Origin of the sequence: Pseudomonas sp. R4-39-08 (genome assembly GCF_003852275.1) — a bacterium.
In the GTDB taxonomy this organism is placed as follows: Bacteria; Pseudomonadota; Gammaproteobacteria; order Pseudomonadales; family Pseudomonadaceae; genus Aquipseudomonas.
On record NZ_CP027733.1, the window covers coordinates 3,766,516 to 3,824,186 of the forward strand.

Below are 57,671 nucleotides of genomic sequence, written 5' to 3' on the forward strand. Positions count from 1 at the left end.
TGAGCCCTGCCGATGCGTTCGATAAGCAGGCCGGCCATTACCTGTTTGCCCCCAGCGAGCCGGTCAGCCTAAGCAGCGACCCGTCGGCGTTTGTCACCGCCCTCTATAACTTTCTGTTTGCCGTCGAGCAGCGCAACTTCGTCGGCAGGGCGCTGCTCTGGTTGCCGGGCAGCAACCTGCCGGCGCCCAAACGCTTCAACGACTATGGGTTGCGCATCAGCCTGGGGACGTCCTGCCAAGTGCAGAACAACCTCAACATAAAGCTCGGCGATCGCCTGACCTTCTTCATCAACTTCGGCACCTTCGTCAAATACGATGCCGACCTCAACGCGTTGCGCCTGAAGTCCAGTACCGGGATCAGCATGGGCTTCAACGACAAACTGCAGGCAGACAGCGGCCTGCAACTGACTCCCCCGCAGCAGCCGTTGGCCTATGTACCGCTGGACGGTAGCCAGGCCGCAAGTCTGGTTTATGCCTTGACCTACAACCCTGTGGCTGCGCTGCGGTATTTCCAGACCGGCTTTGCCTATGTGGTCAACACCGGGAACGGCAACACCCTGCTCAACTACCCGGTGTTCAACCCGATCGGCATGCCGGCCACGTTGAACATGGGCGGTGTCCTCGACCCGCTGGACCGGCTGAACCAGCACATCAGTGCGACGCAACTGGCCGCCGGGTTGATCCGAACCGGCCTGGCCTTCGCCGCTGCCGGCAGCACTTCGCTGCCCAGTCAATGGCGCAGCACTGCCGGCAACCCCATCAATCTGGTCCCGCTCAATGGCCTCGATGCCAATGGCTGGCCCCTGCCCCACGCGGCCAGCCTGGTGTTCTGTGATGACGGCGCGAGCTACAGCCTCACCCTGAGCGGTGACTATGGCTTGAGTGTGCCGACCCTTCCCGCCGCCGTCGGGCAATCGCTGTTGTGCGGCATCTTCGGTACCGAATGGCTGAGCTTTTCCAACTACAATCCTGCGGCCAGTCCCACTGAAAATGACCGCATACGCCTGCTCGCCGCTCAATCGGCGTATGCACCCATCTTCCCATTCCCGACCAGCAGCCTGGTGTCCCCCACCAGTGGCGCGGTCACCGCCCTGCTGACCGGCGACTACCGGACCTCCTGGAGCAGCCTGATTGCCGGCGCCTCCATCCCGGCCTACAGCGCACAGCCCGACGGCAGCCCGCTTTATGGCCAGGCCGCAGCCGCTGGCGACACCGTGATGCTGGCCCCCGCCGCGCCACGCACACCGCTCCCGCAAACCCCAGGCTTCGCCTTCCCCCTGGTGCCGTATGCCGGCATGACCAATACGACGGGCGTCAATCTGACCCAGTTCGAGAGCGAGATTCTTGCCGCCTCGCGCAAGAGCCTGATCAGCGCCGCCACCCTGCCGGGCAGGCGGGCCGCACGGCTCAAACGGCTGCAACGGGCCCCGGCTGGCGCGGCCGAAAAACCCGATCGGGCGACCACACCGCAAGGCTTGCTGGTGGACCTGGATCCGGACGGTATCGGCTACCGCAAAGTGCTGCTGGCACGCTCGAAATCTGCCGAGAGCATGCTGGATTTTGCCTTCGAGCAGCCCACCGAGGGGCTGCACGAGGCGCTGCAAACCAATCAGTTATTTCTCGTCGGCGTCAACCCGCAACCGTTTTTCACCCAGGGCGCAACGTTCAGCAACCACATGGAGATCGCCGACTGGCACTTCATCGCCAATATCGGTGCCGGCGTGCAAACCACCAGCTACCGCAACGTGCTGATCATGAAATATTGCAGTGGCAGCCTGAAAGAGCGCATCGACAATCCCAACCGCTGGACCCTGCCCGAGACGTTCTCGAAAACCGCAGATCTGGTGCCGGGGCTTGAGACCCTGGCGTACACCGGTTTGTCCCAGTGGCTGCAGGACTTCATCAGCGCCGCCGAGCTCAAGGCCGCCGCCACACCGGACAGCCTCTATGCGGACTTCGTCGCCCAGGTCAACGACCCCGAATGGAAAGGCTTTATGGTGCTCAATGCCGACCTGCCCTTGGACAGCCTCCCCGAGCAATTGGCCGGGATCGCCGCCGGCATCGATTACAGCCGCTTTCTCGCCCACCACTTCGGCGCCAGCGTCAGTCGCATCAGCCATCAGGACGACACCTTGGATATCCAGGGCATTTCCAATCTCTTTGGACTGATCGACTATCAGAACCCGGCTTATGAACAGGCCCGGGCCAACGGCGCGGACGCCGACATGCCCATCGCCCTGGCCACGACCGAAGGTTATGCCTTCAGCGTCCTCCAGCTCCAGGCACTGTTTCGTCAGTCCAGGCTGGTGACCTTCAACAGTCGTATCCAACTGAGCCTGGACCGCCTGTTCGGTTCAGCGATCCAGGCCACGCGACGCGCCGAAGATCCGAGTGCCGTAAATGCCATGGTCCTCGACGGCAGCGCCCTGCAACAAAACGACACCACCACCTATGTTTTCGAACAAAGCCAGAGCTACCTGTTCAACCTGGACAGCAACGTGCTGCCGGCCGCATCCGTCAATCGCATCCAGTTCAACACCCTGGGCAGCCCGGACAGCGGCGTCACCACCGCCAGTCGTTTCCTGATGTGGGGCAAGCTGGACTTCGCCCTGCTCGAGACCTCCTCCGGGCCATTCGACCTGTTGTCCTTTGGCAGCGAAGACGGCAGTGCGAGCAACGAGGGCCTGGCTTATACCAACCTGCAGATCGGCATGAGTTTTCCCAGCGCCACACCTAACGCCGTGAGCTTCAGCTTCGATCCCGGCAACCTGGGATTCGATCCGGTCACCAGCCAGGTTCGCGGCAAAAGCCTCTACAAGGGTTTGACCCTGCAGCTCAAGCAATTCATCCAGGCGCCGGAACAGAAGAAACCCGCGGATTACGGTTTTCTCCCGGTCCTGCCGGAGAACCTGTCGCTCAAGCCTATGTCCGGAGCCTGGTCGGGCATTGTCTACAAAGTCACCATGGGATCGCCCGGCGCCTTGGTCTCGGGCGCTGGTTTCGAGTCCGACCTGTTGGTTGCCTGGTCGCCCGACAGCCAGAGCACCGACGCCAACCCCATGCTCTTCGTTGGCTTGAGCCTGCCGGGTGCCGCGCCATCCGCCAGCGTGTTTTCCCTGCAGGGAATCATCAAGGTGTCCACCGGACCGATCAAACTGCTCTACCAGACCATCCCGGGGCAGCCCGATCCGCAGGCGAAATTCTTCAACCTGCAACTGACCGATATCGGCATCAAGATCCTCGGCATCGCCAAGTTGCCCCCGGGGGCGACCCTGCAGTTTTTCCTGTTTGGCGACCCTCAGTCCTCCGGCAGCCTGGGCTGGTATGCCGCCTACGTCAAAGATCCGGACAGCGACACCGAGCGCCTGCTGGCCCTGGCGCCGGATACGTCCACGCATCCGGCACTGACCGGGCCCTCGGAGATCGCCTCATGACGCGCGTCCTGTACTGGAACATCGAGAGCTTCGGCTATAACAAGATCCGCCCCTTGAGCACCAAGCGGAACCGCGCCGGGGCGCTCATTCCCGACCTGAACGCTGCCGACCGACTGGCGCTGATCCTGGCCCATATCACTGCCTTCAACCCGGACATCTTCGTGGTGGTAGAGACCGCCAGCGGCCCGAGCCACGGCCCAGGCTCACTGATTTCCCCAACCGGCGGCTGGCAAGGTTGCGTGGAGCTGTTGTTGCGCATCCGCAACCTGACCGGGCTTGCCTGGAACCTGGTGCCGCCCCTGGTGGTCGGCCAGGCCGGGCGAGCCGAGGGCGTCGCGGTGTTCTACAAACCGGTGATCCCGGCGGGCCCCGGCGTGGCGGCCGGCAGACGCTTGTTCACCGGCCCCAACGCCTGGTCACCAGCGGGCAATGGCATCAGCTTCAACCCCACCGTCTTGCCTGCGCCCGCCGCCGGCAATTACCCGCCGCTGCAGACCAACGCTTGTTTTACCGTCGCCGGTCGCGCTATTCCCCCTGCCGCCCTGAACCCCGGCAACCTGTCCGAAAGCCGGTGCGCGGCGCGGGTCGATTTCGTCGATAACCTCGGCGCGCCCCTCAACTATGGCGGCCTGCGCGAACCCTATATGGTGACGTTCTGTGAAACCGTCGACGGCCCGCCCGTGGTGGTGCAGCGCAACCTCACGCTGTTTGCCATCCATTCGCCGCCGCAGTACGTGGCGGCCAATGCCTACCTCAACGGTCTGGCCAACGTGCGTGACATCAGCGCCGCCCTGGGCGCGTTGGAAACCCGGGTCATCACCGGTGATTTCAATGTCAACCTGCTGAGCCAGACCGGCAATGATCCACTGCGCTACGCCCCGCTCACGGGCCTGGGGTACGCCCTGCAACTGCAGCCACCGGCTGCGGCCCCGCCTCCGGCCCTGGATGCCTACATGGGCTATTTCGCCACCCACCTCAAGAGCAAGAAATCGACGATCTTCTGGTCGACCAACGTGGGAGCCGTGCCTTATCCGGGTTACCGCTACATCGGCTCGTCGAGCAGCAGCAACCTGTATTCGATCGACAACATCCTGGTGCGTGGCGGCGCGGCCGGGAACTTCACCATCGCCAACACCGTGGTCGGCACGCCGCTGAATGTGGTCAACCCCGCGCCTGGCGGTGCGCCCGTGGGCATGGTGGCCATCGCCAGCGATTTCCAGGCGCCTCCGCTCGGCTGGCCGCCATCACCGGCGCCGGCATTCGCCGCTGGCGACCGGCAACGTTTCCGTGGCTGGCGAAACATGGGGCACATCCGCTCCACCAGCGATCACCTGGCCCTGTTCGTGACGGTCTGATTCAAGGAGAAGACAGATGGCCAACAACCCACTGAGCAACCTCGCCGCGGCACTGACTCGCGATGCCGGCGCCCCGATCCTCCTCACCCGTGACTACCTGATCGCAGGCCTGGCGGATGCCGGGGTCAGCGTTTCCGACAGCCTGGACAGCGACCTCAACGCGGCCTTCCAATCGTCTGTCGCCGGGTTGTCGATCAGCCTGACCGCGCAAAGCGTGCAACCGCTGAACCCGACCAGCCAGACGTTCAAGGTCACGGGCGTCAGTGCGCGGTTTCTGCAGCAGGACGTGCAGCAGGGGCTGGTGCTGACCTTCGGCCTGAGCGGCATCGACGGCGCGCAGGCCCTGAGCCTGGAGATCGTCACCACGCCGGCCAGTTGGAGCTGGGCCGATCTGTCGAGTTTTGCCACCGGGATTCCCTTCAAGTGGGCCGTGATCAGCAACGCGGTGTTCACCTTCAATGACAACCTGGGTCCCTGCCAGGGTTTTGCCGCCAACCTGACGCCGCCCGCCCAGCTCAGCAATGCGGTCGCGGTGGTGCAGGGCCTGGGCTTTCCAACCCTGGCCCTGCCCTTCAGCGGCAGCATGGATTTCGCCAAGGTCGACGGGATCGATATCTTCATGCCGACCACGACCCTGCAGGCGCCTTTCCTCGGCGCGGACAGCGGCTTGAAACTGATGTACCTGAGTGTCGATGCACCGGTTTTCGGGTTGATCATCGGCCCACCGGAACTGCAGGACGGCGACGACCCGGCGCAAGCCTTCTACGACCAGCAGGTCAGCCTGTATCTGGGCCTCGACCTGAGCCTGACCGACCAGCGCGGTCAATCCATCGACTACCAGATGCGCGCCCTGGCCCAGATCAACAATGGCAACGCGTTCAATTTCTACCTCGGTCACAGCGACGACGGCAGCGCCCTGTTGACCCCGGCCACGGTCATCGAGCTGCTGGACAACAAAGGCAGTTTTTTCACGGGAACGCCACCGGTCTTGCAGCAGTTCCTCTCCGGGATCGGCCTGCGCAGCCTCAGCCTCAGCGGCACCACCAGCCCCAGCCTGGCCCTGAGCAGCGCCAGCGTGACCTTGGGCGCAGACCCGACGGTGATCAATGTCGAGCACCCTTGGGTCCCCTTGCAGGACCCGACCAACCAGTTGATTTTCGGCGTCACCGATTTCGAGTTGGTATGGGGCATCAACTATCTTCCCCAGGGCAGTGCCTATAGTTTTCTGTTCCAGACCCAGTTCCTGTTGTTACCCGAGGTGTTCAAGGGCAAGACCACCGGCGAAAACGGCCTGTTCTTCGTCCAATTCAATTCCGACCTCCAGTTGCTTGCACGTTTCGACGGTACCGCCAATCTCAACGACCTGATTGCCGCGCTCACCCTGGGTTTGATCCGCATTCCCAAAAGCTTCGTCGATGCCTCGCTGTCCGACGTAGGCCTGAGCCTTGACGTGGGCGCCAAGAGCTACGCCTTCAACGCCGGCTTCGAACTGGACCTGAACCTGTTCACGCTCGACGGCCTGCCGATACTCTCGGTCACCGACGGTCAGCTTTATATCAAGGCCACCACCCCCACCAGTGCCAGCGGTGTCGCCAATACCGCGCCGGTCACCACTTACCAGGCAGGCATCGGCGGACTGGTCGGCATCGGGCCGTATTTCGCCAACGCCAGCATCGACTATGACGGCACCGAGTCCCCAGCCACCTGGACAGTCGCCGCACGGCTGGCGCAACCGGTGGATGTGCAACAGCTGGTCAGCCAATTCCTCAGCTTCGGTGGCGCCTTCACATTCCCCGATTTCCTGCCCGGCACCCTGCTGGTCGACACGCTTGAGGTGGACGCCACTCTTGCCACCGGTGCGACGCCGATCGACCGCTACACCGTCGCCGGTAGCCTGCGCTGGACCTTCAACCTGGGCCAGGCCTTCAGCGTCGACACCCTGGCCACCCTGAGCCTGAGCTACGACGCCAGCAAACCCGCCCAGCAGCAGTACAGTGGCAGCGCCACTACGCTGTGGGATTTCAGTTTCCTCAACGACAGCGTGCTGCTGGGCTATAGCTTTGCACCCGACAATCAGGGCAGCAATGCCCAATTGAGCCTGTCCTGGGAAGGCTTGACGGCGATTTATCAGGCCGACAAGAAAACCCTGACCTTCACCCTGAAAAACTGGAGCCTGGGGCGTCTGATCCAGAAACTCATGCAGTCCCTGGGCGACCCCTACTTCACGCTCGAATCACCCTGGGACGTGCTCAACCAGGTTTCCCTCGACGGCCTGTCGCTGGTCATCAGCCTGGAAACCAGCAACGGCAGCACGCCGACCATCGCCGCCAAATACACCCTGGCGAGCAAGATCGACCTGGGCTTCATGAGCATCGACGGCCTGGTGTTCGAGCGCAAGAAGGTCGACGGCGTTGACAAAATCACCCTGGGCATCGACGGCTCCTCGGTGTTCAAAGGCAACAATCCCGAGGAACAACAGGACTGGAGCAACCTGCTGGATCCCCAGAAAGGCCAGCCCGTGGACAAGCTGCCTTCGGTTCCGGGCCAAGGTACGGACTATTTCAGCCTACCGTTGCTGGTACTTGGCCAACGCGTGGCCATCAGTGGCTACGACAGCTTCGCTAATACCAAAGCGGTGATCGACGCCTTGAAAGCGGTGCCTTCAACGACCGGTTCCAGCAACCCGCTGAACCCTGGCGACAGCGGTACCAAGGGCACGCCGTACTACAACCGCAACAGCGACTGGCTGATCGCCGGGCAACTGTTGCTGCTCAAGACCGGCAAGGACTGGACCGTCGACCTGATGCTGGTATTCAACGACCCCAACCTCTACGGCCTGCGCCTGGCCCTTGCCGGAGAGAAGGCCAAGGCGCTGGGTAATCTGGTGCTCGACATCCTCTACAAGAAAATCACCGACGATGTGGGCGTCTACCAGATCGAATGGACCTTTCCCGACAGCATCCGCAACCTGAACTTCGGTGCGGTATCGATCGTGCTGCCGGAGATCGGAGTGAAGATCTATACCAATGGCGATTTTTTCATCGACATCGGCTTCCCCTACAATCTCGACTTCAGCCGCTCGTTCTCGATTAGCGCGATCGTCTATGGCGTGCCAGTGCTGGGTGCCGGTGGTTTCTACCTGGGCAAGCTCTCGTCGGTCACCGCGACCCAGGTACCGAAGACCACCCAGGGCACTTTCGACCCGGTGATTGTCTTCGGCCTGGGCCTGCAACTGGGCCTGGGCTACAACTTCGTCAAAGGGCCGCTCAAAGCCGGCTTCGCGCTGACGGTATTCGGCATCCTGGAGGGCACTATCGCCGCCTTTCACGCCTATCGCCCGTCCACCGCGCTGGTCACGGCCAACAGCAGTGTGCAGGACGACTATTACTTCAAGATCCAGGGCACAGTCGGGGTCATCGGCCTGCTCTACGGCAGCATCGACTTCGCGATTATTTCGGCGGCGATCAACGTGCGCATTACCCTGTCGCTCTCGCTGACGTACGAGAGCTACATGCCAATTCCTATCGCGGCCCGAGCCACGGTGGAAGTCAGCGTCAAGGTCAAGATCGACCTGGGATTGTTCAGTTTCAGCATCAGCTTTTCATTCCATGCCGACGTCTCGGCGCGCTTCGAGATCAATGCCCTCAACAGCGGCCCGGCTCCCTGGGCCGAGCCGACCGCGCTGCTGGCTCGCCAGGCTCGACATCTGCAGCTCGCCGGCCAGCGACGGGCCGTCACACCCAAGGCAATGTCGGTGCCGCGCAGTGCAACCAAGCCGGCATTGAACCTGTACGCGACGCCGCAATTCACCGTGATGTGCAACGAAGGCGTGAAAAGCTACAGCGGCCAGCAAGGGGCTTTCGTGTTCCTGTTGACCATGGACGCACCGTCCCCGACTCAACAGACACGGCAGGCGGTTGGCTCCAGCAGTTTCGAGCGCTTGTGCGCCGATTACCTGCCGTGGCTGATCGGCACCCTGGGCTCAGCCAGAAGCGAGCAGGACACCCTGGCCGACATCCTCGGCACATTGGTGGACAAGGCCCTGCTGGAGGTGGATATCGAACGCCTTGCCGACCTGGCCAACCCGCCGTTCGGCATCAGCGAGCTGTTGACGTTCCTGTCGTCCTTCGACGTCAGCATCACCTTGCCCGACGCTGCCAACCAGGCGCAGATCAAGCAGGTGCTGGAGGCCGGCTCGGTGCTGTTCCCGGTCTTCGATGGCCTGTCCCTGAACGTCCCCCTGGCGAACGCCGGTAGCGCGACCCTGGACTTTCTCCAGTACGTGGGCACCAACAGCACCTATCGCAGCAACGTCGCGCAGTTATTCAAGGAACTGGCGGCCGTTGTCACGGCCAAGGATGAGCGCAGCGCGCCGTCGCTGCGCGCCTCGGACGATGACAACGAATCAATGGCCGCCGTGATTTTTACCGATGCCTTCATGGTTATTGGCCGGCAACTGTTGCAGGTCGCCCTCAATGCCTTTGACGACTACACCTATGCCACGGCCAACGGCAACTCCATCGAGCAGATCCTGCAATGGACCAATGAAGCACGTGGCAACAGCCTGACCCTCGACGATATTGTCCGGCCCAATGCCGAAGTCGCCTTGACCGGTGGGCTGACTCTGAACATCCCTCTGCCCGCCTATACCCTGCAAAGCAGCGACACCCTGGCAACCGTCGCACGGGCCTGGTCCGACAGCGCCGTGCCAGCCCGTTGGACGACCACTGCGGAGGGTTTGATCCTGGCTAACGGCAACTCGACGGTGATTGCCGCCGGTCAACTCATCAGCCTGATGGTGGGCAACGACATTCACCAATACACCACGGGCCCCGGAGAAACGTTCAACAGCCTGGCCAGGGCCCTGGGAATCGACCTGTCCGTACTGGCCCGGGACAGCGCGCTCTACATCATGGCCGACCTGCTGTTGCCGGGCCAACCGTTGCTGTTGCCGAGCCTGGCGTACCAGACCGCTGCCGGCGACAGTCTGACCAGCAGCGGCGCACGCTTTGGCGTGAGTGCCATGGCCCTGTTCAGCGATCCGCTGTCCGGCAACTTCGGTGTCGGGCCGCTATTCGCCACGCAACAGATCACCCTGACAGCCCTCGATAGCCTTTTTACCCAAGACCTGTGGGCCGTGGTGGTGGGCACCGATCAACTGGCCCAATTGGCCGGCATGCTTTCGCGCTTTTTGGCCTATGGCCTGCGCCTGCCGTCAAACCCGGGGGGCATGGGCGGCCTGAGCCTGGGCGCGCAATTCCTCTACCCAAACAACCAGAGCGCCTATGGTCTCTATCAACTGACCGGCCAGCAGTTCCCCACGCCCACCGACCAGGTGCCCGGGACTGACTTCCCCATCAGCCTGAGCCGGGACGCCAGCAGCCATGGTGTTGACTTGTCGTTCGTCACGATCGCCGGCGGCAGCAGCGGCTCAATGAACCTGAACGAGGCCTACAGCAACCTTTGCGTGGTGCTGGCCTACGCACAACACGGCAAGTTCCAGCCGGCACCGAGCATCAGCCTGCTGCCGACCGTTGCCCGCAGCCCGAAAGACTATGCGGTTAAAAGCATCTCCCTGTGGTCGACCGCTGACCTGCAGCAGTTGCGTGACCTCTGCCAGCCGAACCTGCGTGCCTCAACCGAAGACGCGCCCAGCGTGCAACCGATACTCTGGTCCCTGCCGGATGGCCTGGTCCGACTGAGCAACCAGCGGGTGGGCTGTCTCGCCCCGCAACTGCCTGATCTCTCGCAGCAACTGCCCTACCTGCCGGCCTTAACCCCCTGGGAAGTTTCAACCGACCCCGCGACCCTCGAAACCACTCGCCGCGAAATAGCCTCCTACAGCTACGCGACGCGGGTGGACTTCACCATCAAGCGGCTGCCCCAGGCCCAGCCCGGCGTCATTGCCAGCGAGGGCAGCAGCCTGGCGTATACCTACCAACTGCTCGGCCCTTCGGCCACCGATGCGCAATTACTGGAGCGCCTGTTGAGCGCGGTGAGCGAGCTGGGTACGTCAATCATCAGCGGCCAGTTCCTGCTGATGCCCCAGGGCAATGCCAAGGCCAGCAACCTGCTGAGCCAGGCCCAGAGCGACTTCCTCGCGTTCCTGACGCAGACCAACCTGTCGACCGAAACCAACCCGCCACCCGACTTGATGACCCCGCGCACAGCCGACGACGCGGGGCCGCGTGGCATCCTCAATCCTCCCCAGGAAGTGGTAAAACTGCTCTGGGAACTGTCTACCGTCCGTTCGGGCGGCTACTACTTGAGCTATTACGACGTGATCGCCGCCAGCGGGTTGCCCGATGGGATTTTCGACGACAGTGGCACGGCGACGCTGACCCTGGTAACCACCTATCCACGGGGCGCCCTGCAAGGCCGCCTGTGCAACTTCATCAATGCCTTTGTCACCACCGATACGGTGATCCAGCAAGGCAGCCACATGGCCCTGCGCTCGGCCAGTACCGCCGGTGTCAGCCAGCCGACCCGCGCCAGTGACAGCCTGGAAAGCCTGGCGACGTTCTACGGTATCGGCTCCGGGCGCATTGCCGAACTCAATCCGGGCGCGACACTGACCACCAACGCACAAGTACCCATAGACGGCATCATTCACTTGGTGACACCGGCCGACTCCAGCGCAGGCAATGGCGTGCCCGCGGCAATTCTCGACAATCTGGCCCGCTACTACTCGGTGGGGGCACTGCAACCGGTCAGCGCCGCGCAGATCACGGCCCTCAACCCCGGCGTCAGCGCCGCCAGCACCGTGGCGCTGTTCATCCCGGCACTGGTCTATGTCGTTGACGGCAGCCTTGCACCGGGCAACAGCCTGCGGTCCCTGGCCGACTACTACGGGCTCGATCTCGATGCACTGGCGGTCGGCGCCGAGCGGGTAGTCGGGCTGCTGGCCAGCGGCAGTGCGTTGACGCTGGATACCCGGACCTTCGATTTGCAAGCGGTGTTCAACCAAGGCAATGCCGCTTTCAGCGTGCTGCGTGACAACCCGCCACCGGTGGATTCCCCGAGTGTGGACCCGGACGGTTATGCCAGTGCCTACCTGTACAACCTTTACTCGGTGCTGAGTGCAGGCATCGACGGCTCGCCCTGGTTCAGCGCCAGCGACCTGGCCCTGCCCTTCGGGCCACAGCGGCCGGACATCGGGGCGGATGAGCTTGAGGCGCAAATCCATCGTCGAGCCATGCGCAACCCGCAGAGCCGACGCGAGGCCCTCAACGCCCTGGCCGAGGACAGCCAGTACTTCTATCAGCAAACCCTTGGCCTGGCCCGCCGCGCCACCAGCAATGCCGCCCCGCAGCCGGTGGACCCAGGCCTGCCGTCCGCCTCCGACAACCCCTATCGAGGTGTGGGCAGCTTCGCCCAGGTGAACCTCTCCTGGCTGGACATCTTTGGCAATATCACCGTGACGCCCTTCCAGCAGCCACCGGCCGGCTACAGTGGCAGCCTCAACCATCCCCCGCTGCCGTTGCGCTACAACGATCGCCTGATCGCCCTGTCGGCCTGGCCCAACACACGCGCCTTCTACACCTATGAAGCCGCTGCCGGCGGCGTGCAACTGGTTATCCACCTGAGCCTCGACACCTCCAGCTACGACCCGGCCGGCGGCGGCGACATCAAGGTCCAGGCCGGTAAGGATCTGGAGATGTTCAGCCTGATCTACTACCAACTGAATCAGTCCTACCAGGACTTGAACCTGCCCTGGTGCAACGGCCGCGCGGTCAGCGTGGAACTGGTCAACAGCCTGTTCGCCCAGCCGCTGAGCCAGCTTGACATCAGCCAGTCGCAGCCGTTGCTGGACTACATCAACGGGGTGATTCTGTACCTCGGGCAATTGATCCAGGGCGCCACTGCAGCACCACCCGCTACCGTGCGCCTGTGCCTGGCGGTGGATATCGATAGCCTCGCGCCCGGCTCGATCCTGCCCCTGAGCCTGACCCTCAGCCTGCGGCGGGTCTCGACATTGGTGGCGCCGGATGTCGCCGGCCTGGCAGGCGGCGTGGCGGTGACCAGTACGCTGCTGCCGGTCCCCGATCCAGTGACCGCCAGCACCAGTGGATATAGCGTGTTCGCTGCAGCCTTCGAGGCGCTGTTCCTGCGCCCCGGCGCCTGGCTGACACGGGTCGGCAGCGGCACCGCAGACCCCGGCAGCACGCCGGACGGACGCAGCCAGACGCTGTGGGCCGTCCGTTTCGCCGAGCAGGAGGGCGCGGCAGGTATTCGCTACCGCATCGATCCGGTCCCAGGCTACTTCGCAGCCCGGCCGATCGCTAACAGCCTGACTTCCGACAGCGTGCAGATCTACCCCACCTACCGGCCGGACCAGCCGTTCCCTGGCGATGACCTGGCGACACTCAACCTCACGGGCGTCGATCAGAACCTCTGGTTCGAAACCGCCCTCAAGGCCATCGACGGTTTCCTGTCACCGACCTATGCGCCCTCGGTGTTCCTGCTCGACACCCTGCTCGGCAGCAAGGACCCGCTCAAGGACGGTTATCTCGGCAAAATCCTCAGCGCCAAGCAGGTGCTGGCTGACGATATCGCATCCACCCTGGAACCGGTGCTATCGGCAGGTCCGCAAGACGGGGCAACCCGGGCCGCTGCGGCTGAAAAACTGCGCCAGAGCTTGCTCAACCAGCTGTACTCGGCCTACAGCACCACCGCTATCGTCGGCTTCTGCGTGCAAGGCAGCGCGACCGACCAAACGTTGTCGCTGTACGGCCAGCCGACCGTATCGGGTACCAGTCAGTCAACGCCCGGCACAGGGAACGACAACTACGCCTTCGGCAGCGGCCGCATTCGCTTGCAGGCTTCGGCTGGCGAAAGCGCCCTTGCGTTTGTATTCAATTCCCGCAACGAGGCAGCAAGGAGCTATGTACCACTGGAACTGGCGTTGCAGGTCAGTCACCTGGAACACGACGTGCGCAGCGTCCCGGGGATCAGCGGCTACACCCAGTCGAACTGGATCTCATTGATCGGCGGGCCGTTGCTGATCCCCTTGGCCGGAGGGCAGACCATGAACCTGCCGGTGCTGCTGCGAGCCTTGCCTGAACCACCGACGGTCCAGCGCCAGACAGCGACAGCCTGGGCACAGCCGGCGCAAAGTGCTTCGGACCTGAGCAAGTGGACTTATGCCTTTGACTCCCTGGTCCGGGGTGCCGCCCAGGACAGCCTCAACGTCGCCATAGCCCTGAACACCCCGACAACCAACGGAGCGTTGCGCAGCACCGGTAAAAGCCTGGTCGCGGCATTGGCCCAGTTCGTCACTGTTTACCCGAGCATCGAAGTGGCCATGCAGCAAAACCTCACCGGGATCAATGTCAGCCAGCCGACCGAGCTGCAAATCGCTGCGGCCCAGCATGCGGTGGCGGCCTTCGTGTACATCGTCAAGGAGGTCACCGATGCCTACCATGCCTGGGCCAGTCCGATCCGCAGTAAAACCGCGTTTGTGCCTCCCCAGGCCCTGACCTGCGCCTTCAGCCAAGTGCTCGCCGGGGTGATGGTCGACGGTCAAGAGGTGGCCGAGACCCTGCTGCTGGACATGACCATCAACGATGTGGCGGCCAGCTACGATCCAGGTACCGGCCGAATCAGCGCTACCCTGGCGCAATGGGGCGAGGTCAGCCTGCCGGCGCCACGGGTGGAAATAGATCCGACGCAGTACGAGGCGGTGAGTGTCATCGATCCGGACATCCCCGGAGCGGTCGCCTACCGTTATCGCCTCAAGAATGTGGTGCCGGCAAAATGGCTCGATTATGCGCAAGCGCTGCTGGTCAACGAGCGCCGCACCAGCCTGCCGGCCCTCAACGTGTTCGATCATCAGGACGCGTGGGCTTCGCTGTCGGTGGAGCGCAACCGCATCCTGTTCCCCGCCGCGCAGATCGGCACCTTGCACACCAACCCGCTGTTCCGCTTCTCCACACCGGTCGTGCGTTTTGTCGACAGCATCAGCCCCCACATCATCCAGGACAGCTTTTCCCTGGACAGCCTGTCAGTGGCGAAGGCGAGTCTGGAGGATTACTTGAATGTGTTTTTTGCCACCCTGGGTTCAGGCAGCAACGGCACCACGGTCCAGGTGGGCATGGAGGGGCGCTACAGCTACGACATCGCCGGGCAGGGAGTCGTCGCGCGCACCGTGCTGCCGGCCGCGCTGATGTTGCCGGTGAGCACTTCGCTGAACACCCCGCCCGCCTTCATCAGCACGTTCAGCCAGGCCATCGATCGCTGGCGCCTGGCCGAAAAAGTCACTGTCCAGGGCAACGCCCGGGTCGAGCTGACCCTGCGCGCGTTCAGCGCCGACGATCCGACCCAACTGGCACAGGGAGCATTGCCCTCAGACAACCAGCCGCCGTTGCTGAGCATCGAAAATCTTTGGATATCGGCCAACAAGGTTCCCCCGGAACAAGGAGGTCTATGAGGCGAAAATGCTGCTGACCAGGCAGGTCGCTTTCAGCGGAGCAACGAGATGGTCATGAACCTGGCGTCGAGTCCATCCAACTAGAACGTCCTGCCTATTGCGTCAAGTGGCGAACAGATCAGCAAGCGCCAGGCGGAATGCCGTCTTTGTTGAAGTCCTTCAAGCGCTCACGCTCTTGCTCAGTGGAGTGCGCTGGGGTTTCCTGCTCGGGCTCTTTCTTCTTTTCTTCAGTCATCGCTATATCCTCTGGGTGGTAGCTGTTTCGGCACCTAGTGGAATCAGCAGTTCAAATCCATTAACTCCACCGCCCAGGCATGGCCCGGCAAGGATTCCTCGTGGGCATAGAGGCCAACACTCAGCCATTCCGCCGATTTTGAGAGTGCTGGGCTAGGGGGCACTCGATAGATTGAGGGTTCATTCTTCTGACTGAAGTCTAGATTGCCCATGTGTGCGCAGGTGTTGCGCGGGTTTCGCACAGGCACAAAAAAGCCGATCTAGCTGATCGGCTTAAGCGTCTGATTTTAATCAGGAATAATGATCGAGACGGAGTGATTCGAACACTCGCCCCCTAGCACCCCATCTTCTTTTTTATACATCTTGAAAGCTTCCAAAATTTTACTCTGGATTTTTCTAGCGAGTATTTACTTGAGCTCCAGCGGTATTCTGCCCTACGAGTGTCCAAGAACGTCCATCAAGAGCCGACGTTTTTGTGGGGATAAAAGTAGGGGGATCGTACATCAGTAGGGTTCACAGACCATGGCATGATGGCGATCATGCCCTAATCTCTTTGCGAGGTAGTAATGCAACTCTTCGCTGCTCAAATTAGCCCAAGGCTGTCCAGGTAAGCACTCACCTCTCCCATTCCTCGCTCCGCTACGTCCAGTAGATCATCTCGGTCTTTTCGATTCAGCGGCAGCGGACCCGCGTTAGGCACCCATTTAGAGACGCTGGTTTTGGGTAAACGCCTGGATGACAGAACCATCGCCATAAGGTCGTCCCGTGCTTTTTCATCGTTGAAAACGGCCTGCAAGTTTTGGCCCTTTGGATTGTATCTCGTACCATCTTTCATACCTGCGGCGTGAAATGAAGCTCGTCTGATAATGCACGGAACGCATTTGCCACACTGCTGATGCGTTCTCTTCCATTTCCCACAGGACACAGTATCGGTGGCCAGAGCGTTGAGTGAGACTTGATCGGAACAGCCCAGAAGCATCTCCCCCTTTGTCTTTAGCGCATACGGGTTTTTTACAACGACTGGCAAACCAACGGTGTCCAGAATCTGCTGGAACAACCCAAGAAAATGAGGATGAGTCGTTCGGGTGCTCAGCGCCCCTATGCGTCTTGGCGTCATTGGTGGATTGAGAGCGATGAGACCGTTCTCTGGAACGAATAACTCCACCGGTGTACTGGCCACTCTCAATTGCGCCAAAGTAGCAGCGACTAACGTGCCATAAGCTAGGAAGTTGAAGCTGCGTGTACGCATCTGCACATCGAGCGTGGTACCAAGCCGTGAGGTGGGGTTCGCTACGGCCGCAAATCTTGAGACTTTTACGGGAAGCTGGCTACTCACAAGGATTTGCTTCTCCGAGTCCCCTCTGTAGGAATGACTGATCAGAATTGGCCGTCGCCCTTTACCCAACAGATCAAGTGCACCAATGCCACTGTCCATGCCTCCAGAGAACAAGCTCACACAATCATGGCCAGCAAGCACGGTGATGTGGCCACGATTTTGCGATTTTGATTGTCTAGGGCCCTCAGGCAGCAACTCGATAGTCCAGATATCACCACTTAAAAAATGAAGCGCTTTTTGAAGCAATGGGACCGCCGCATTCCAAAGATCCGGATCGGCTAGTGGAATGACTAGGCGAAGCTGTCGTGCCCATCCATCGTCTGCCTCGGCTTTATCGACAAACGTGTCTGCCGCCGTAACTGCCATCGCAATAGTGAGCAAATCGAAGCCCACGCGACTCACGGGCGCACCTAGACGTCGAACAGCGGCACGAACAGGCCCACCGATTGAACAGGTACCCTTCGCCAATGGTCGACTTCCGTACATCAGTACAGGTATGACATTCGGCGAGCGTGGTGGAAGCTGGTCAAATTCGTGATGGAAAATTAAGTCAGTCACTGTTCGTAGCTCTCCCACTCGACCCAAACTTCTTTAATCGCACTGAGCTGGATTTTTTCGACTTGGGCACTCGTGAAGGACTTCAAGTTACCCGTTAAAAGGGGGCGCATGTGCTTGTCTGTTACCGCTTCCACCAAAGAAAACAAATCCCTTTCCGCCTGCTCCACCTGCCCAGGAGAAGATGCTTTAGCGAAGGCTTCATTAGAGTCCAGCACTATCTGCCCAAAAACACATTTCGTGACGTACACGAGCATCATTTGGACAAGCATTTCATCATTTATCTTCGTGAAGTCGAATTCATCATAGCCCTCCAAGCATTCCGACAGTGCTTCATTCATCGCTACGCGAACCCGATCTGAATCGCCATCTTCTGGAACGAGTGCTTGGACGATTATGTCAATCGCAACGTCCGTATCTTTCCCGTTAAGGGACGCAAGATTGAGCCCGTTTGGTGACTGGCCGTCACTCAGCGCAGCCATTGCACCAAATAGTGCGCCGCCAGCACCAGCCATCGAGCCAAATCGTATGGGGCCGACACTGCTACCACCTGTAGAGCCACTGGCATAGCTTCGTACAGCAGAGCGAAGGTAGTCGCCATTTCCGCTGGAGACGAATTTACCCAAGGATTTACGGAAATCTTTGAACCGCTGCGGAGGAGTTTCTGGAATCGCCCCCTGGCCCGTTGTGTCTATCCACCCAGGAACAAACGGAGAGTTACCACCGGGCCCTTTACTCGAAGTCGACGTTCCCATGTCATTGCTTCTCTTTAGGCTTAAACCAGCTGACGCTTTTCACCCTGGTACTGAGCCAGGGCTTAATTTTTCCTGGCATGACCGTATGGATGAAATCGGATAACGAAGGGCCTGCATCGGATGAGCGCTCGGCCAACATAAATGCGCCATCAAAACCAGGCGCTCTGGTAGTCCAGTCCACATGGGACCGCATTGACTGAATAAGCTGTGCCATAACAGCGACATGCTCGCCAGTTGGGATTGTGAGAATGGCGGCGATGGCAGATGGGGAGGATGTGTTGGACGCTCTCTTGAGAACCGCAAGCGCTTCTGTCGCAGCGGCCGATAAGCCCGCTCTCAGTACGCGTAATGGCGTAGTCTCACGACTCAAATAGACAATCGGACGAAGATCAGTGTTCGAGAGTGAGGGCTCAAGCGTCAGCCACTCTCTGATAAATTCAGCTTTTACGTTCCACGGTTCAGGGCAAGCTAGTTTGAATTTATCTGGATCCTCCAGCAGGTTTTCGAGTGTCGTCAGTATTTCCGGTTTCCCCCCTGCGGCTGCGTTGATCACCGAGTACATGTGAGCAACAGATTTGTCTTCCATGCATCGTTCAAACAGAGCGAGTTTGGCAATCAACGCCTCATCAACCGGCATGTCTCTTTGCTTGGCAACACGAGAGCGCATACGAACTACATTCAACATCCGCTTAACGATTCGTGGATTTCCTAGGATCAGCGTTGAGTTCGCGAGCATAGACGCCATGCGATCAGCAATCGCAAATCCTTGGGCGATCTGATCTGGAACAACTGTACCAAGAAGACCTAATGCAACCTCGGTGACGATAGGCTCTTCCTTCCAGGCTGTACGCAGATTCGCCTCAAGCCCGGCTCGTAGCTTTTCTATTTTATCCGCTGGAATCACTGCGCCGGCGGACGCGAACAACATGAACAAATAGGCTCTCACTTCTTGTACCCCAAGCCTAGGAACACGTACTGGTACCTGGATAAGCTTGTCCAAATAGTCAGTTACATGTCGGTCATCTGGGTCTTTGAAATGCTCGCTCACCGAATGTCTGACCATGTCTTCATCGGCAGCGACGACGAATGCCGTTTGCCCCATGAACAAAAACAAACGAAGGGCTTCGAGGGTTTGGATGGTCTGCTTTGGAAGGCACCGATCGAGGTTGTCTACAAATACGACCAGCGTTTTATCCAACGCAGTGAGAACGTCGGAAAATTCTGACCTAAAGGCGGCGATTTCCTTCGGTGGAGTCCGCTGCTTTTCCTCATCCAACAAACCAGTAAGGTGCCCTTTAGCCTTGCCACCAGCTTCCTTTAGCGTCGTTAACGTTTCTTCATCCGCCTCGCCCGAGAATAGTTCGCCTAAGGCCTGCACACCTTTCATGCCAAATCCAAAAGCTGGTATCCCCATGGCCATTGCGCCACCTTCGACCAGAAGACCAAGTGCACGCATTTTATTTACACGGCCCATCAGTTTCTTGGCTTTGGGGATAACCGCTGGTTTTCCTTCCGCAGCTTCAATCAATGTCGATGCGATGATTTCCATCAAGGCTGCTCGAGAATCGTCAAATCCCTGATAAAGCCATGCATCAAAACGCACCACAACGTATTTACTTGGGTCCTCGCCAGGATTGAGGCCTTCCTCAATCAAATTCAGCAGAGTTGATTTTCCGGTGCCCCAAGAACCAAAGACACCGACCGTGACAGGCCTCATATTCGGGTCGCGAATTACGTCGATGACCAGATCAGCGACCTCTGAGTAATTCAGAAAATCTTGTTTTGTATCGACGTCAGCCCACATTTGAGCCTCCCTGCTTCACATTTATTTGCGCATCTGGCAGCTTAAACGACCAGTTTCCAAAGCCGTAGGCCGTAATGGATCATCATTGAACGATCCGTATCATTATCGAAAAATAGAACCCGTGCCACTATTTTAGCACTGCATTTTCTGATGCAATGCTTTGTATTCGGTGTAACCCAACAGCTCAAGGGCTGACCAGGTCGGTACGCGATATATTTCATAGACATTCCGAGCGAAGCTGATGCCGTTATTTGAATTTCCATGTCCTTATGTGAGGTTCTCCCACGGTGCAGCGTATAACCTGCATCAAACGTTGGATGGGTTAGGCATTTCCTCTGCCGGATTTAGTGGCCCACCCATTCCTGCACCTGATCGGTACATTCAAGGAAGATAAAATGAATATAAAAAAAATCGAAGTTCCACCGTACGCTTCCCTTGCAGGTGACAGATGAGTTTCGTTCTTGAGGAGTTAGGATTAGCTTATCGAAAGGCTAAAGTGGATTTATTCTATTCGTCCAGCACCGACTTATTGGCAATAGCGGCCTACGAGGAACATCTTTCCGAAAATCTCAATACGCTGTTGATTCTGCTCAATGGAAGTGACCTAAAGTGGGTTGAGCAGACAGCGTTTGTCGGTGGATGGACCTTTGCCACTAAGTCTGTTACTTGGGCAGACCGCAAGGAATTTCGCGAAAAAAATGGTACTGGCCTAATTTTTTCTTCTCCAGAAGAAGATTGGGACCGCACTTGCGAGTTGCTTTCGGAAACTGAGGAATATTCAAAGCCTAATGCGGAATTCCGTTTGATGGCTCAATGTAGCATAGAATTTCATGTGTTATCTGCTCTATGGTTGCTTAAAGTAGGGCATCAGTATGATGCGAAACTTTCCAAATGCGCCTACGGAAATCGATTGCGCCGCACACAAGATGGGAAAAATATAAACCCGCTATCACTAGGTTCATTTGTTCCTTATTTGACACCTTTTCGAAACTGGCGTGACAACGGCATTTCCTCAATGCGTGCCGCCTTGGATGATGGAAAAAAAGTCGTCGCACTCACGGCTGATGTCAGTTCTTTTTACCACGAACTGAAACCTAGCTTCATGCTGGAGTCGTCCTTTCTCCATGATGTGCTCTCACTTGAGCTGACAGAAACCGAGAAAAAACTAAATCGTTTATTCATTAAAGCTCTAGAAGCATGGGCAGCGACAACTCCGCTGAAGAAAGGTCTGCCGGTTGGATTACCAGCGTCTGCGGTAGTCGCCAACATGGCTTTGATAGAGCTGGACCGTGTGATCGAACAGCAAGTCATTCCATTGTACTATGGACGATACGTTGATGATATCTTGCTGGTCATGGAAAATGGCGCCCACTTTCGGTCAACGGATGAGCTTTGGGATTGGTTATTCGAACGCTCTGACGAAAAACTTGCCTGGGATGGTAAGGGAGAGAGTAAAAGAATAATTTTTCAGCCTAGCTATTTCAAGTCGGGAAAAAACAAAAGTCAGATATGTTTTGCCAATGCAAAGAATAAAGTCTTTATGTTGAATGGTGATACGGGCAAAACGTTCATAGACGCTATTGCTCATCAAATTAGCGAACGCGCAAGCGAATGGCGTGCAATGCCACGCTTACCTCGTTGGGCTGAACACGTTGGAACCGATCTTTTAGCAGCAACACAAAGCGATGGTGAGACGGCTGACAACTTGCGAAAGACGGATGCATTAACAATGCGTCGCGCAGGTTTTGCCATCAAATTACGCGATTTCGAAGCGTATGAACGTGACTTACCTCCTGAAGCTTGGAGAGCGCACCGGCATGCATTCTTTCGCGCATTTACCCAGCACGTCCTAGTGCTGCCACAATTTTTTGAGTTATCGATTTATCTACCTCGCGTGATACAGCTCGCAACCGCATGCGAGGATTTTCGGGAGCTTCGAAAAATCATTACTGCGCTTGACAAATTGTGTGTAAAGGTCAAGCGAAACTGCTCAGTGAGCGTGAAGGCGTGGCCTGACGAAGGACCGGTCGATGACGAGAACGTTCTTGCGCTGTGGGAAGGAAACTTACTAAAAACCGTACTTGAAAGCATCATGTCCGCATTTCCGCCTTTTCTCTCCAAGAATGGCAAGCGGGAATGGAAAGAACATATGGCCGACTATCGACCAAGCGATCTTGGCGTAAAATGGCCCTGGTCTACCAAAGCCTTCCAGCGAGCCCAAGCTAGACTCTTTTCTTTTGATTTGGCCCACATGCCATTCCGCTTTATTGGCTTGCCAGAAGAAATGGTCGCGCAGCGGGGTATCCCTGACCGTCGATCAGGTGCAATTCACGATGAATCGGCTCAAATGCTTCCCCACAGCGTATTACGTGGAGCAACATTCCTCGCAGAATGGAGCAATCTTGAAGGCTTACCCCGGGGCCTTCTTTTCGCCACACGACCTTTCAACCTCCCCGAGCTTTTCGTACTCAGCAAAAATGTCTACTCCAAGGATCATGAGGAGGAAATACGCGCAGTGGTTCTAGCTCTAAGAGGTTTCACGTTAAACGACAAAATGCCGTTTATGGATCCACGAGGAGTTCTACAAATTCCCGATGGGACACCCCCATCAGATTACCGCATTGCCGTATCCAGCTGGCAGACTCGACTGGAAAGTTGGACAGCATCAGTAGCGCAGCAGCCTGACCCTGACATTCAAAAAAGGTACGCTAGGCTGAATCACTTGCTAGACGGCGTGATTTCAAACCCTGAGAAGAGTCGTTATCTAATCCTGCCTGAATTGGCGTTGCCAGCCCTATGGTTCATTCGCATCGCGCGGAAGTTACACGGTCGTGGTATCTCTTTGATTTCTGGGGTCGAATACCTTCATGCCAAACATGCGAAGGTTCACAACCAGGTTTGGGTAGCTCTTTCTCACGACGGGCTGGGGTTCCCTTCAACGATGATCTTCCGACAGGACAAGCAACGACCCGCGTTGCATGAAGAACAGGAATTGCGCCGCATAGCGGGCGTAGAATTAAAGCCAGAAAAACCTTGGAAAAAGCCACCAATCATTCAACATGGAGAGTTCCGCTTCGCTTTATTGGTATGCAGCGAACTTACAAATATCGGCTATCGAAGTGCGCTTAGAGGAAAGGTAGATGCGTTGTTTGTTCCTGAGTGGAATCAAGACACAGAGACATTTAATGCGTTAGTGGAATCTGCCGCGTTAGACATTCACGCTTATGTTATCCAATGCAACGACCGGCAATACGGTGATAGTCGTATCCGCGCTCCTTACAAGGATAGCTGGAAACGAGACGTTCTTAAGGTCAAAGGTGGGATCACAGATTATTGTGTCATTGGAGAAATCGACATTCACGCATTACGGCGATTTCAGAGCAGCCACCGCTCACCTGCGGGTCCATTTAAACCAGTTCCAGACGGTTTTAAAATTTCTAAGACTCGTAAAATTTTACCGAAGTGATCATCATAATTTATCGGCTATGAATGGTCTGCTACTCGCAGGAGTTTCAAACGTAAAAGGCCGCTAACGAAGCGGCCTTTTTATGTCTGCTAGGCTCAGCTGTTAGACAAGGTTTCGCAAAGCTTCAATCCCGTTTCCGTCACCACAGCCCCCGAAAATTTATAGCCATCCTCTTTATCGAACAGCAGATAGCTCTGCGACGCCAACCACCGAACAATATCTGCAAAAAAATTGCTCATCTTCTGTCGATTGACGCCTGCTTTTCAACCTCAGAGTATGGAGCGACTTGCACCCTTCATTGACCTTGTAGCCCACAGCCGTCCAGCTCGCGAGGCACTGAGTAACTCTCCTGCCGCCCTTCCCGGAGCCACATCGTGCACGGATCATAGACCGTTCCAACGCCATAAACCTCTATACCTTCGTATCTGCCGTTAACACCGGCCACACGCCAGCCGGACGAACCGTAACACTCCTTCCTTCAAAGCGCATCGCGACTACGGTTATCAAGCATGCTGTTTTGGCCGCAGGAACGTTAGGATTTTCGAGGCATAGGTCAGTCCACAGGCACGGATTTGCAGCGCTGCTGTAATTGCAATTGCTCGTTCTGAATCGCTGACATCGACGACGACAGCGTTGAAAACATATTGCAGGCGAACATTGCCGAGGCCGGCCTCGGGACGCATTCGTTGGATCGTTCTTGCCGTCTCCCTATGCCAATAAAGAACGGATGTAATCCGCGGGGTATTCAACACCGGACTACTCGTTGCAAGCCAGACGCCACTATCTTCAAGCTAAATGATCCAAGGAAATGCGGCGTAGTAGTCACCTGAGGCAGAGACTTGGCACGTGAGGGCATCGAAACTAGGCAATTCTCGACTACCTTCCCCACTCAAGTACGCGCAGCCTGGACGACTCCTAGTTGAACTGTGGCTACGGATCGATTGCTCCCTGACTTAATGGCGGACCATAGGATCCAAGTGACAACCGAATCCTACTGCCCCAGCGGTTCACAGCGACGGGCTATCCGTGTGGCTCTAACTCCCCAGACACTGAAACCGCTCCCACAGTCCTTCGATTTCTGCTGAGAGCCAACCGTTTTGTGGGGGTAAAAACACTTGAAAATAAAAAAGGGTCGCGAGATAAAATCTCGCGACCCTTTGAAATATATGGTCGGGACGGAGTGATTCGAACACTCGACCCCTAGCACCCCATGCTAGTGCGCTACCGGACTGCGCTACGCCCCGACTAGGCGTGTTACTGGGTTTGCTTCTTAACGAAGCGAACCGGAATATACCGCAAGCTTTTGAAATGTGGAAGTATTTTTAAAGCCTGAATCACTTCTTCAGCACCACCAGCACATCTTCGAGTTCGGAGATCATCTGGCGGATCAGCTGCTTGTATTGGGTGGTGTCGTCTTTGGCTTCATCACCGGACATGCGCTGGCGCGCGCCGCTGATGGTGAACCCCTGGTCGTACAGCAACGCGCGGATCTGCCGGATCATCAGCACATCCTGGCGCTGATAATACCGACGGTTCCCAGTGCGTTTGACGGGGTTGAGTTGAGGAAACTCCTGCTCCCAGTAGCGCAGCACGTGCGGTTTTACCGCACACAGCTCGCTGACTTCACCGATGGTGAAGTAGCGTTTGCCCGGGATGACGGGTAGTTCGTCGTTATGACTTGGTTCCAGCATAAGCCTCAACTCGGGCCTTCAACTTCTGCCCTGGACGAAAGGTGACCACACGGCGAGCCGTGATCGGGATTTCTTCTCCCGTTTTTGGATTGCGGCCAGGCCGCTGGCGTTTGTCCCGCAGGTCAAAATTGCCGAAACCGGACAATTTGACCTGTTCGTTGTCTTCCAGAGCGTGCCTGATCTCTTCAAAAAACAGCTCGACCAATTCCTTGGCCTCGCGCTTGTTCAGACCCAACTCTTCGTACAGACGTTCCGCCATCTCAGCTTTCGTCAAAGCCCCCATACGTCACTTCCTTAACGTGGCGTTCAACCTTTGTTCGAGCGAGGTGAGGATATTTTGTGTCGTGGTATTCACCTCATCGTCATTAAGAGTGCGCGATGGATGCTGCCAGGTCAAGCCAACCGCAAGGCTTTTTCTATGCGGATCAATGCCTTTACCCTGATAGACGTCAAATAGCCTGAGGTCTGTCAGCCATTCCCCTGCATTTTCTCGGATTACATCCAGAACGGCAGTGGCAGCGACTTCACGGTCGGCGATCAGGGCCAGGTCGCGACGCACTTCTGGGAAGCGCGAAAGCTCGCTGAATTTAGGCATTTTGCCCGACGCAACTTCAGCCAGGACCAGCTCGAAAGCGAAGACTGGACGATCCAGGCCCAGGGTTTTCGACAGTTCCGGGTGAATGGCACCGACGAAGCCGACCAAACGACCTTCGCGCTCGATACGCGCCGTCTGGCCTGGGTGCAGTGCAGGGTGTTTGCCTGGCAGGAACGTGAAGGCGTCCAGCGCACCGGCAAAGCCCAGTACCGCTTCCACGTCAGCCTTGACGTCAAAGAAGTCCACGGCATCGCGGCCTTGTGCCCAGCCTTCCGGCAGGCGGCTACCGCAGACCACACCCGCCAGCATCGGCTCTTGCTTCAAGCCATCGAGCTGACCGACAAAGCGCAGGCCGCTTTCGAACATGCGCACGCGATCTTGCTGACGGTTCAGGTTGTGGGACAACGCCTTGATCAACCCTGGCCACAGCGACGAACGCATGGCCGCCATATCGTTGGAAATGGGGTTGGCCAGCAACAGCGGCTCGACACCTGGATTGAACAGCTCGAACTGCTTTGGATCGATGAAGCTGTAAGTCACCGCTTCCTGATAACCACGGGCAACCAGCAGGCGACGCAGTTCCGGCAGATGTGCACGGGCTTCAGCTTTCGGCTGCGGGGCCAGACGCGCTTGCGGGTAACGAACCGGCAGGCGGTTGTAGCCGTACAGGCGGGCCAGTTCCTCGATCAGGTCGACTTCCAGGCTGATATCGAAGCGATGGCTTGGCACTTCAACGTGCCACTGCCCTTCCCCACCCGCAGAAATGGCGAGGCCGAGGGCCGATAGCAGTTGCTCAATCTCGGCTGGCTCGATCACCAGGCCGAGCATTTGCTCAACGCTTTTGGCGCGCAGCGTGATTGGCGCAACGGACGGCAGGTACTGTTCGCTGACAGTCTCGGTGATCGGGCCGGCTTCGCCACCGGTGATTTCCAGCAGCAGGCCAGTGGCGCGCTCCATGGCTTCACGGGCCAGTTTCCAGTCCACGCCACGCTCATAGCGGTGCGACGCATCGGTGTGCAGGCCGTATGAGCGGGCCTTGCCGGCGATGGCGATCTGGTCGAAGAACGCGCTTTCAAGGAAAACGTCGCGAGTGGTCGCCGATACGCCGCTGTGCTCGCCACCCATTACGCCGGCAATCGCCAAGGCACGGGAGTGGTCGGCGATGACCAATGTGTCGGCGCGCAGGCTGACTTCCTGGCCGTCGAGCAGTACCAGCTTCTCGCCTTCCTCTGCCATGCGCACGCGGATGCCGCCATTGATTTCGGCGAGGTCAAACGCGTGCAGCGGCTGACCCAGCTCCAGCATCACATAATTGGTGATATCGACGGCCGCATCGATGCTGCGCACGTCAGCGCGGCGCAGGCGCTCGACCATCCACAGCGGGGTTGGCCTGGACAGGTCGACGTTACGGACCACACGGCCCAGGTAACGTGGGCAGGCGTTTGGCGCCAGCACTTCAATCGAGCGCACGTCGTCGTGCACGGCAGGCACGCTGGCAACCACCGGGCGGGTAACAGGCACGTTGTAAAGCGCGCCCACTTCACGGGCCAGACCGGCCAGGGACAGGCAATCGCCACGGTTCGGGGTCAGGTCGACCTCAATGCTGGCGTCTTCCAGCTCCAGGTAAACACGGATGTCCTGGCCCACTGGCGCGTCGGCCGGCAATTCCATCAAGCCGTCGTTGCCCTCGCCTACCTGCAGCTCGGCCTGGGAGCACAGCATGCCGTTGGACTCGACGCCGCGCAGCTTGGCCTTCTTGATCTTGAAGTCGCCCGGCAGTTCGGCACCGATCATCGCGAACGGAATCTTCAGGCCCGGGCGCACATTGGGCGCTCCGCACACGACCTGGAAGGTTTCGCCGCCATTGCTGACCTGGCACACCCGCAATTTGTCGGCATCCGGGTGCTGCTCGGTGCTCAGCACCTCGCCCACCACCACGCCGCTGAATACACCGGCGGCCGGGGTAACGCTATCGACCTCAAGACCGGCCATCGACAGACGAGCAACCAGCTCGTCGCGATCTACCTGCGGGCTTACCCAGCCACGCAGCCATTGTTCACTGAATTTCATCCTGCTCTCCTAAAGATTCGTTACGACTAGCGAAATTGCGCGAGGAACCGCAAGTCGTTGTCGAAGAACAGACGCAAGTCGTTCACGCCGTAACGCAGCATGGCCAGACGCTCAACGCCCATGCCGAAGGCAAAGCCCGAAAACTCTTCCGGGTCGATCCCGGACATGCGCAGCACGTTAGGGTGGACCATGCCGCAGCCCATCACTTCCAGCCAGCCGGTCTGCTTGCACACGCGACAGCCTTTACCGCTGCACATCACGCATTCCATATCGACTTCAGCGGACGGCTCGGTGAACGGGAAGAAGGACGGACGGAAACGCACCGCCAGCTCTTTCTCGAAGAACACCCGAAGAAACTCTTCGATGGTGCCTTTGAGGTCGGCGAAATTGATATCGCGATCAACCAGCAGGCCTTCGACCTGGTGGAACATCGGCGAGTGGGTAATATCGGAGTCGCTACGGTACACACGGCCTGGGCAGACAATGCGGATCGGCGGCTTGTTCGCTTCCATGGTGCGGACCTGTACCGGCGAGGTATGGGTGCGCAGCAACATGTTCGCGTTGAAATAAAAGGTGTCGTGCATCGACCGGGCCGGGTGATGGCCTGGGATGTTGAGCGCCTCGAAGTTGTGATAATCGTCTTCGACCTCAGGGCCTTCGGCAATGCCGTAGCCAATGTGGGTGAAGAACTGTTCGATACGTTCCAGAGTCCGGGTGATCGGGTGCAAACCGCCCGAGGCCTGGCCACGGCCAGGCAAGGTCACGTCAATGGACTCGGCGGCGAGCTTGGCCGCAAGATCGGCCTCCTCGAGCGACGCCTTGCGCGCATTGAGAACCTCGGTGACGCGCTCCTTGGCAACGTTGATCAGCGCACCGACCTGCGGGCGCTCTTCAGCCGGCAAATTCCCCAGGGTCTTCATCACCTGAGTCAATTCACCCTTTTTACCAAGGTAGTGAACCCGGATTTGCTCCAGGGCATTGATATCTTCAGCGCTTTGCACAGCCTCAAGAGCTTGAGCGACGAGCGCGTCCAGGTTTTCCATGTACAGACTCCAGATACAAAATAGGGGAAGAGCTTGAAGGCTCTTCCCCTATTTATGACGTTTACCACCTTGGGCTACAGGAGTAACCCAGGGTGACTGTCGGGGGTACTTAAGCCAAGGAGGCTTTAGCTTTCTCGACAATCGCAGCAAACACCGCTTTTTCGTTCACGGCCAGTTCAGCCAGAACCTTACGGTCGATTTCGATGGACGCTTTTTTCAGGCCAGCGATGAAACGGCTGTAGGACAGACCGTTAACACGTGCACCAGCATTGATACGAGCGATCCACAGGGCGCGGAACTGACGTTTTTTCTGACGACGGTCACGGTAGGCGTATTGGCCTGCCTTGATTACCGCTTGTTTGGCAACACGGAATACGCGTGAACGCGCGCCGTAGTAGCCTTTAGCAAGTTTCAGAATTTTTTTGTGACGCTTACGGGCAATGACGCCACGCTTTACACGAGCCATGAGTTACTTCCTCTATTCTTGATCCAAAATTAACGAAGGCGCAGCATGCGCTCGACTTTTGCCACGTCAGACGGATGCAGCAAGCTGCTACCGCGCAGTTGACGCTTACGCTTGGTCGACATTTTGGTCAGAATGTGGCTCTTGAAAGCGTGCTTGTGCTTGATACCGTTAGCAGTTTTCAGAAACCGCTTAGCAGCACCACTTTTAGTCTTCATCTTTGGCATGTTCGGATACTCCGCATTCAGTTGATAAACATAATCAGAAGGCCTGCCGTGCCCTGTTGATTACTTCTTCTTTTTCGGGGCGATGACCATGATCAGCTGGCGTCCTTCCATCTTAGGATGCTGTTCGACCGAACCGTACTCGAGCAGGTCAGCTTCAACCCGCTTGAGGAGTTCCATCCCCAGCTCCTGGTGGGCCATCTCACGGCCGCGGAATCGCAAGGATACCTTGGCCCTGTCCCCATCACTCAGGAAACGTACCAGGTTGCGCAGTTTTACCTGGTAATCCCCTTCCTCCGTCCCTGGACGAAACTTGATTTCTTTTACTTGAATCTGCTTCTGGTTCTTCTTCGCTGCGGCAACCTGTTTCTTCTTCTCGAAGATCGACTTGCCGTAGTCCATCACCCGGCAAACGGGTGGGATTGCATCGGCGGAAATTTCCACCAGGTCCAGCTTGGACTCTTCTGCAATACGAAGCGCTTCATCAATCGAGACGATGCCAATCTGCTCGCCATCAGCGCCAATTAACCGAACCTCGCGTGCCGAGATATTCTCGTTGATCGGGGCTTTCGGTGCAGCTCGTTTATCTTGTCTCATTTCACGCTTAATAATAATTACTCCGAATCTGGGCGACCACGCCGGGAAACCGCTTGCGCGAGGAACTCAGCGAACTGGGCGACGGGCATCGAGCCCAGGTCAGCACCTTCACGAGTACGCACAGCGACAGTCTGCATCTCGACTTCCCGATCTCCGATAACCAAAAGATAGGGAACCTTGAGCAAAGTATGCTCGCGGATTTTAAAGCCGATCTTTTCATTTCTCAAGTCGGACTTGGCACGAAATCCGCTTTCGTTGAGTGTTTTTTCAACTTCAGCGGCAAAATCCGCCTGTTTATCAGTGATATTCATGATCACTGCCTGAGTCGGAGCCAGCCACGCCGGGAATGCACCCTCGTAGTGCTCGATCAGGATCCCGACGAACCGTTCGAACGAGCCGAGGATCGCCCGGTGCAGCATAACCGGGTGTTTACGGCTGTTGTCTTCGGAGACGTATTCGGCTCCCAGACGGATCGGCAGGTTAAAATCGAGCTGCAGGGTACCACACTGCCAGACACGGCCAAGGCAATCTTTCAGCGAGAACTCGATTTTGGGCCCGTAGAACGCGCCCTCTCCCGGCTGCAGGTCGTACGCAAGGCCCGCGCTGTCGAGTGCGGCGGCCAGTGCAGCTTCGGCGCGATCCCAGAGCTCGTCGGAGCCGACGCGCTTTTCCGGACGAGTGGACAGCTTCATCTCGACCTCGGTGAAACCGAAATCGCGGTAAACGTCCATGGTCAACTTGATGAAAGCGGCGGATTCAGCCTGCATCTGCTCTTCGGTGCAGAAGATATGGGCGTCATCCTGGGTGAAGCCGCGCACACGCATGATGCCGTGCAACGCACCCGATGGCTCGTTGCGGTGGCAGGCACCAAATTCGGCCAGGCGCATCGGCAACTCGCGGTAGCTCTTCAGGCCCTGGTTGAACACCTGCACGTGGCACGGGCAGTTCATCGGCTTGATGGCGTAGTCGCGGTTTTCCGACTGGGTGGTGAACATATTGTCGGCGTAGTTGGCCCAGTGCCCGGATTTCTCCCACAGGCTGCGATCAACCACCTGCGGGGTCTTGATCTCGAGGTAACCGTTTTCACGCTGAACCTTGCGCATGTACTGCTCGAGCACCTGGTACAGGGTCCAGCCGTTCGGATGCCAGAACACCATGCCCGGCGCTTCTTCCTGGAGATGGAACAGGTTCAGGCGCTTGCCGATCTTGCGATGGTCGCGCTTCTCGGCCTCTTCGATACGCTGGATATAGGCAGCCAGCTGCTTCTTGTCAGCCCAGGCGGTACCGTAGATCCGTTGCAGCTGTTCGTTTTTCGCGTCGCCGCGCCAGTAGGCGCCAGACAATTTGGTCAGCTTGAACGATTTGAGGAAGCGCGTGTTCGGCACGTGCGGGCCACGGCACATGTCGACGTATTCTTCGTGGTAGTACAGGCCCATGGCCTGCTCGTCCGGCATGTCTTCCACCAGGCGCAGCTTGTAGTCTTCGCCACGGGCGGTGAACACATCGATCACTTCGGCACGCGGGGTGACCTTCTTGATGACGTCGTAATCTTTTTCGATCAGCGCGTGCATGCGCTGCTCGATCGCCGCCAGGTCGTCCGGCGTAAAAGGACGCTCATAAGCGATGTCGTAATAGAAGCCTTCGTCGATGACCGGGCCGATCACCATTTTCGCGGTGGGGTACAGCTGCTTGACCGCGTGGCCAATCAGGTGCGCGCAAGAGTGGCGAATGATCTCCAGCCCCTCTTGATCCTTGGGCGTGATGATCTGCAGGCTGGCATCGGCGGTGATCAGGTCGCTGGCGTCAACCAGCTTGCCATCGACCTTGCCGGCCACGGTGGCCTTGGCCAGGCCGGCACCAATGGATGCGGCGACTTCGGCTACGGAAACCGGATGATCGAACGAACGTTGACTGCCGTCGGGTAGAGTAATAGTTGGCATGGCGCCTCCTCTCCTAGTGGTGACCCCTACCAAAGGTCACGTGGGTTGGGATGAGCCAGTACAAGATCCAACATCAGGCCGCTCAATACTGAACGCCTGCCTTACAGCGGCAGGAGCCTTTCGGCCAACCGATAATCGAACCAGAGTGACTGGAGTGAACAAAAAAAGAGCTGGCAAGGCGGCACAGAGCGCACCTGGAAAAAGCCAAGCCCTGGATGCTAGCACAGATGAACGGTCATCGCGCCGACACGACCTGCGGTAAAAGTAAATTCCATGCCTTATGGCCGCAAAAGTGAACTTGAGCTGTACGCTACGCCTCAAACACCCCGAGAATCGCCGTTCGTCCTCGACCCAAAGGAGCATCCCATGATGCGTTTTACCTCGACACTCGCCCTCGCCGCTTCCCTGACCCTGCTTTCCCTCGGCGCACAAGCAGCGGCACCTTCGAACTGGCCAGCTGGCGCCCGTGACAGCTTCGTCAGCGACTGCAGCGCTGCGGCCAGCCAGAACGTGGACGTCAAAACTGCCAAAGATCATTGTGAATGTGGCGCCGACAAGATCAACGCCGAATTGAGCACTGCGGAAATCAAAGAATTGATGACCAACCAGAACGCCAGCCCAGAGCTTAAAAACAAAGCGGTCGCGGCTATTTCGTCCTGCAAAGTGGTCAAGAAAAAGTAAGAACGCTCACTGAGCGAGCGCCTTTTTTGCCGGAAAAACAGCCTGAAAACGGCTGTTTCTCACAAATTACGCAGCTTTTACGGCTTTTTTTAACAGCTGATATTTCGCTCCAAAGCCCCGTAGAACGGGGCTTTCAGCCAAAACAGACACGCAACGCAACGCGATTGATTAGCAAACAATGCCTTGGGGGGCTCCCAAGCCGAACATTTCGACTATGATAGCCCTGTGTGCCCAGTTGGCCTGAGCAGCACAGCACTACTGAAAATATATGTTTCTTGGAGATACACCATGTCTAATCGCCAAACCGGCACCGTTAAATGGTTCAACGATGAAAAAGGCTTCGGCTTCATCACTCCTCAAGGTGGCGGTGACGACCTGTTCGTACACTTCAAAGCTATCGAAAGCGACGGTTTCAAAAGCCTGAAAGAAGGCCAAACCGTTTCCTTCGTGGCTGAGAAAGGCCAAAAGGGTATGCAAGCTGCACAAGTTCGCGGCGAGTAATTCTCCGCCGAGCTAAAAAAACCCCGTCCATGTGACGGGGTTTTTTATGGATGCTGCAAAAGCCAGTGGCTAGGCTATCAGCCGCAATTGACCCGCGTGATCACCAGGTTATCGTCGGTGTTCAGGTTCAGGCGGTCGGAGCGATACTCCAGCGTGATCATGTCGTTGGGTTTGAGGATGCGTGCGTTCTGCGCACCGGCACGCGTACGCGCCTGCTCCAGCAGTTGAGGCGAGGCTTTCTGGCCGATCGTGAACTCGGCAGCCTTCGACTCACAGCGGCTATGACCAGCATCGGTCACGGTGGCATCTTTGCCTGGCTCAGAGGCACCCGGGGTGCTGCAACCCGCCAACGCGAGCGCTGCCAACAAAGTACCGAATGATGCGAGCTTCCAAGGCATGAAGCCTCCTATGATTAAAAATGGACAGAGATCGTGCGACAGCGAGTGAGCAGATTGGTTTCAAGACGTTAACGTCTGACGCGCAAGTCTGCCTGAGTCACGCCCGGCAAGCGCCCCGTCAATCGTGACTAGATATGAATATGTTCAGTAGATATCGATGTAGTCAGACGACGGCGTTGGCCAATTCTGCTTGAGCGCGTTGAAAATCTGCATCACCCAGACTTCGTCGTTCGCGGCCACGTTACCCACATAACCGGAACCCTTTGCCCAGGTCTCCAGGCGAAACAGCAAACCACCTATATCAGCGCCCCCGACCACGCCTGAAGAAATGTAGGCAATACCCGCCTTGCTGACCCGCAGCTGGGTGTGCTCATCGTCACTGGCGCCGGCCAGCAGTTGGCGCACAGCGACCAGCGTAAGACTCTCGGGGTTATTCAAATCGATCTGCACGCAGTGTTTCCCGGCCAATAAACAGGCGGACAGTGTCGCACACCCCCTTCCTCATGCCTAAGTAGCAGTGCCAACTTGCGCGCAAAATGGTTAACTGCGCCCGCTGCAGCCACACGCCAGCGCATTGCCCAGTACCTACAGCCCGCGAGATTTCCCATGACCACCGTAACGCTCCAAGCCGATATCAAAGCCAAATGGCCCCAAGGGCAAAGCTCCTACAGCCCCGGGAGTCCGGAGGAATTGGCGATCATCGGTATCGACCTGCTGGTCAAGGAACTCGGCACCAAGGGCGCGCAAGCATTCATCAGCCAGGTATTCGAGAAATACCCGGCCGACCACATGGGCGCACCCGAGCGCGCATAAGAACCGGCCGGCGAACGCCGACCGGTAAGGGGTTTACTTCAAACGCGCCAGGCGCTCGGTCAACAGATCGAAGAAGCCCTGGGCGTCGCCGTTTTCGACCCAGAACGCATTCTTGTCCTGCTTCAGCCCATCGTACCAATCGACAATGGTCTGGCCGAAGGTCGGGCCTTCCCGGCTGTCGACAACCACATTGACCTGGCGACCGCTGAACAGCGACGGCTTGAGCAGGTAGGCGACCACCGTGGCGTCATGCACCGGCCCGCCAGGAATGCCGTAGTGTTCCATATCGCCTTTGACGTACTCGTTAAGAATATTGCTCACAACCTTGCTTGCGTTGTTGTTCAGGTCGGCAATTTTCTTCAGGCGAGCCTCGCTGGTCAGCACCTTATGGGTCACGTCCAACGGCAGATAGGTCAACTTCACGCCGCTTTTAAGCACGATCTCGGCGGCCACCGGGTCGGCGAACAGGTTGAACTCGGCCACCGGCGTGATATTGCCGCCATTGAAGTGCGCACCGCCCATCACTACCACTTCCTTGATGCCCTGGGTGATTTCTGGTGCCTGGGTCAATGCCAGGGCCAGGTTGGTCTGCGGGCCGAGCATGGCAATAGTGATGCTGTGGGGCTTGGCGGCCGTCAGGGTCTTGATCAGGTAATCCACGGCGTTGCCGTCAGCCAGGCCTTGTTTCGGCTCGTGCACGGTGACACCGGAAATCCCTTCCTTGCCATGGATATTCTCGGCATAGATCGGCTTGCGCAGCAGCGGTGCCGGAGCCCCCGCGTATACCGGGATGTCCTCGCGCCCTGCCCACTCGCGCGCCAGGCGCGCATTGCGCGAGGTTTTGTCCAGGCGCACGTTGCCGGCCACGGTCGTCAGCGCGCGGATGCTCAGCTCTTCCGGCGACGCCATGGCGAACAGCAAGGCAACCACGTCATCGGCACCTGGGTCGGTATCGATGATCAGGTCGATTTTTTCTGCCGCCTGGGCGCTTGCAGCTGTGAGTGCGGACAAAAGCAGAACACTCCGAAACAGGTTTTTCAGGGATGGAAGACCACGTTGCATAAAACACTCCTTGTCGTAGGGGGACTCTAGAAGGTTACGCCGGAGACCAGCGCGATATTGCAGTACGGTTGACATTCGCCGGTGCGCACCACGGCGCGCGCCTTGCCACTCAGTTGCTTGAACGCGTCATGGCTGAGCAGGCGTCGTTCGCCCAGCGCAGCCTGTTCGGCCAGCGCATTGAGCTCGGTCAGCGCCGGCGGCTGCTTGAGCAGGATTTCTTCAGCCAGCACGTGGCTTTCCACCTGCATTTCGCTGAGCACAACGCGCAGGGTGCTGATGAAATCCGGGATGCCCTGGGTCAGCGCCAGGTCGATCAACTCGACGCCAGGTGGCACCGGCAGGCCGGCATCACCGATGACCAGGATGTCGCCGTGCCCCAGTGACGCGATCACGCGCGACAGGGCGATATTGAGCAGAGGGGTCTTTTTCATGAGGGCACAAAACCTTGTACGTCGTGCAGGGTAGGAATAGAAGGTTGGGCGCCGGCACGGGTCACCGACAACGCTGCCGCGACCTGGCCAAACCGGATCGCCTCGGCTTCGCTCTTGCCTGCGGCCAATGCCGCAGCAAAGCCACCTACGAAGGTATCGCCGGCAGCCGTGGTATCCACCGCCGTGACCTTGGGCGCGACCAAGTGTTCGAAGCTGTTGCCATCGGCAAACAGTGCACCCTGGGCGCCCAGGGTGATGATGACTTTGGCGGCGCCAGCCTTGATCAACGCGGTAGCGGCAAGCTTGGCGCTGTCGAGCGAATCGACCGTCACGCCGCTCAAGGCGCTGGCTTCACTTTCGTTGGGGATCAGGTAGTCAATCGAGGCATACCACGCGGCCGGCAAGGGCCCACTGGCGGGCGCCGGATTGAGGATCACCGTCTTGCCCAGCTCGCGGCCGCGCTTGAGCGTATGCCCGACGGTTTCCATCGGTACTTCAAGCTGGCAGATGATCACGTCGGCGGCCTGCAACACCGCATCGCAGGCCGTCATCGAGTCCGGCGTCAACTGACCGTTACTGCCCGCCACAATCACAATCGCGTTCTGGCTGCTGTCATCCACCACGATCAGCGCGACACCACTGGAGCCTTCCACGGTGCTGACGGCCTGACAATCGATGCCTTCGATCACCAGCGCATCACGCAGTTGGCCGCCGTAGGCATCGGTACCGACGCAACCGATCATTGCCACATCCGCCCCCAGGCGCGCCAAGGCTACGGCCTGGTTGGCGCCCTTGCCACCGGGTACGGTAGAAAATGTCTGGCCGATCAGTGTTTCACCGGCACGCGGCAAGCGACTGGCGCGGGTGACCAGGTCCATGTTCAAGCTGCCTACTACCACTACTTTTGCTGGCATACATCAGTACTCATCAATTCAGTTCAGCGGTATTGGGCGAACACACCGGCCAACGGCGCCGTCGACTCACGCAAGACAATACTCGGCGTCACGATGCGTTGATCGATCGGGCGTTGGGGTGTCGCTATACGTCGCAATAATAATTCAGCCGCTGTCTCGCCCAGTTGCAGGATCGACTGCCCGACCGTGGTCAGCGCCGGATAAACATACCGGCCCATTTGAATGTCATCGAAACCAATCACCGACAGCTCGCCCGGCACGCGGATATTCTGCTCTGCCGCAGCGCGCAGCACGCCGAAACCGATCATGTCGTTACAGGCAAATATCGCACTGGGGGGTTGCTGCGCAAGCAATTGCACAGCGGCGGCATAACCACCGGTGCTGGTAAAATCACTTTCCCGGATGCGCTCAGCCGCTATTTCAACCCCAGCTTCGCGCAGCGCACGCCGATACCCTGCCAGACGCATTTGCGCCACGCGAGTATGGGCCGGGCCGGCGATGCAGGCGATGTCGCGATGGCCCAATTCAAGCAAGTGCCGGGTCGCCAGATAAGCCCCCTCTTCATGATCGATGCGCACCAAGTCGACGTCGATACCGTCCAGTGCCCGGTCGACTATCACCATGGGCGTGCGCACCGCACTCAAGCCAGCGGCGAGGCCACTGTCATCGCCGCCCACCGAGGTTACGATCAAGCCATCGACGCGTTTCTCCAGCAGCACGCGCAAATAGCTGCGCTGCTTTTCGGCGTTGTCGTCGGAGTTGCAGAGGATCACGCAGTAGCCGTTGCGCTCGCAGTAGTCCTCAATGCCCCGGGCCAGTTCGGCGAAATACGGGTTGAGGCTGTTGGGCACCAGCAGCCCGATTGTCGCAGTGGTCTTGGCCTTGAGTGAGCGCGCGACCGCACTCGGCACGTAGTCCAACTGCTTGATCGCCGCCTCGACCTTGATGCGCACCGGCTCGCTGACCGGGCGCGTCTTGTTCACCACATGGGACACCGTGGTGTAGGAAATCCCCGCCAGCGCTGCCACATCCTTGATCGTTGCCATGGTTCAGCCCCGCCGACTGGCGCGCTGGCTGCGGTAAGTATCAAGGACCACGGCGATCACGATCACCGCACCGGTAATGATGCGTTTGGTCGGTTCTGTCGCGCCGATCTGTGCCAGGCCCGCAGCCAATACCGAAATAATCAGCACACCAAAAAAGGTGCTGATGACCGAACCGCGCCCGCCCATCAGGCTGGTACCGCCGATCACCACAGCAGCGATCACTTGCAGTTCCAGGCCCGAGCCGGCATTCGGATCCGCCGCTTCCAGACGCGAAATCTGGAACAGCGCGGCCACGCCGGCCAACAGACCCATCAGGCTGAACACCAGGATCTTGTAGGGCTTGGGGTTGATGCCGGCCAGGCGCACCGCTTCTTCGTTGGTGCCGATACCGATCAGGTAGCGACCAAACACGGTGCGGGTCAGCACCAACTGGGCGGCGATGATCACCAGCAACGCAATGATGAACGACGGCGAGATCCCGAACGCAATCGGGTTGGACAGCCAGGCAAACGAGTCACCGATATACGCGGTGCGCGAGCCGGTCATCTGATAAGCCACGCCCCGGGCCATCTCCAGCACGCCGAGGGACACGATAAAGGAAGGGATCCGCCAGGCCACGGTGATGGAGCCGGTGAGTGTGCCAGCCAATGCGGCGCAGCCCATGCCCAGCACGGCGGCCGGCAATACGCTCCAGCCCCAGCTCAGAATCGCCACGCTGACCGCCGATGCCGCCAGCGCCAGTACCGAGCCCACCGACAGGTCGATGCCGCCGATGATCAGGATAAAGGTCATGCCCACCGCCAGCACCATCAGGTCCGGAATCTGGTTGGCCAGGGTGCTGAACGTGTCATAAGACAGGAAGTGATCGCTGAGCACCGAGAACAGCGCAATCATCGCCAGCAGCGCACCTGCCAGCCCCAGGTAGGTACCCAGGCCGTAGAAGTTGCCGCCAGTCTTACCGGGGGAAGTGGTTGTTTTCATGGGGTATTCCTAGGCACTGCATCGTTGAGCAGCGCATCACGTTTCTGATAGCCGGCAAAGGCGGCGGCGAGCAATTCGTCCTGGGTCCAGCTATCGCGCTCGAAGGTCTCGATCAGGCGCCCGGCGGACAATACGCCGATGCGGTCACAGATCAGCATCAGCTCGCGCAGGTCACTGGAGACCACGACCAGCGCTTTGCCCTGGCGCGTCAACTCGCCGAGCAAGGCGTAAATGTCGAACTTGGCACCCACGTCGATACCTCGGGTGGGCTCATCGAACAGCATCACCGAACAATCACGCTCCAGCCAGCGGCCAATCACCACCTTCTGCTGGTTACCGCCCGACAGTTCGGAAACCAACTGCGCCGGGCTGGAACTGCGGATACGCATGGCGTCGATCTGGCGCTTGGCCAGGGCGGTTTCATCGCGGCTGTTCACCAGCCCCCCAGCGGAGATTTCCGGCATGTTGCCCAGGGCGATGTTGGCGCTGATCGACTGGGTCAGCAGCAGGCCTTCACCCTTGCGGTCTTCGGTGATCAGGGCAATGCCATGACCGACCGCATCGACTGGGGAGCGAATGCTCACTACATTGGCCTGCGGCCCCAGCGCCACGGTGCCGCTGTCGGCCGGGTCGGCGCCGAAAATCAGGCGCAGCAACTCGGTACGACCGGCGCCGATCAGGCCGGAAATACCGTAGATTTCACCCGCGCGCACCTGGAACGACACGTCACGGACCTTGTCCGAGCGCGTCAGGCCTGTGACCGTCAGGGCCGGTCCGCCGATGGTGCGCGGGCCCAGGTCGATATGCTCGCCCAACTCGCGCCCCACCATCAGCGTCACCAATTGTTCGCTGTTGTAATTGGCCATTGGCTCGACACACACCAGCTTGCCATCGCGCAATACCGCAATGCGCTGGGCCACACGGGCCAACTCTTCCAGCCGGTGCGAAATATAAATAATCGCCACGCCTCGGGCCTGCAGGCGGGTGATTTGTTCGAACAGCATCTCGACTTCACGGGCAGTGAGCATCGCCGTAGGTTCGTCGAGAATCAGTACGTGGCAGTCGCCGATCAGGTTGCGGGCAATCTCGACCATTTGTTGATGGCCAATGCCCAGGCTGCCGACCAGCGTGTCCGGGTCGATGGCGTCCAGGCCAACCTGGGCCATGGCTTCGGTCGCGGCTTTGCGCAGCTGTTTGCGGCTGATCCAGCCACCACGGCTGGGCAGGTTATGCAGGAACAGGTTTTCAGCCACCGTCAGCGTTGGCAGCAGGTTGAGTTCCTGCATGACCATGCGCACACCCAGCGCTTCGGCCTGGGTGCGGCTGCCGGGTTGATAGGCCTGGCCATTGAACTGCATGTTCCCGGTGGTCGGCGTGACCAACCCGCCGATGATCTTCGACAAGGTGCTTTTGCCAGCGCCGTTTTCACCGGTCAGTGCCAGCACTTCACCGCGATTGAGCGTGAGCGTGATGTCGGACAGAACCGGTTGGGCATAGGTCTTACCGATACCGCTGACCGAGAGGACAGCGTTCGGGGCGGAAGATGACATAGGAAAATCTCCAGGCGCCCGCTCAGGACGAGCGGGCGCTGTTGGCTACTGCCGGGATTACTTCTTGAGGACGAGTTCGACCGGGGTTTCGATCACGCCGTCGGTGGCGTCGACCTTCTCGCCCTTGACCAGCTTGAGCGCGTTCTGGATGCCGAACACAGCTTGCTGGGCAGCGGCCTGGTCGGCGGTTGCGAGCACGCGACCGTCCTGCAGCATCGGCTTGATGGCTTCGATGTTGTCATAGCCCACCACCAGCACTTTACCGGCCTTGCCTGCCGCACGTACGGCGGAGACTGCGCCCAGGGCCATGTTGTCGTTACCGGCCAGCAGTGCCTTGAGGTCCGGGTATTCGCTCAGCATCGCCGATGCGACTTTCTGGCCCTGGTCGATTTCCCAGTTACCGGATTGGGTGGAGACGATCTTCATGCCTGCAGCATCCATCGCATCCTTGAAGCCTGCGGTGCGCTGTTGGGCGTTGGTGGTGGTCGGTACGCCTTCGATGATACCGACCTTGTCGCCTGCGGCCAGTTGCTTGGCCAGGTAATCACCCACCAGCTTGGAGCCTTTGCGGTTGTCCGGGCCGACGAAGGGAATATCGAGTTTTTTGCTTTTCAGCACGTCCGGGTCCAGACGGTTGTCGATGTTGACCACCTTGATGCCGGCATCCGAAGCTTTCTTCAGCACGGTGACCAGCGCTTTGGAGTCGGCGGGTGCAATGACAATGGCGTTGACCTTGGCCAGAATCATCTGGTTGACGATATCGATCTGCGCGCTGGTGTCGGTTTCGTTCTTGATGCCGTTGGTGATCATGTCGAAGTCGGCGGCGTGGGATTTCTGGTAATCCTTGGCGCCCTCCTGCATGGTCACGAAAAATTCGTTGGCAAGGGACTTCATCACCAGGCCAACCTTGGGTTTGGCGGCGGCGTCGTCAGCGAAAGCAGAAGAGAGAGGCAGGGCAGCGGATGCGGCGGCAAGCACAGCGACAGCAAGAAGACGTCCTGCAAATGGCAGCTTCATGGGTGTACTCCGATCTTATGATTATTGTGAGCAACGCTCGCGTCGAAGAAACATCTCGCAAACGTTTGCGTTGTCAGAACTATGAGAACCTTGTCGAGATTTGTCAACGGCAGTCGTTCACCTTTCATCCTGAACCCACCCTGCCCTTTTCCCGTTGGTTGAACGACAGGCGCAACGACGATCTCATACATAACCTGCGCCAACCCGAGCTGGCTTTCGGACAACCGAACAGCGAAGCGCCTTCCGTTCGGAAAGCCGGACGGCGTCGCGTCAGCCCAGACTGAAAATCCCATTTAAATTGTTTTAAATCAATAGCTTATTTTATCTCTCCGAGCATGATTGGCTTGGTACAAATCCTGCTCTTTCTCAGCACCTCGAGGCGTTCAGAGTCGCCCGGGTGTTCTGGATGAACCTGCTACCGCACTCATCAAAAACCAGAGAGAAAAATAATGAAATCTGCATTGAAGACCTTTGTTCCTGGGGCGCTGGCCCTTCTGCTGCTGTTCCCGGTTGCCGCTCAGGCAAAAGAAGTCGACAGCAAGACCAAGCTTTCCAACGTGGTGATCCTCGCCACTGGCGGCACCATTGCCGGGGCTGGCGCCAGTGCGGCCAACAGCGCCACTTACCAGGCCGCCAAAGTCGGCATCGAACAATTGATCGCGGGTGTTCCTGAGCTTAGCCAGATCGCCAATGTACGCGGCGAACAAGTGATGCAAATTGCTTCGGAAAGCATCAACAACGACAGCCTGCTGCAACTGGGTCGCCGCGTCGCCGAATTGGCTGACGACAAGGACGTGGATGGCATTGTGATCACCCACGGTACCGACACCCTCGAAGAAACCGCCTACTTCCTCAACCTGGTTGAAAAAACCGACAAGCCTATCGTGGTGGTCGGCTCCATGCGCCCTGGTACCGCCATGTCGGCAGACGGCATGCTCAACCTGTACAACGCCGTTGCCGTCGCAGGCAGCAAGGACGCACGGGGCAAAGGCGTGCTGGTGACCATGAACGACGAGATCCAGTCGGGTCGCGACGTGAGCAAGATGATCAATATCAAGACCGAGGCTTTCAAGAGCCCGTGGGGCCCGCTGGGCATGGTCGTTGAAGGCAAATCCTACTGGTTCCGCCTGCCGGCCAAGCGTCACACCATGGATTCGGAATTCGACATCAAGACCATCAAGAGCCTGCCCGACGTCGAAATTGCCTACGGCTACGGCAACGTGAGCGACACTGCCTACAAGGCCCTGGCCCAAGCGGGTGCCAAGGCGATCATCCATGCAGGCACCGGCAATGGCTCAGTGTCGTCCAAGGTCGTTCCCGCGCTGGTGGAATTGCGCAAGCAAGGCGTGCAGATCATTCGCTCTTCCCACGTCAATGCCGGCGGCATGGTGCTGCGTAACGCAGAGCAACCAGACGACAAATACGACTGGGTCGCCGCCCTTGACCTGAACCCGCAGAAAGCGCGCATCCTGGCGATGGTCGCCCTGACCAAGACCCAGGACAGCAAAGAGCTGCAACGGATGTTCTGGGAGTATTGATTCCAGGCTTTATCTGTAGGAGCGAGTTCGCTCCTACAGTGCCTCGCAAAAAATCACAGCAAATTTCCAAATTCGCTGTCAGACGGAGTTCTTTGAATTTAAGCAGTTGCGAAATTACCTACAGTTAAATACTGTATGTGCGTACAGCTTACTAAGGAATACTCCGTGGCAAAGCCCTCCTCCGCAGCACCCGCACCGCCAGATGCCTACCAGCGCCTGGCTATTCGCGTCCAAAAAATCATCAATTCGACCAACGCGCAGAAGGCCAAGGCGGCGCTGATCTTCCGCCTGCCGGATGAGCCCGAAGACGAATGGGCGCGCTTGCTTGAAGAGATTGCGGAAAACGACAACGTCACCCTCGCCTACAGGGATGACGGCGGCGTGCAGATTTTCTGGGTTGTGCCGAAGGAAGATTGATTGAATGAGTGTCCGTTTTTTTGCTGTGTGCTGCCTGTTGTTTGCTGTCACCGCCAACGCCCAAGCCCCCCGCACTTTCAGTGAAGCCAAAAAAATCGCCTGGAAGCTCTACGCTCCGCAGTCCACCGAGTTCTACTGCGGCTGCAAATACACCGGTAACCGTATAGACCTGAAAGCCTGTGGCTACATCCCGCGCAAGAACGCCAACCGCGCCGCACGCATCGAGTGGGAACACATCGTGCCCGCCTGGCAGATCGGCCATCAACGTCAGTGCTGGCAAAATGGCGGGCGTAAAAACTGCACGCGCCATGACGACGTGTTCAAGCGCGCCGAAGCGGACCTGCATAACCTGGTGCCGAGCATCGGCGAGGTGAATGGCGACCGCAACAACTTCAGCTTCGGCTGGCTGCCGGTGCAAAGCGGGCAATACGGTTCATGCCTGACGCAAGTGGACTTCAAGGCCAAGAAGGTCATGCCGCGTCCGTCCATCCGTGGAATGATCGCGCGCACCTATTTTTATATGAGCAAGCAATACGGCCTGCGCCTGTCGAAACAGGATCGCCAGCTGTATGAAGCCTGGAACAAGACCTACCCGGTGCAAGCCTGGGAGCGCCAGCGCAACCAGACGGTGGGCTGTGTGATGGGCCGTGGCAATGAGTTCGTCGGCCCGGTGAACCTGAAGGCCTGTGGCTGAAAGTGGGCGCAAAACCCGCCCACCCGGCTTGTTACTGGGTGGCCTTGTGTTCGATGACCTCTGACACGGTGTCGTTTTTCTTGGCCCGCGCCATCTTTTCGTTGAGCAGGGTCTGCTTGGCCTCCGCCTCGGCCTTGCTCGCAAACGGGCCCAGCAGTACCTGGTCCTTGCCGTCGACCTTGACGATATAAAAATTGAAACCATGCTCCAGCAACCAGGCGGTCAGGTCCGTGATCGCCTGCAGCTTGTGATCCGGCGGGCCCACCCATACATCCCATTCTTGAGCGGCAATCGCACCGGTTTGTGGCTGGCTTTGGGTCACGACAGGCTTGGCCTTGGGCGCATCGACAGGTTTACCTTCGCCGCATCCGGCCAACGCCAACACCGCAATTGCCATCGCTACTTTACGCACTGCCCTGCTCCTTTGAAGATAAAGAGGCGACTTTACCATTCACTGTCTATTCTGGCCGTCATAAACATTGGCTTAAACAATGCGAATGATGTATCGCGACCTGTATGATGCCGCCATGGGAATTAATGTCGCCTCTATGCGTCCTAAAAGAGGCAGTCACAGGGAAGCGCTTCGCAGTAAGCTACGCACATCCGACACCTGCCCTGTCTGAACATGTGTCCTTAAAAGTAATCAAGGAGAAGTCCATGCTTATACTCACCCGCAAAGTTGGTGAAAGCATAAACATCGGTGATGACATTACGATCACCATCCTGGGCGTTAGCGGCCAGCAAGTACGAATCGGCATCAACGCCCCCAAGGATGTCGCCGTGCACCGCGAGGAAATTTATCAGCGCATCCAGGCCGGCCTCACTGCGCCGGACAAAAACCAGACGCCTTGAAGCACCTCCAGTAGCCAGCCTTTTGCTTCACCGTAACGGCTGGCGAAAACCCTGATTGACCCGTTCTTTTTCTACCCGAGCTGTGCGCCTCGTACATCGGCCTGCGCTGCAAGATGAAACTGCCATGCTCCCCGGAACTTGTTGCATCATTTGCAGCCAAATCCCACGTCATCCTGCGGTCCGAGTGCATTTCAGGAGCACGTCGATGAGGCCAACCGTTACACAGCCCATGGTTACCCTGTCCTGGACGATCACCTTGCTGATAGGGCTGGTCTTTCTGGCGCTCGGGTATGGCCTGCGATTGGAAGCCGAGGCGGCCGTCGACGCCGCAGACCATTCCTGGCTGGACCTCGCCTTACTCTTGTGCGCCTACCTGTTTGCGTTCTGTCTCAAGCCGATTCAGAAGACTATTTTGCGTAAGCTGTGCCAGCGCGAGGCGCATCGCGCCCATCAAAAAACCGCACGCTGACTGTCTATCTTTTCTCGCAGCGTCAGCAGGCCATCCGCTTCTCGCACGACTTGCACCCCCTCATATCCCTCGATACAGGCATGTTCAGTCGCCATGGGCGCCAGGTGCGTCGAGGTCACTACCATCACGTCCGCTCCCGCCGCTTCTGCTGCTCGAATGCCTACCCTCGCATCCTCGAACACCAGGCAATCCTGCACCGGCACGCCCAGGCGCTGGGCGCCAAGCACGTAACACGCAGGATCCGGCTTGCCGCTGGCGACATCTTCGGCCGTCACCATTACCGCCGGCATGGAAATACCCGCCGCTTGCATTCGACGCAACGCCAGTGCCTTGGGCGCAGACGTGACCAGTGCCCACTGATCGGCCGGCAAGCAGTTCAGGAACGCGACCGCGCCGGCAAGCGCCACGACACCCTCGACGTCGTTCAATTCAGCCTCGGTAATCCACGCCGCCTCCGCCTCGGGATCCACACCCGGCAACCCCTGGCGCCTGATCGTATCAATCGCGCGGGCGCCATGAATGGTCGTCAGGAAAGCCTGCACATCCAGCCCATGGCGTTCAGCCCAGCGGCTCCATACACGCTCGGCAGCGGCGATGGAATTGAGCAGGGTGCCGTCCATATCGAACAGGAAGGCACGGTAACGCTGACTGAATACGGCTGGATTTCGACTGGACACTACGCGGCTTCTCCATGGGTTCAAGCAATGATCGACCCACGCAATCTACGGTTCACCTCGGCACTTGTAAACGCTGCGAGGCGCCAGCGTTAAACCTTGAATGACGAACTTGTCATCATCCTGTTGGTTAGCTGTTCGGGTCGCCTGGTTACTGTGAATTCACTGCCAACCCCGGCAGCCACTTTAAACAGAGATCTCGCCATGAAACGCTTTGCCCTCGCTTTTGCTGCCTTGCTCGCCACCGGCTCGGTATTCGCTGCCGACACCGCTTCAACCGCGCCCGTGATCCATGATCAGACCGGCTTCTTCGTCCACCTGGATGTCGCCAAGGTTTTGTCCAGTACCGACTCCTACGGCCAATGCGGTATCGTCCCGGCACAACTGCGCTACCTGGACCACCAGGATCGTGAGCATGTGCTGGACTACCGCGTGCAGGGCACCGGTTGCGCCAGTGACAATTGATCAGGCTAAACTTGCGCAACCCATCGAACCAGGGCATTTCCCATGAACATCCTCGTAGTCGAAGACGAACCCAAGGCCGGCAATTACCTGCTCAATGGCCTGCAGGAGCTGGGCTACAGCGTGAGCCTGGCCCGCGATGGCGTGGACGGATTGCACCAGGCCCTGGAAACCCCGTTCGACGTGATAGTGCTCGACGTGATGATGCCGAAGATGGATGGCTGGGAAGTGCTACGCCGCTTGCGCAAGGAAGCCGACACGCCGGTACTGTTTCTCACCGCCCGCGATGACATCGCCGACCGCATCAAAGGCCTGGAGCTGGGCGCCGACGACTACCTGATCAAGCCCTTCTCCTTCGCCGAGCTGGTCGCACGCCTGCGCACCCTGACCCGACGCGGCCCGACACGCGAAGAAGAACACCTGCACATCGCCGATCTGCAAATCGACGTGCTCAAGCGCCGCGTCACCCGCGCCGGCACGCGCATTACCCTGACCAATAAAGAGTTCGCCCTGCTGCATCTGTTCGCCACTCATCAGGACCAGGTGCTGTCACGCTCGCTGATTGCCTCGCGGGTATGGGACATGAATTTTGACAGTGACACCAATGTGGTCGACGTGGCCGTGCGGCGCCTGCGCTTGAAAATCGATGACCCGTTCCAGCTCAAGTTGATCCACAGCGTGCGGGGCATCGGCTACCGCTTCGATACCCAGCCATGAGCCGCGCTCGCCACTACTCGCTGACCCTGCGCCTGGCGCTGATCTTCGCCTTGCTCGCTTTTGCCTTGCTGGCCACCTTGGGCGTAGCACTTTACCGTGAGCTGGAGCGCGAGTTGGTGCGCCGCGACGACACCGCGCTGATATCCCGGGTGGATCAACTGCGCAACCTGCTCAACGACAGCAATACCCTGGGCCTGATCCAGACAAAGCCCGAGTTGTTCCAGAACATGCTGGGCAACCGCGAATCCGTATTGAGCATCGGCGCCCCCGGCCAACAACCGTTGCTGTTGGTGAACCCGGCGAATATCGAGTTGCCTTCGGTCAAACCAGTGCCCAAGGATCACGTACTGGCGCTGAGCGATGTGCAGCATTTGCCGGGGCTTAACGGCATTCCTTTTTCAACCGTGGCCGCGACCATCGACTCGGGTGACCTGGGCAGCCTGCAAGTCACCAGCGGCCGCCTGATGACCGAGCGCACCGCCGTACTCGCCAGCTATCGGTTGAGCGTTTATATCCTGGCGAGCATCGCTGCGATCGTCCTGGCGTTGGCCGGTTACCTGCTGGTGCATCGCGGCTTGCTGCCCTTGCGCCGCCTCGCCCGCCACGCGCAAGGGATCGGCGTCGGCAACCTGGCCGAGCGCCTCGACGGCCAGGGCGCACCCAAAGAATTGCTGCCGATGATCGAGTCGTTCAACACCATGCTTGAACGCTTGTCCAAAGGCTTTGTGCAGTTGGGCCAGGTGTCCACCGACATGGCCCATGAACTGCGCACGCCGATCAATAATCTGCTCGGCGAAACCCAGGTTGCCCTGCAACAGCAGCGCAGTATCGAAAGCTACCAGCAGCTGTTGGCCTCCAATGTCGAAGAACTCGAACGCTTGGCGCGGATGCTCGACAATATGCTGTTTCTGGCGCGCACCGACCCTGCCAGCGCATTGCGTCAACGCCAGGCGCTGGACGCTGCGGATGAAGTGGAACGCATCGCGGATTATTTCGAAGGGTTGGCGGCTGACGCAGGCATGCACATCGTGGTCGAGGGCGAAGGTGTGATCTGGGCGGAGCCGATGCTGCTGCGGCGCGCCCTGGCCAACCTGTGCGCCAACGCCATCAAGTATGGTTCGCCGGGTTCAAAGCTGAGCATCCAGGCCATTGCACATGACGAGGGCGTCAACCTGAGGGTCAGTAACCACGGTGAAACCATTCCCGCCGAGCACCTACCGCGGTTGTTCGAACGGTTTTACCGGGTGGATGAATCCCGCGAACGGTCCTCCCAGTCCAATGGGCTGGGGCTGTCGATCGTGGCAACCATCATGCAATTGCACAACGGTGGCTACAGTGTCACCAGTGAGGTTGGTGTGACGTGTTTTGAGTTATTTTTTCCACGCAGGGAGCATTGAGCTCACCGCTCTCAGCGCTGCGGCAAGCGTACGGGTTGGCCTGGCTTACCAGCTCTCCAACTGATGCACCGTTCTGCGGTGGCAAGTTGATGCAGCCTTGCCCCAAGGTTCACATCAACAAGTAGAGCAGCACACTATTGACCGCCAGCATCATTAACGCGGTCGGCAATTGAGCTTTGATCACCGCGTTCTTGTCGGGTAACTCTAGCAGGGCCGCTGGTACGATATTGAAATTGGCAGCCATAGGCGTCATCAGCGTACCGCAATAGCCAGATAACATGCCGATAGCCGCAATCACCGCAGGGTCACCACCGTAGATACCTGCCAGAACCGGCACGCCCACCCCACCGGTCATCACCGGGAACGCTGCGAAGCCATTACCCATGACCATCGAGAACAGCGCCATGCCCAGCACATAAACCATCACCGCGATCCATTTGAAATCCAGGCTGATGTACGTTGTGGTGACATGAGCGACAGCCGTACCAACCCCGGCTTCGTTGAACAACAACCCAAGCATCGCCAGCATTTGCGGGAGCACCATGGCCCAGCCCAGCGCTTCGGTCAGGCGGCGGGATTCGCGCAAGGCTTGCACCGCTGTATCACGTGTTAGCCAGCAGGCCAGGCCGACGGCTGCCAGGCAGCCGATCCCCAAAGATACAAAGGTAGTATTTTTTGGGTCCAGCAGCGGAACGCCGCCAATTTCAGTGTGCTTGAACAGTACTGACCCAAGCACGGTGATGAGGACAATCGCCAGCGCGGGGATAAACAATTTATGCCCCAGGCGATCCGCACTCGCGCCGCACACCTCGTCACCCAACTCGGCACGCTTGCCACGGCCGACGCCCCGGATGCCGACAACCAAAGCCATCGCCACTACGCACGCGCCTATCACAACCGATGGCAAGTGTTCTCCTGCCAGGAACGGAATAGCAAACAGCAGCCAGAACAACGCCGTCGTCCAGCGCTTCGGATGTGTGCCATCGAACAGAACCATCCCCGCCGTAATCACTAACAACACGCCGGCCAGCCCATACAGGTATTCAATGAAGACAGTCATTGCGAAACTTCCATCGCAGTGGCAGTGAGCATCATTTGGCGGGTTAGCCTCAAATCAAACCAATGCAGGCGGATCGCGTGAACAACAAAGGCACAGATCGCCGAAGGTATGCCCCAAAGAGCGATGAGCAATGGCTCAACATCAATCCCCGATCCGACCAAAAAAGTGTGCATCAGCGCAATGGCACCAAAGGCAACAAAGATGTCTTCACCAAAAAACAACCCGATGTTATCGGTCGCTGCACACATGGCGAACACCTTGTATCGCAGCGTGTCGGGAAGTTTGCCGTAGCGTTTATTTGCCGCGCCCTCAGCCATCGGTGCCAAAAGCGGCCGTACCATTTGCGGATGCCCGCCCAGACTGGTCAAGCCCATGGCCGCTGTCGACTCGCGCACAAACAGGTAGACGATCAACAGGCGTCCGACCGTGGCGCGCTCAAAGCCGGCAATCCAGTTCCGCGCATGCAAACGAAGACCATGACGCTCCAGTAGGCCGATAGCCGCAAGCGGTAATAACAAGATCAGTTGCAGAGCGCGGGCTTGAAGAAAACCATCACCCATGCTCGCAAAGATCTGCTCTAACGAAAAGTTGGCGGCAAGCCCCGCAGCCATGGCGGCGACGGTAACAACTAGCAACGGATTGAAGCGCAGGACAAAGCCAACCACAATCACAAATACGCCGAGCAACGGCCAAAGATTCACAACACTTTGCATGAAAAAAAGTCCTTGAATGCGCGCTACGGGCCACTGACGCAGGCGGTAGAAAGAAGGTTCTAAGGTGCAAGGTGAAGTAGAGCACGGTGCGAATTTAGTTATTCACCTGTCGAGACGAGCGCCATCGTCGGTCAAGCTGTCTGATCAGCGCGGCTGGCGCGGCGCACTGGCGTTGATTACTGAACAAAGAGTGCCGCTGAAGCAGGAAAAACTGTGATCCGCCGCTTCGTATGGCTTCGAGCATGAAAAATCCGATTCCGGGCCTATACTCAAGAGAGCCGCATCGCGTTGTGGTGCTCGCTGCACGCCCCGTCACTGAAAAGAGGTAGCCATTATGTACGTCGGACAGATGAGCTTAACGAGAACGAATGGTGAGATACGCTGCCAGATGGTAGTTCAAATTATTTGCATGCTTTCGGTGGCTACGTTGTTTTGCTGAATGCCTAGTAACGCTTGACGCTCAATACGGGCTTTAAGACAAGCGAGACCCTGATGCCAGCAGCCAGTTCGGAAATACGGTTAGTGAATTACTCGCCTGTTAAAGCCGACACGCCGTAAAGGCTTGTTGTATATCCGGGAAAGAACCGCTCGAGCGTAAAACAACGAGTCCCAGAGTGCCAAGCGCATTGACAAGAATGCACTCTTATTCTCTACGCGCCAGCAATGAACTTGACTGCGAAAATATTCGACCATTTTTTTCCTGTCACATAGAACCTGTCGTTGAGGCGGTCATAAGCTATACCGTTAAGAGTATTAGTACGCTTATCGTAATTATCGAGTTGAAACTGCATGCCCGCCATATCAACCCACTTGATGACCCTGCCATCCTGCGGGTCGATAATTAGGATAACCTCTGCATACCAGACATTGGCGTATATGAAACCATTTACCCATTCCAAATCATTAATATTAGAAACCTTTTTCCCTTTGAACGTCACTTGAATAACTCGTTGCACCGAAAAATCAGCAGGGTCTCTAAACGAAATTTCGTCAGTGCCATTGCTCATAACCAGGCATATACCGTCTGTGGTTAATCCCCATCCTTCGCCCTCATAGCTGAGGGTATCTATAATGGATAAACTGGCAGGATCAACTACCAGAGCTTTATGCTCTTTAAAAGTAAGTACATAATACTTTCCATTCAGCTTGGCTAAACCTTCACCCCACACTTCGTCAGGCAAATTATTTGATTTGACCAGTCTTCCACTGGACAGCTCGATAACATTTATCTTCGACTCCTCATACAGCCCGGTGACTTCAACAATGTAATCACCATCAATAATCAATCCTTGAGTGAATGAGGCCTGATTATGCGGCAACACACGTACAACATTAAAGAACTCTTTCTGAGGTAGGGTGTCGACAGATCGGGCAGCCATGCGCTCTTCTATTTGATAGTAAGGCTTAGAGATAATAGCTCTGATGGCTCTGTGTAAACTCTGAACATCGTCACTCACTAATACCACATTGAGTACACTATCTGAACTGAACTGCGACGGCGAGACCCGATCACCAATCGACTTGCGCTTCAAAATCGTGTGCGCGTGTTCCTGAAGAAACCTCTGGTTCATTAATCCTGTGACGACTCCCGACTGCTGATTCATCATTAAAATGATAGAAACATGCTTTTCTTGCACTCGCTGCAGGGTAAAAGGTATAGCCAATTGAAGCTGAACGTTAACCTCATGCAGATGGATCCCCCACCCTTCATAGATTGCGTCTGAAATACCACCACCCGCAGGGCGTATTGCGATCTCACAAAATATCAGGTTTGTACCGTCTGAAAAAAACTCAAAGTGAAAAACACCTCGACATGTCTCAAAAGCGTGTAAAATTTTCAGCAATGCGTGTTTGGCTTGTTCATGTAGTGCAGAAGTTTGATTAGTAATTGATGTGACCAACCATTGACTGGTGCTAAAGTTCACCAACGGATCATGGTATCTACCCAATGTCGAAAAAAGAATCTCCCCGTTCACTACAACTGCATCAAGATGATAAACATCTAAATCAATAAACTCTTCGGCGACGAACCGATCAATGCAATAGTCCTGCTCTGACAAAAAGTGATCGAGTTCTGAAGGCGTTGAAATGACCATGATGCCTTTAGAGGAATAACCTTCCTTAGGTTTGACGATAATTTTGCCGAATCTACTCAGCATTGCAGATAAAGCGCGCACATCAGCGGCCGAAGAAAAGGTGGGGAGCTGAATATCTGTCGATACTAACCGCTCTTTCATTAACAGTTTGTTGCGATACAAAGTTGACTGCTCAAACGATATTCCTTTCAGATTAAAGGCATTTCTGGCATAGGCTGCGGGGGCCAAATCCTCTTCGCCAGTAGATACAATATCCGTCACCGTATAGCGGAGACTAATAAACTTCAACAAATCCAGTAGATATACTTTCGAGTTCACAATATCGATAAGATGAAGCTCTTCAAACTCAGTGGCGTGTGGAATAACAGCGCACCTGACAGAAAAAATATAAATTACATTTCTTCCCTTGAGGGCCTCAATCAATTCGCCTTGCTTCAGCAAAGATGTATAGTCATTTCTAGATACAACGATTACCACATCTTTCATTTTTCGCTCCTGACAGCCCTAAGTAATATACGCCAAGTACCTAAATTGGTGCCCGCAAAGCCGACGGATCGCCGAGCCTAAAGCACCTTAGTGCAGCTATTATTGAGTTCACTGGTCAATAACAAAATTTGAAAACGACGCATATTGCTCTTTACTAGATACGGTAGGGCGGCCCAAATCACTACGACTTCCGATTTTACAACCGACGATTAACAACGTGGATTCCGGAGAACGCAAGAACAGTGCAGTCTGTTTGCACAGCGTTTTTTCATCCGTTATGTAAGAAAACTTTGCATAACCAAACGTTCTGGCCAATGAGGCGGCATCGAGCTCATCGAATGTGGTACTTTGTCCACCAACAGACTCATGAACACAGTTATTCAAGATAATATGCAGGAGATTTTTCTGGCACGCTGCATGTTGCATGGATGCTAAATGCATGAGGGCTGCTCCATCACCATCAAAGCAAACGACGGTTCTTTCTGGCTTATGACAAGCTATCTCTGAAGCAATGCTTGACGCATGCCCCATCCCTCCAACGCATAGAAAATCAGAGTGATGAGGCATTTTCAAAGACTGCCTCAATTCAAATAGTTCTCGACCTATCTTTCCAGTAGTCGCTACCGTAATACACGTATCGGGCAACAAGGCCAGCACATTTTTTATGGACGCCTCACGCGCCATATCAAATCTATTCTCAGGACTTTCCGAGTGAACATTTGAAAATGTATCCTTACGCACAACCAAAAAAACAGGCTCTTGTTTGCGCTTTGCAAGCTCAACGCTTTCATCAATGATCGTTTTATAGCAACTGGCTTTATCGACGATAAAATAGCTGTACCCCAGGGACTCAATAAGCTCAAGAGTAACCCGGCCCTGTTTCCGATGTTGCGGCTCGTCGGCAATCTGCTGCTGGCCAACCATTTCTCCGCGCCACCCCACTACGAGTAACATAGGTACGCCGCACACCTGAGAGTCAGCCAATGAAAGCAGCGGGTTCACGGCATTGCCCAAGCCGGAGTTCTGCATATATACGACAGGAAGCTGCCGCGTTGCAGCAAAATATCCAATAGCCCGAGAAACAGCAATACCCTCATTGGGTACGATACTGTGGCTACTTACTGATGCTGAATCATCCAACGCCTGACCGAAGCTTTTTAACAGAGAATCGGGGACTCCATAATAGCTATCTATATCATGTTCTTTAAGCGCGGTTAGAAAGTCAAATGGCGATATCATCAATCACTCGCTCAGTTAGCATTAACTGGATTTATGTCAGCTTGCAATATCTCAAAATGTCTCCGGGTCATGGTGAAGTTTGACCAACACTCATTGCTCGCGAAAGGTACGCCGCACGCAACATCGCGAACAACTTCCTGATATAAATCAACACTGTGCCGGAACGATTCAAGCGTCAGGGCCGCAGGATCATCATTATTAGCGATGGGAAACCGTTTAACCTTTAAAATCTCGCCGGTATCAACCTTTCCTTCCATTAAATGTGCCGTCACACCAAATTCGGTTTTCTTGTCCCAGCATGCCCTGTAGGCCCCTTTGACGCCTGGATATTCAGGCGGTGAAGGGTGCAAGTTCACAGACAGATTACGAACCGCCTGCAAAAGGTATTCAGGAACTATCAGGGGGCAGCAAAAGCTGAATAAATAATCAACGTCACCGGACATTAAAATGTCTTCCAATTCTGGAGTGACGTGTTTATTTTCCCAATCGTGCTTGGAAAACAATTTCACGTCAAACCACGCCTTAGTCATTGAATAAATAATGGCGGCTTGTTCTTCTCTGGCTGTTGTTATCAATACACACGTCTTCACCGTATGACACCCCTGATAATTGAAGATAATTTTCTATGTATCTTGCCGTTGCTGAAATAGTTCACTCCATTATCTAAGCGCGGTGGGTCAGCCGAAAGGCTGTAGCAGCCACCGGACTCCTTTAAAATAAATGTCGCGGCTGCAATATCCCACCAGTTATCTTGACAGGTAACAATTCCATCAATTCTTCCGTCACACAACATGGCAAAACTATAAACATCCAGAAAGCCAGGATCGTGTAAAGCGTGTGCATGAATCTCGTCATAACACGCGAGCTGGTTTATTTCTGAAAAGTACTTTCTGGCCGAAGTCGTGATGTAAGCATCCTTGATCTTAGCGGTCGTACTCACTTTTATTCTGGCACCATTTTTGAATGCCCCGCCTTGATCAATCGCAGACCAGACTTCCCCAGTAGCCGGAACGGCGATAGCCGCCGCGATCACCTTAGACCGATACTCTAAAGCGATTGAAATTCCCCAGGTGGGAATACCCCTGATAAACTTTCGGGTGCCATCTATTGGATCAATTACCCAGTTATAGTCTGCCACCTCAGTAGCCCCCAACTCCTCACCCTGAACGCTATCAGTGGGGAAATCGTCACGCAGACTCTTTCTGAAGGTCCGTTCAGTCGCGATATCGACCACTGAGACGGGGCTGGAATCAGCTTTTATAGCGACGCCCATAGGACAAGCCATCTGCTGCATCTGGTAGCGAGACAATTGCTGTATGACCTTTAAGCAATGCGTATGCCGCCTGAATATGTCAGCCTGAACTACTCTTGAGTATGTGTTCAACTTACAAGCCACCACATAAGTCTGTAAAGCTGCCTGTGACGAATGAAGCATCATCACTGAGCAGCCACAGAATCGCATGCGCAACCTCTTCAGGTTTACCCCCTCTCTTCATCGGAAAGTTCTTGGCAATGCGGTCCACCCTAAGGGGTTCACCGCCATCCGCATGGATATCTGTATAAATTCCGCCAGGACGAACGCAGTTAACCCGGATGCCGTCGGCGGCAACCTCTTTACACAACCCAGTGGTAAGGGTGTCGACGGCTCCTTTCGACGTTGCGTAGTCAATGTACTCAAAAGGAGAGCCGCTCCTTGACGCACCGGATGAGACGTTGACGATTGCCCCACCGGAGCCCCCCCTGGAAACGGCCATGCGCTGGATAGCCTCCCTTGAACAATAAAAAAGGCTCATGACATTGGTTAACAGCACCTGCTGGAAACGTTCGGCCTGCATATCAATCATTGACATCTTCTGCTTCAATATTCCGACATTATTGACAAGGTGCGTTATAATACCCAGCTCGGAATCAATACGTTCAAACAGCTTTTTTACCTGGTACTCGTTTGACACATCAGCCTGTACGGCGATGCATTGACCAGCGGCGTCGAGAATACTATCGCGCACAGCGAATGCAGACGTTTCATCGTTTATGTAGTTCAAGCACACGGCGTATCCTTGCTGTGCTGCCATCAACGCCGTGGCGGCGCCAATACCACGTCCTGATCCCGTCACCAATAAAACTTTATTATTCATAAAGATCTTACCTTTTCTTATTTGAGAAAATGAACAATTTAAAATAACCAAACGCTGATACGTATGAAAAGACGATAGCAATGAACATATAACTATAGAGATACCAGTTGGCGACAGAAACATCCCCATCTACTGCGGCATAGGCCAACACCGGTACGAGCGCGGTTAATAGTAAAACCACATGCTGTGTTTTGGTGATTCCATACCACAGCCTGAGGGTAAGAAAATAGATAAACAGCACAGAAATGAATACGACCTGGGCGACAAATTCTGTTGAATATACAATATACAAAAACGCCAGAGGAACACCGATCAATTCACATTTCACCACAGCGATTGGTGAAGTAGCCACGTGCATACCGGTCTCCGCCAAGTAAGCTTTAATATAAACAACCAGCACCTCGCGCACTAGCATCGAGGCGATAAAAAACAGTGACAGGACATCCTCTTCCAATAAAATAAAAGCAAGAAAAAAGTAGGTTATTACGTCAACTGCCGCATCAAAATAATGCCCTGTCAATGACACCAAAGAATACTTTCTTGCCACAATTCCATCGACATTGTCCAATATGAATATGACGGCGAAGACAACACATATAAAAGCTTTCTGGAAAAACGCCAAATCAACGGTTTGCCAGATCACAAATAAACATATCGTCAGAGCAAAACGCAACAACGTAATTTGGTTAGGTGTTAACAGTGGCGTATTGGATTGATTCGTTTCGGTAGTCATTGCGCAAAACCTTTGCTCAAACCAAAATTTGTTTCTGCACACAGACGCTTAGCGCGTGCCAGGTCTTCAACGTTATCGACTTCAACCCATTCAAGCCCCGACGTGTCGTGATAATCAAATACCACCTCAGACGAAATATCATTGATTGCATTATAAAACTTAATGACTCCATCAAACGTAAAATCTTGAAGCTTGGCCAAGAGCAATCGCCGCGCACGATTGCTTAACTTGATCGCGCACACAAATTCGCCTAGAGAGGCTTTAAGCGAAGCTTCAGTATGAAAACCATGCTCTTTCACTTCAATTGACACTACCTTATTGTCAGGATGAACACGGACGACGGTGTCGACGTACTGGCTCCTTGGCTTGTTATCGACTATCAAGCATACGTCAGCTGTAGCACTTTTGAGCATAGCGAGTATTTTAGGATGCACGACCATGTCACCTTCGATATAGATGACGTCGTCTTCAACAGATTGCAAACCAAGATACACGCTCCAATCGATGTTTTTCGAGCGATAGTAATCATTTTTTATTAGACGAATACTGTGCAAATCTGAATACGCCAGACATTTATTTGCCACCGACTCTGCACAATGTCCGA

Annotated in this window: 48 protein-coding genes and 1 tRNA gene (2 of these 49 only partly in view); 16 read left to right on the forward strand and 33 right to left on the reverse strand. The window is 56.8% G+C overall.

The features are described from left to right. The 3 genes in view from C4J88_RS17380 to C4J88_RS17390 are tightly spaced (at most 16 nt apart) and all read left to right on the forward strand, a layout consistent with a single transcriptional unit that may run on beyond the window. A protein-coding gene (locus C4J88_RS17380) for a hypothetical protein (protein WP_124407669.1) crosses the window boundary here: on the forward strand, nt 1-3,434 show its 3' portion. The gene continues 142 nt to the left of window position 1, outside the view; only the last 3,434 of its 3,576 coding nucleotides appear in the window; its start codon lies beyond the left edge, outside the window; its stop codon occupies nt 3,432-3,434. Then, entirely contained in the window at nt 3,431-4,789 is a 1,359-nt protein-coding gene (locus tag C4J88_RS17385; RefSeq protein WP_124407670.1) for a hypothetical protein, read from the forward strand. The genes C4J88_RS17380 and C4J88_RS17385 overlap by 4 nt, the downstream gene beginning before the upstream one ends. Before the next feature lie 16 nt (nt 4,790-4,805). After that, nucleotides 4,806-15,218, forward strand: coding sequence for a peptidoglycan-binding protein (locus C4J88_RS17390; RefSeq protein WP_124407671.1), 10,413 nt, complete (start codon nt 4,806-4,808; stop codon nt 15,216-15,218). A gap of 817 nt (nt 15,219-16,035) precedes the next feature. Here C4J88_RS17390 and qatC read toward each other — a convergent pair. The 3 genes from qatC to C4J88_RS17410 are packed head-to-tail and all read right to left on the reverse strand — an operon-like array spanning nt 16,036 to nt 19,902. Next, a complete protein-coding gene (qatC, locus tag C4J88_RS17400; protein ID WP_305955137.1) occupies nt 16,036-17,364 on the reverse strand; it encodes a Qat anti-phage system QueC-like protein QatC in 1,329 nt (442 codons plus the stop codon). Continuing rightward, entirely contained in the window at nt 17,343-18,098 is a 756-nt protein-coding gene (locus C4J88_RS17405) for a hypothetical protein (RefSeq protein ID WP_256659041.1), read from the reverse strand. Before C4J88_RS17405 ends, qatC begins: the two co-directional genes overlap by 22 nt. A gap of 1 nt (nt 18,099) precedes the next feature. Further along, the gene (locus C4J88_RS17410) at nt 18,100-19,902 is read right to left on the reverse strand and encodes a P-loop NTPase fold protein (RefSeq protein ID WP_124407672.1); all 1,803 of its coding nucleotides are present in this window, start codon (nt 19,900-19,902) and stop codon (nt 18,100-18,102) included. A 448-nt stretch (nt 19,903-20,350) separates the two neighbouring features. On the opposite strand from C4J88_RS17410, the gene C4J88_RS17415 reads away from it, so the two are divergent. Next, the gene (locus C4J88_RS17415) at nt 20,351-23,368 is read left to right on the forward strand and encodes an RNA-directed DNA polymerase (RefSeq protein ID WP_124407673.1); all 3,018 of its coding nucleotides are present in this window, start codon (nt 20,351-20,353) and stop codon (nt 23,366-23,368) included. Between the two features lie 503 nt (nt 23,369-23,871). On the opposite strand, the gene C4J88_RS17420 is transcribed toward C4J88_RS17415, so the two are convergent. From C4J88_RS17420 to thrS, 10 genes are all read right to left on the reverse strand, one after another. Continuing rightward, nucleotides 23,872-24,051, reverse strand: coding sequence for a hypothetical protein (locus C4J88_RS17420; RefSeq protein WP_124407674.1), 180 nt, complete (start codon nt 24,049-24,051; stop codon nt 23,872-23,874). 484 nt (nt 24,052-24,535) lie between these two features. Beyond that, nucleotides 24,536-24,612 (reverse strand) — tRNA-Pro (locus tag C4J88_RS17425). Nucleotides 24,613-24,702: 90 nt separating this feature from the next. Then, nucleotides 24,703-25,059 (reverse strand): MerR family transcriptional regulator, encoded by a 357-nt coding sequence (locus C4J88_RS17430; RefSeq protein WP_003174972.1) that lies wholly within the window; start codon nt 25,057-25,059, stop codon nt 24,703-24,705. Continuing rightward, on the reverse strand, nt 25,040-25,342 hold the full coding sequence (gene ihfA, locus C4J88_RS17435) for an integration host factor subunit alpha (protein WP_002553164.1): 303 nt from the start codon (nt 25,340-25,342) through the stop codon (nt 25,040-25,042). The genes C4J88_RS17430 and ihfA overlap by 20 nt, the downstream gene beginning before the upstream one ends. A 3-nt stretch (nt 25,343-25,345) precedes the next feature. Next, a complete protein-coding gene (gene pheT, locus C4J88_RS17440) occupies nt 25,346-27,724 on the reverse strand; it encodes a phenylalanine--tRNA ligase subunit beta (RefSeq protein ID WP_124407675.1) in 2,379 nt (792 codons plus the stop codon). A 26-nt stretch (nt 27,725-27,750) separates the two neighbouring features. Further along, nucleotides 27,751-28,767: a phenylalanine--tRNA ligase subunit alpha gene (gene pheS / locus C4J88_RS17445; protein ID WP_034099107.1), complete on the reverse strand. Its 1,017-nt coding sequence runs from the start codon at nt 28,765-28,767 to the stop codon at nt 27,751-27,753. 109 nt (nt 28,768-28,876) lie between these two features. Further along, nucleotides 28,877-29,233, reverse strand: coding sequence for a 50S ribosomal protein L20 (gene rplT / locus C4J88_RS17450; protein ID WP_005789679.1), 357 nt, complete (start codon nt 29,231-29,233; stop codon nt 28,877-28,879). Between the two features lie 29 nt (nt 29,234-29,262). Next, nucleotides 29,263-29,457 (reverse strand): 50S ribosomal protein L35, encoded by a 195-nt coding sequence (rpmI, locus tag C4J88_RS17455; RefSeq protein ID WP_002553160.1) that lies wholly within the window; start codon nt 29,455-29,457, stop codon nt 29,263-29,265. 60 nt (nt 29,458-29,517) lie between these two features. Then, entirely contained in the window at nt 29,518-30,069 is a 552-nt protein-coding gene (gene infC, locus C4J88_RS17460) for a translation initiation factor IF-3 (protein ID WP_015884933.1), read from the reverse strand. Further along, the gene (gene thrS / locus C4J88_RS17465) at nt 30,069-31,991 is read right to left on the reverse strand and encodes a threonine--tRNA ligase (protein WP_124367643.1); all 1,923 of its coding nucleotides are present in this window, start codon (nt 31,989-31,991) and stop codon (nt 30,069-30,071) included. Before thrS ends, infC begins: the two co-directional genes overlap by 1 nt. A 366-nt stretch (nt 31,992-32,357) precedes the next feature. Here thrS and C4J88_RS17470 point away from each other — a divergent pair, with 366 nt between their 5' ends. Together C4J88_RS17470 and C4J88_RS17475 are read left to right on the forward strand one after the other, a co-directional pair. Then, nucleotides 32,358-32,672, forward strand: coding sequence for a hypothetical protein (locus tag C4J88_RS17470; RefSeq protein ID WP_124407676.1), 315 nt, complete (start codon nt 32,358-32,360; stop codon nt 32,670-32,672). A 288-nt stretch (nt 32,673-32,960) separates the two neighbouring features. After that, nucleotides 32,961-33,173 carry a cold-shock protein gene (locus C4J88_RS17475; RefSeq protein ID WP_003234260.1) on the forward strand — a complete coding sequence of 71 codons (213 nt, stop codon included), beginning with the start codon at nt 32,961-32,963 and terminating at the stop codon, nt 33,171-33,173. Between the two features lie 77 nt (nt 33,174-33,250). Here the strand turns inward: C4J88_RS17475 and C4J88_RS17480 are convergent, their stop codons facing one another. Together C4J88_RS17480 and C4J88_RS17485 are read right to left on the reverse strand one after the other, a co-directional pair. Next, nucleotides 33,251-33,571, reverse strand: coding sequence for an I78 family peptidase inhibitor (locus C4J88_RS17480; protein WP_124363571.1), 321 nt, complete (start codon nt 33,569-33,571; stop codon nt 33,251-33,253). A 144-nt stretch (nt 33,572-33,715) separates the two neighbouring features. Further along, nucleotides 33,716-34,021, reverse strand: coding sequence for a hypothetical protein (locus C4J88_RS17485; protein ID WP_124367645.1), 306 nt, complete (start codon nt 34,019-34,021; stop codon nt 33,716-33,718). Nucleotides 34,022-34,177: 156 nt separating this feature from the next. Here C4J88_RS17485 and C4J88_RS17490 point away from each other — a divergent pair, with 156 nt between their 5' ends. Then, entirely contained in the window at nt 34,178-34,384 is a 207-nt protein-coding gene (locus C4J88_RS17490; protein ID WP_124367646.1) for a hypothetical protein, read from the forward strand. Nucleotides 34,385-34,417: 33 nt separating this feature from the next. Here C4J88_RS17490 and C4J88_RS17495 read toward each other — a convergent pair whose 3' ends face one another. The 7 genes from C4J88_RS17495 to C4J88_RS17525 are packed head-to-tail and all read right to left on the reverse strand — an operon-like array spanning nt 34,418 to nt 41,385. Further along, nucleotides 34,418-35,446, reverse strand: coding sequence for a nucleoside hydrolase (locus C4J88_RS17495; protein WP_124367647.1), 1,029 nt, complete (start codon nt 35,444-35,446; stop codon nt 34,418-34,420). 26 nt (nt 35,447-35,472) lie between these two features. Next, nucleotides 35,473-35,877, reverse strand: coding sequence for a D-ribose pyranase (gene rbsD, locus C4J88_RS17500; RefSeq protein ID WP_124407677.1), 405 nt, complete (start codon nt 35,875-35,877; stop codon nt 35,473-35,475). After that, nucleotides 35,874-36,791 (reverse strand): ribokinase, encoded by a 918-nt coding sequence (rbsK, locus tag C4J88_RS17505; RefSeq protein ID WP_124367649.1) that lies wholly within the window; start codon nt 36,789-36,791, stop codon nt 35,874-35,876. The genes rbsD and rbsK overlap by 4 nt, the downstream gene beginning before the upstream one ends. A 23-nt stretch (nt 36,792-36,814) precedes the next feature. After that, entirely contained in the window at nt 36,815-37,837 is a 1,023-nt protein-coding gene (locus C4J88_RS17510) for a LacI family DNA-binding transcriptional regulator (protein WP_124363577.1), read from the reverse strand. A gap of 3 nt (nt 37,838-37,840) precedes the next feature. Beyond that, complete coding sequence (locus C4J88_RS17515) at nt 37,841-38,818, reverse strand: ABC transporter permease (protein ID WP_003174987.1); 978 nt, start codon at nt 38,816-38,818, stop codon at nt 37,841-37,843. After that, a complete protein-coding gene (locus C4J88_RS17520; RefSeq protein WP_124407678.1) occupies nt 38,815-40,368 on the reverse strand; it encodes a sugar ABC transporter ATP-binding protein in 1,554 nt (517 codons plus the stop codon). The genes C4J88_RS17515 and C4J88_RS17520 overlap by 4 nt, the downstream gene beginning before the upstream one ends. A gap of 57 nt (nt 40,369-40,425) precedes the next feature. Continuing rightward, nucleotides 40,426-41,385, reverse strand: a complete 960-nt coding sequence (locus C4J88_RS17525; protein WP_124359095.1) for a sugar ABC transporter substrate-binding protein — start codon at nt 41,383-41,385, stop codon at nt 40,426-40,428. 449 nt (nt 41,386-41,834) lie between these two features. On the opposite strand from C4J88_RS17525, the gene C4J88_RS17530 reads away from it, so the two are divergent. From C4J88_RS17530 to C4J88_RS17540, 3 genes are all read left to right on the forward strand, one after another. Next, nucleotides 41,835-42,923, forward strand: coding sequence for an asparaginase (locus C4J88_RS17530; protein ID WP_124407679.1), 1,089 nt, complete (start codon nt 41,835-41,837; stop codon nt 42,921-42,923). Nucleotides 42,924-43,088: 165 nt separating this feature from the next. Continuing rightward, the gene (locus C4J88_RS17535) at nt 43,089-43,340 is read left to right on the forward strand and encodes a DUF1654 domain-containing protein (RefSeq protein WP_124404699.1); all 252 of its coding nucleotides are present in this window, start codon (nt 43,089-43,091) and stop codon (nt 43,338-43,340) included. A gap of 4 nt (nt 43,341-43,344) precedes the next feature. Then, a complete protein-coding gene (locus C4J88_RS17540) occupies nt 43,345-44,034 on the forward strand; it encodes an endonuclease (protein ID WP_124371242.1) in 690 nt (229 codons plus the stop codon). A 31-nt stretch (nt 44,035-44,065) separates the two neighbouring features. On the opposite strand, the gene C4J88_RS17545 is transcribed toward C4J88_RS17540, so the two are convergent. Next, on the reverse strand, nt 44,066-44,431 hold the full coding sequence (locus C4J88_RS17545; protein WP_124408649.1) for an SPOR domain-containing protein: 366 nt from the start codon (nt 44,429-44,431) through the stop codon (nt 44,066-44,068). Nucleotides 44,432-44,691: 260 nt separating this feature from the next. Here C4J88_RS17545 and csrA point away from each other — a divergent pair, with 260 nt between their 5' ends. Both csrA and C4J88_RS17555 read left to right on the forward strand, forming a co-directional pair. Beyond that, nucleotides 44,692-44,886: a carbon storage regulator CsrA gene (gene csrA, locus C4J88_RS17550; RefSeq protein WP_003192511.1), complete on the forward strand. Its 195-nt coding sequence runs from the start codon at nt 44,692-44,694 to the stop codon at nt 44,884-44,886. Between the two features lie 205 nt (nt 44,887-45,091). Beyond that, complete coding sequence (locus C4J88_RS17555; RefSeq protein WP_124404701.1) at nt 45,092-45,355, forward strand: hypothetical protein; 264 nt, start codon at nt 45,092-45,094, stop codon at nt 45,353-45,355. Here C4J88_RS17555 and C4J88_RS17560 read toward each other — a convergent pair. Next, a complete protein-coding gene (locus C4J88_RS17560; protein ID WP_124407680.1) occupies nt 45,337-46,032 on the reverse strand; it encodes an HAD family hydrolase in 696 nt (231 codons plus the stop codon). The two genes, C4J88_RS17555 and C4J88_RS17560, sit on opposite strands and share 19 nt — an antisense overlap. A 201-nt stretch (nt 46,033-46,233) precedes the next feature. On the opposite strand from C4J88_RS17560, the gene C4J88_RS17565 reads away from it, so the two are divergent. Genes C4J88_RS17565 through C4J88_RS17575 form a run of 3 tightly spaced genes read left to right on the forward strand, consistent with a single transcriptional unit; the run spans nt 46,234 to nt 48,605 of the window. Next, a complete protein-coding gene (locus tag C4J88_RS17565; protein WP_124367656.1) occupies nt 46,234-46,494 on the forward strand; it encodes a DUF2790 domain-containing protein in 261 nt (86 codons plus the stop codon). Between the two features lie 42 nt (nt 46,495-46,536). Then, nucleotides 46,537-47,208: a heavy metal response regulator transcription factor gene (locus C4J88_RS17570; protein ID WP_124367657.1), complete on the forward strand. Its 672-nt coding sequence runs from the start codon at nt 46,537-46,539 to the stop codon at nt 47,206-47,208. After that, nucleotides 47,205-48,605: a heavy metal sensor histidine kinase gene (locus C4J88_RS17575; protein WP_124407681.1), complete on the forward strand. Its 1,401-nt coding sequence runs from the start codon at nt 47,205-47,207 to the stop codon at nt 48,603-48,605. Before C4J88_RS17570 ends, C4J88_RS17575 begins: the two co-directional genes overlap by 4 nt. A gap of 109 nt (nt 48,606-48,714) precedes the next feature. On the opposite strand, the gene C4J88_RS17580 is transcribed toward C4J88_RS17575, so the two are convergent. Continuing rightward, on the reverse strand, nt 48,715-49,665 hold the full coding sequence (locus C4J88_RS17580) for a DUF979 domain-containing protein (protein WP_124407682.1): 951 nt from the start codon (nt 49,663-49,665) through the stop codon (nt 48,715-48,717). Then, complete coding sequence (locus C4J88_RS17585; protein ID WP_124407683.1) at nt 49,662-50,378, reverse strand: DUF969 domain-containing protein; 717 nt, start codon at nt 50,376-50,378, stop codon at nt 49,662-49,664. The genes C4J88_RS17580 and C4J88_RS17585 overlap by 4 nt, the downstream gene beginning before the upstream one ends. Before the next feature lie 64 nt (nt 50,379-50,442). Between C4J88_RS17585 and C4J88_RS27445 the strand changes: the two genes are divergently transcribed. After that, nucleotides 50,443-50,595, forward strand: a complete 153-nt coding sequence (locus C4J88_RS27445) for a hypothetical protein (RefSeq protein WP_164487723.1) — start codon at nt 50,443-50,445, stop codon at nt 50,593-50,595. A gap of 433 nt (nt 50,596-51,028) precedes the next feature. On the opposite strand, the gene C4J88_RS17590 is transcribed toward C4J88_RS27445, so the two are convergent. The 7 genes from C4J88_RS17590 to C4J88_RS17620 form a co-directional block, all read right to left on the reverse strand. Beyond that, complete coding sequence (locus tag C4J88_RS17590; protein ID WP_124407684.1) at nt 51,029-52,960, reverse strand: glutaminyl-peptide cyclotransferase; 1,932 nt, start codon at nt 52,958-52,960, stop codon at nt 51,029-51,031. Between the two features lie 108 nt (nt 52,961-53,068). Beyond that, complete coding sequence (gene aepY, locus C4J88_RS17595) at nt 53,069-54,199, reverse strand: phosphonopyruvate decarboxylase (RefSeq protein ID WP_124407685.1); 1,131 nt, start codon at nt 54,197-54,199, stop codon at nt 53,069-53,071. An 11-nt stretch (nt 54,200-54,210) separates the two neighbouring features. Next, nucleotides 54,211-54,789, reverse strand: a complete 579-nt coding sequence (locus C4J88_RS17600; RefSeq protein ID WP_124407686.1) for a formyltransferase family protein — start codon at nt 54,787-54,789, stop codon at nt 54,211-54,213. Then, nucleotides 54,786-55,508, reverse strand: a complete 723-nt coding sequence (locus tag C4J88_RS17605) for an inositol monophosphatase (RefSeq protein WP_164487724.1) — start codon at nt 55,506-55,508, stop codon at nt 54,786-54,788. The genes C4J88_RS17600 and C4J88_RS17605 overlap by 4 nt, the downstream gene beginning before the upstream one ends. A 76-nt stretch (nt 55,509-55,584) precedes the next feature. Next, complete coding sequence (locus C4J88_RS17610) at nt 55,585-56,334, reverse strand: SDR family oxidoreductase (protein WP_124407688.1); 750 nt, start codon at nt 56,332-56,334, stop codon at nt 55,585-55,587. Nucleotides 56,335-56,341: 7 nt separating this feature from the next. Continuing rightward, nucleotides 56,342-57,067 carry a CDP-alcohol phosphatidyltransferase family protein gene (locus C4J88_RS17615; protein WP_124407689.1) on the reverse strand — a complete coding sequence of 242 codons (726 nt, stop codon included), beginning with the start codon at nt 57,065-57,067 and terminating at the stop codon, nt 56,342-56,344. Next, nucleotides 57,064-57,671, reverse strand: the 3' portion of a protein-coding gene (locus C4J88_RS17620) for an NTP transferase domain-containing protein (RefSeq protein WP_164487725.1). 160 nt of this gene lie beyond the right edge of the window; only the last 608 of its 768 coding nucleotides appear in the window; its start codon lies off the right edge, out of view — the gene reads right to left on this strand; it ends in the stop codon at nt 57,064-57,066. The genes C4J88_RS17615 and C4J88_RS17620 overlap by 4 nt, the downstream gene beginning before the upstream one ends.

Excerpts from the sequence above, each read along its gene's own strand:
- C4J88_RS17385 (WP_124407670.1), top strand. The coding sequence starts at position 3,431 with ATGACGCGCGTCCTGTACTGGAACATCGAGAGCTTCGGCTATAACAAG.
- C4J88_RS17390 (WP_124407671.1), top strand. The coding sequence starts at position 4,806 with ATGGCCAACAACCCACTGAGCAACCTCGCCGCGGCACTGACTCGCGAT.
- C4J88_RS17405 (WP_256659041.1), bottom strand. The coding sequence starts at position 18,098 with ATGGGAACGTCGACTTCGAGTAAAGGGCCCGGTGGTAACTCTCCGTTT.
- C4J88_RS17410 (WP_124407672.1), bottom strand. The coding sequence starts at position 19,902 with ATGTGGGCTGACGTCGATACAAAACAAGATTTTCTGAATTACTCAGAG.
- C4J88_RS17415 (WP_124407673.1), top strand. The coding sequence starts at position 20,351 with ATGAGTTTCGTTCTTGAGGAGTTAGGATTAGCTTATCGAAAGGCTAAA.
- C4J88_RS17420 (WP_124407674.1), bottom strand. The coding sequence starts at position 24,051 with ATGCGTCCCGAGGCCGGCCTCGGCAATGTTCGCCTGCAATATGTTTTC.
- C4J88_RS17430 (WP_003174972.1), bottom strand. The coding sequence starts at position 25,059 with ATGCTGGAACCAAGTCATAACGACGAACTACCCGTCATCCCGGGCAAA.
- ihfA (WP_002553164.1), bottom strand. The coding sequence starts at position 25,342 with ATGGGGGCTTTGACGAAAGCTGAGATGGCGGAACGTCTGTACGAAGAG.
- pheT (WP_124407675.1), bottom strand. The coding sequence starts at position 27,724 with ATGAAATTCAGTGAACAATGGCTGCGTGGCTGGGTAAGCCCGCAGGTA.
- pheS (WP_034099107.1), bottom strand. The coding sequence starts at position 28,767 with ATGGAAAACCTGGACGCGCTCGTCGCTCAAGCTCTTGAGGCTGTGCAA.
- rplT (WP_005789679.1), bottom strand. The coding sequence starts at position 29,233 with ATGGCTCGTGTAAAGCGTGGCGTCATTGCCCGTAAGCGTCACAAAAAA.
- rpmI (WP_002553160.1), bottom strand. The coding sequence starts at position 29,457 with ATGCCAAAGATGAAGACTAAAAGTGGTGCTGCTAAGCGGTTTCTGAAA.
- thrS (WP_124367643.1), bottom strand. The coding sequence starts at position 31,991 with ATGCCAACTATTACTCTACCCGACGGCAGTCAACGTTCGTTCGATCAT.
- C4J88_RS17470 (WP_124407676.1), top strand. The coding sequence starts at position 32,358 with ATGATGCGTTTTACCTCGACACTCGCCCTCGCCGCTTCCCTGACCCTG.
- C4J88_RS17475 (WP_003234260.1), top strand. The coding sequence starts at position 32,961 with ATGTCTAATCGCCAAACCGGCACCGTTAAATGGTTCAACGATGAAAAA.
- C4J88_RS17480 (WP_124363571.1), bottom strand. The coding sequence starts at position 33,571 with ATGCCTTGGAAGCTCGCATCATTCGGTACTTTGTTGGCAGCGCTCGCG.
- C4J88_RS17490 (WP_124367646.1), top strand. The coding sequence starts at position 34,178 with ATGACCACCGTAACGCTCCAAGCCGATATCAAAGCCAAATGGCCCCAA.
- C4J88_RS17495 (WP_124367647.1), bottom strand. The coding sequence starts at position 35,446 with ATGCAACGTGGTCTTCCATCCCTGAAAAACCTGTTTCGGAGTGTTCTG.
- rbsD (WP_124407677.1), bottom strand. The coding sequence starts at position 35,877 with ATGAAAAAGACCCCTCTGCTCAATATCGCCCTGTCGCGCGTGATCGCG.
- rbsK (WP_124367649.1), bottom strand. The coding sequence starts at position 36,791 with ATGCCAGCAAAAGTAGTGGTAGTAGGCAGCTTGAACATGGACCTGGTC.
- C4J88_RS17510 (WP_124363577.1), bottom strand. The coding sequence starts at position 37,837 with ATGGCAACGATCAAGGATGTGGCAGCGCTGGCGGGGATTTCCTACACC.
- C4J88_RS17515 (WP_003174987.1), bottom strand. The coding sequence starts at position 38,818 with ATGAAAACAACCACTTCCCCCGGTAAGACTGGCGGCAACTTCTACGGC.
- C4J88_RS17520 (WP_124407678.1), bottom strand. The coding sequence starts at position 40,368 with ATGTCATCTTCCGCCCCGAACGCTGTCCTCTCGGTCAGCGGTATCGGT.
- C4J88_RS17525 (WP_124359095.1), bottom strand. The coding sequence starts at position 41,385 with ATGAAGCTGCCATTTGCAGGACGTCTTCTTGCTGTCGCTGTGCTTGCC.
- C4J88_RS17530 (WP_124407679.1), top strand. The coding sequence starts at position 41,835 with ATGAAATCTGCATTGAAGACCTTTGTTCCTGGGGCGCTGGCCCTTCTG.
- C4J88_RS17540 (WP_124371242.1), top strand. The coding sequence starts at position 43,345 with ATGAGTGTCCGTTTTTTTGCTGTGTGCTGCCTGTTGTTTGCTGTCACC.
- C4J88_RS17545 (WP_124408649.1), bottom strand. The coding sequence starts at position 44,431 with ATGGCAATTGCGGTGTTGGCGTTGGCCGGATGCGGCGAAGGTAAACCT.
- csrA (WP_003192511.1), top strand. The coding sequence starts at position 44,692 with ATGCTTATACTCACCCGCAAAGTTGGTGAAAGCATAAACATCGGTGAT.
- C4J88_RS17555 (WP_124404701.1), top strand. The coding sequence starts at position 45,092 with ATGAGGCCAACCGTTACACAGCCCATGGTTACCCTGTCCTGGACGATC.
- C4J88_RS17565 (WP_124367656.1), top strand. The coding sequence starts at position 46,234 with ATGAAACGCTTTGCCCTCGCTTTTGCTGCCTTGCTCGCCACCGGCTCG.
- C4J88_RS17570 (WP_124367657.1), top strand. The coding sequence starts at position 46,537 with ATGAACATCCTCGTAGTCGAAGACGAACCCAAGGCCGGCAATTACCTG.
- C4J88_RS17575 (WP_124407681.1), top strand. The coding sequence starts at position 47,205 with ATGAGCCGCGCTCGCCACTACTCGCTGACCCTGCGCCTGGCGCTGATC.
- C4J88_RS17580 (WP_124407682.1), bottom strand. The coding sequence starts at position 49,665 with ATGACTGTCTTCATTGAATACCTGTATGGGCTGGCCGGCGTGTTGTTA.
- C4J88_RS17585 (WP_124407683.1), bottom strand. The coding sequence starts at position 50,378 with ATGCAAAGTGTTGTGAATCTTTGGCCGTTGCTCGGCGTATTTGTGATT.
- C4J88_RS17590 (WP_124407684.1), bottom strand. The coding sequence starts at position 52,960 with ATGAAAGATGTGGTAATCGTTGTATCTAGAAATGACTATACATCTTTG.
- aepY (WP_124407685.1), bottom strand. The coding sequence starts at position 54,199 with ATGATATCGCCATTTGACTTTCTAACCGCGCTTAAAGAACATGATATA.
- C4J88_RS17610 (WP_124407688.1), bottom strand. The coding sequence starts at position 56,334 with ATGAATAATAAAGTTTTATTGGTGACGGGATCAGGACGTGGTATTGGC.
- C4J88_RS17615 (WP_124407689.1), bottom strand. The coding sequence starts at position 57,067 with ATGACTACCGAAACGAATCAATCCAATACGCCACTGTTAACACCTAAC.